Source organism: Xanthomonas sp. JL1, assembly GCF_038405005.1.
The window spans coordinates 1-45,779 of record NZ_JBBYGR010000057.1 but is presented as its reverse complement, the minus strand read 5'-3'; the positions used below and the strand labels follow the sequence as shown (position 1 = coordinate 45,779).

Annotated in this window: 29 protein-coding genes, 3 other RNA genes and 4 pseudogenes; 16 read left to right on the top strand and 20 right to left on the bottom strand. The window is 64.6% G+C overall.

Features of this window, described 5'->3' with window-relative positions:
- Nucleotides 1-245: transposase (locus WJW29_RS13650; RefSeq protein WP_143704106.1), on the bottom strand; the 245-nt coding region annotated here is incomplete at its 3' end.
- A gap of 104 nt (nucleotides 246-349) precedes the next feature.
- On the opposite strand from WJW29_RS13650, the pseudogene WJW29_RS13645 reads away from it, so the two are divergent.
- Nucleotides 350-830 (top strand): annotated as a pseudogene (locus WJW29_RS13645) (hypothetical protein); the annotation flags it as partial.
- Nucleotides 831-1,124: 294 nt separating this feature from the next.
- Here the strand turns inward: WJW29_RS13645 and WJW29_RS13640 are convergent.
- The 5 genes from WJW29_RS13640 to cysD all read right to left on the bottom strand — a co-directional run bounded on the left by WJW29_RS13640 (nucleotide 1,125) and on the right by cysD (nucleotide 11,657).
- Nucleotides 1,125-3,794 carry a M1 family metallopeptidase gene (locus tag WJW29_RS13640; protein ID WP_041182221.1) on the bottom strand — a complete coding sequence of 890 codons (2,670 nt, stop codon included), beginning with the start codon at nucleotides 3,792-3,794 and terminating at the stop codon, nucleotides 1,125-1,127.
- 351 nt (nucleotides 3,795-4,145) lie between these two features.
- Nucleotides 4,146-7,271 carry an efflux RND transporter permease subunit gene (locus tag WJW29_RS13635; protein WP_011259867.1) on the bottom strand — a complete coding sequence of 1,042 codons (3,126 nt, stop codon included), beginning with the start codon at nucleotides 7,269-7,271 and terminating at the stop codon, nucleotides 4,146-4,148.
- Entirely contained in the window at nucleotides 7,268-8,338 is a 1,071-nt protein-coding gene (locus WJW29_RS13630; RefSeq protein WP_011409140.1) for an efflux RND transporter periplasmic adaptor subunit, read from the bottom strand. Before WJW29_RS13630 ends, WJW29_RS13635 begins: the two co-directional genes overlap by 4 nt.
- Before the next feature lie 434 nt (nucleotides 8,339-8,772).
- Complete coding sequence (cysN, locus tag WJW29_RS13625) at nucleotides 8,773-10,686, bottom strand: sulfate adenylyltransferase subunit CysN (protein ID WP_027704223.1); 1,914 nt, start codon at nucleotides 10,684-10,686, stop codon at nucleotides 8,773-8,775.
- Nucleotides 10,687-10,748: 62 nt separating this feature from the next.
- On the bottom strand, nucleotides 10,749-11,657 hold the full coding sequence (gene cysD / locus WJW29_RS13620; RefSeq protein WP_011259870.1) for a sulfate adenylyltransferase subunit CysD: 909 nt from the start codon (nucleotides 11,655-11,657) through the stop codon (nucleotides 10,749-10,751).
- A 180-nt stretch (nucleotides 11,658-11,837) separates the two neighbouring features.
- Between cysD and WJW29_RS13615 the strand changes: the two genes are divergently transcribed.
- The 3 genes from WJW29_RS13615 to WJW29_RS13605 all read left to right on the top strand — a co-directional run bounded on the left by WJW29_RS13615 (nucleotide 11,838) and on the right by WJW29_RS13605 (nucleotide 16,237).
- Nucleotides 11,838-13,685, top strand: coding sequence for an assimilatory sulfite reductase (NADPH) flavoprotein subunit (locus WJW29_RS13615; protein ID WP_011409142.1), 1,848 nt, complete (start codon nucleotides 11,838-11,840; stop codon nucleotides 13,683-13,685).
- A 108-nt stretch (nucleotides 13,686-13,793) separates the two neighbouring features.
- Nucleotides 13,794-15,515: an assimilatory sulfite reductase (NADPH) hemoprotein subunit gene (cysI, locus tag WJW29_RS13610; RefSeq protein WP_011409143.1), complete on the top strand. Its 1,722-nt coding sequence runs from the start codon at nucleotides 13,794-13,796 to the stop codon at nucleotides 15,513-15,515.
- Entirely contained in the window at nucleotides 15,512-16,237 is a 726-nt protein-coding gene (locus WJW29_RS13605; protein WP_011259873.1) for a phosphoadenylyl-sulfate reductase, read from the top strand. The genes cysI and WJW29_RS13605 overlap by 4 nt, the downstream gene beginning before the upstream one ends.
- 135 nt (nucleotides 16,238-16,372) lie before the next feature.
- On the opposite strand, the gene WJW29_RS13600 is transcribed toward WJW29_RS13605, so the two are convergent.
- The 3 genes from WJW29_RS13600 to WJW29_RS13590 form a co-directional block, all read right to left on the bottom strand.
- Complete coding sequence (locus WJW29_RS13600; RefSeq protein ID WP_041182222.1) at nucleotides 16,373-17,965, bottom strand: PepSY domain-containing protein; 1,593 nt, start codon at nucleotides 17,963-17,965, stop codon at nucleotides 16,373-16,375.
- Complete coding sequence (locus tag WJW29_RS13595) at nucleotides 17,965-19,968, bottom strand: TonB-dependent receptor (protein WP_041182223.1); 2,004 nt, start codon at nucleotides 19,966-19,968, stop codon at nucleotides 17,965-17,967. The genes WJW29_RS13600 and WJW29_RS13595 overlap by 1 nt, the downstream gene beginning before the upstream one ends.
- A gap of 194 nt (nucleotides 19,969-20,162) precedes the next feature.
- The gene (locus WJW29_RS13590) at nucleotides 20,163-20,600 is read right to left on the bottom strand and encodes a DUF2946 family protein (RefSeq protein ID WP_012445616.1); all 438 of its coding nucleotides are present in this window, start codon (nucleotides 20,598-20,600) and stop codon (nucleotides 20,163-20,165) included.
- A 322-nt stretch (nucleotides 20,601-20,922) separates the two neighbouring features.
- Here WJW29_RS13590 and WJW29_RS13585 point away from each other — a divergent pair, with 322 nt between their 5' ends.
- Together WJW29_RS13585 and WJW29_RS13580 are read left to right on the top strand one after the other, a co-directional pair.
- Entirely contained in the window at nucleotides 20,923-22,119 is a 1,197-nt protein-coding gene (locus WJW29_RS13585) for a GAF domain-containing sensor histidine kinase (protein ID WP_011259877.1), read from the top strand.
- A 103-nt stretch (nucleotides 22,120-22,222) separates the two neighbouring features.
- Nucleotides 22,223-22,296: non-coding RNA, sX9 sRNA (locus WJW29_RS13580), on the top strand.
- 478 nt (nucleotides 22,297-22,774) lie between these two features.
- Here the strand turns inward: WJW29_RS13580 and WJW29_RS13575 are convergent.
- A non-coding RNA gene (locus tag WJW29_RS13575) (sX9 sRNA) lies at nucleotides 22,775-22,851 on the bottom strand.
- A 248-nt stretch (nucleotides 22,852-23,099) separates the two neighbouring features.
- Between WJW29_RS13575 and WJW29_RS13570 the strand changes: the two genes are divergently transcribed.
- A non-coding RNA gene (locus WJW29_RS13570) (sX9 sRNA) lies at nucleotides 23,100-23,174 on the top strand.
- A 15-nt stretch (nucleotides 23,175-23,189) separates the two neighbouring features.
- On the opposite strand, the gene WJW29_RS13565 is transcribed toward WJW29_RS13570, so the two are convergent.
- A complete protein-coding gene (locus WJW29_RS13565) occupies nucleotides 23,190-23,471 on the bottom strand; it encodes a hypothetical protein (protein ID WP_011259878.1) in 282 nt (93 codons plus the stop codon).
- 10 nt (nucleotides 23,472-23,481) lie between these two features.
- Nucleotides 23,482-24,465, bottom strand: a complete 984-nt coding sequence (locus WJW29_RS13560) for a LysR family transcriptional regulator (protein WP_011259879.1) — start codon at nucleotides 24,463-24,465, stop codon at nucleotides 23,482-23,484.
- 168 nt (nucleotides 24,466-24,633) lie between these two features.
- On the opposite strand from WJW29_RS13560, the gene cobA reads away from it, so the two are divergent.
- From cobA to WJW29_RS13535, 5 genes are all read left to right on the top strand, one after another.
- Nucleotides 24,634-25,839: a uroporphyrinogen-III C-methyltransferase gene (gene cobA, locus WJW29_RS13555; RefSeq protein WP_011259880.1), complete on the top strand. Its 1,206-nt coding sequence runs from the start codon at nucleotides 24,634-24,636 to the stop codon at nucleotides 25,837-25,839.
- A 16-nt stretch (nucleotides 25,840-25,855) separates the two neighbouring features.
- Nucleotides 25,856-26,815 carry a cysteine synthase A gene (gene cysK / locus WJW29_RS13550; protein ID WP_011259881.1) on the top strand — a complete coding sequence of 320 codons (960 nt, stop codon included), beginning with the start codon at nucleotides 25,856-25,858 and terminating at the stop codon, nucleotides 26,813-26,815.
- A gap of 23 nt (nucleotides 26,816-26,838) precedes the next feature.
- Entirely contained in the window at nucleotides 26,839-27,090 is a 252-nt protein-coding gene (locus WJW29_RS13545; protein ID WP_041182224.1) for a hypothetical protein, read from the top strand.
- 24 nt (nucleotides 27,091-27,114) lie between these two features.
- Nucleotides 27,115-27,621: an isoprenylcysteine carboxylmethyltransferase family protein gene (locus tag WJW29_RS13540; RefSeq protein WP_011259882.1), complete on the top strand. Its 507-nt coding sequence runs from the start codon at nucleotides 27,115-27,117 to the stop codon at nucleotides 27,619-27,621.
- 195 nt (nucleotides 27,622-27,816) lie between these two features.
- A complete protein-coding gene (locus WJW29_RS13535) occupies nucleotides 27,817-28,356 on the top strand; it encodes an O-acetyl-ADP-ribose deacetylase (protein ID WP_041182225.1) in 540 nt (179 codons plus the stop codon).
- A 201-nt stretch (nucleotides 28,357-28,557) separates the two neighbouring features.
- Here WJW29_RS13535 and WJW29_RS13530 read toward each other — a convergent pair whose 3' ends face one another.
- From WJW29_RS13530 to WJW29_RS13500, 7 genes are all read right to left on the bottom strand, one after another.
- Nucleotides 28,558-29,562: a class I fructose-bisphosphate aldolase gene (locus tag WJW29_RS13530; protein ID WP_011259884.1), complete on the bottom strand. Its 1,005-nt coding sequence runs from the start codon at nucleotides 29,560-29,562 to the stop codon at nucleotides 28,558-28,560.
- Between the two features lie 582 nt (nucleotides 29,563-30,144).
- A complete protein-coding gene (pyk, locus tag WJW29_RS13525) occupies nucleotides 30,145-31,611 on the bottom strand; it encodes a pyruvate kinase (RefSeq protein ID WP_011409145.1) in 1,467 nt (488 codons plus the stop codon).
- A gap of 256 nt (nucleotides 31,612-31,867) precedes the next feature.
- The gene (locus WJW29_RS13520; RefSeq protein WP_011259886.1) at nucleotides 31,868-32,512 is read right to left on the bottom strand and encodes an HAD family hydrolase; all 645 of its coding nucleotides are present in this window, start codon (nucleotides 32,510-32,512) and stop codon (nucleotides 31,868-31,870) included.
- Nucleotides 32,509-33,684, bottom strand: a complete 1,176-nt coding sequence (locus WJW29_RS13515; protein WP_011259887.1) for a phosphoglycerate kinase — start codon at nucleotides 33,682-33,684, stop codon at nucleotides 32,509-32,511. Before WJW29_RS13515 ends, WJW29_RS13520 begins: the two co-directional genes overlap by 4 nt.
- Nucleotides 33,685-34,017: 333 nt before the next feature.
- Complete coding sequence (locus tag WJW29_RS13510) at nucleotides 34,018-35,376, bottom strand: DUF3999 domain-containing protein (RefSeq protein ID WP_011409146.1); 1,359 nt, start codon at nucleotides 35,374-35,376, stop codon at nucleotides 34,018-34,020.
- Nucleotides 35,373-38,228 carry a DUF2339 domain-containing protein gene (locus WJW29_RS13505; RefSeq protein ID WP_041182226.1) on the bottom strand — a complete coding sequence of 952 codons (2,856 nt, stop codon included), beginning with the start codon at nucleotides 38,226-38,228 and terminating at the stop codon, nucleotides 35,373-35,375. The genes WJW29_RS13510 and WJW29_RS13505 overlap by 4 nt, the downstream gene beginning before the upstream one ends.
- A 137-nt stretch (nucleotides 38,229-38,365) precedes the next feature.
- Complete coding sequence (locus WJW29_RS13500) at nucleotides 38,366-39,367, bottom strand: IS630 family transposase (protein ID WP_113114259.1); 1,002 nt, start codon at nucleotides 39,365-39,367, stop codon at nucleotides 38,366-38,368.
- Between the two features lie 75 nt (nucleotides 39,368-39,442).
- Between WJW29_RS13500 and WJW29_RS13495 the strand changes: the two are divergent.
- The 4 genes and pseudogenes from WJW29_RS13495 to WJW29_RS13480 all read left to right on the top strand — a co-directional run.
- Nucleotides 39,443-39,868: pseudogene (locus tag WJW29_RS13495) on the top strand (type VI immunity family protein); the annotation flags it as partial.
- Nucleotides 39,869-39,887: 19 nt separating this feature from the next.
- Nucleotides 39,888-40,176 (top strand): annotated as a pseudogene (locus tag WJW29_RS13490) (aldo/keto reductase); the annotation flags it as partial.
- A gap of 217 nt (nucleotides 40,177-40,393) precedes the next feature.
- A complete protein-coding gene (locus WJW29_RS13485; RefSeq protein WP_011259891.1) occupies nucleotides 40,394-42,499 on the top strand; it encodes a catalase in 2,106 nt (701 codons plus the stop codon).
- Nucleotides 42,500-43,324: 825 nt separating this feature from the next.
- Nucleotides 43,325-44,563 carry a hypothetical protein gene (locus WJW29_RS13480; RefSeq protein ID WP_027703311.1) on the top strand — a complete coding sequence of 413 codons (1,239 nt, stop codon included), beginning with the start codon at nucleotides 43,325-43,327 and terminating at the stop codon, nucleotides 44,561-44,563.
- 227 nt (nucleotides 44,564-44,790) lie between these two features.
- Here WJW29_RS13480 and WJW29_RS13475 read toward each other — a convergent pair.
- Nucleotides 44,791-45,779, bottom strand: a pseudogene (locus WJW29_RS13475) (outer protein P); the annotation flags it as partial.

The window sequence follows — 45,779 nt, the reverse complement described above, 5'->3', positions numbered from 1 at the left end:
TTGCTGTTGTCCATCACCGTGCCCGAGCGCAGGCTGGTCTGGCGATAGCAGGCCGTGCACTGCCAGTACGTGGTGCCGTGACGCTGGAATCGACTGTGCGCGGTAGCGGCGCAACGCGGACAAACAAAGCCCTGTGGCCAGCGCGAGATCTCCAACGCCTGCTCGCACTGCTGCGCGTTGCCATAGCGCTTGAGGAACGCCGGCAACGACAGCCCGGCTTGGAACTGCACACGATTCATGGCCATGATCTGGTCTCGGTGGAGCGACGGTCCTACCATCGACCGGTCGGCTCTCACTGGCTGCGACTGTGCTGAAAGATCGTGCTAATCAGGTCCGGCATTGCAAATGCGATACGCCTGTCATTCTGCAACCGGTGCTGGGCTACCGCGGCAACAGCAACAGCTCGGACCTGAGCAGTTGGAACTGCTGCACGGACGGCGTCGTCTGGCATAGCGATTTCATTCCGGCCAAGAGCGGCGACGATATCAACGGGGACGTCTATGCGACATGTGCTGCCGGCAGCGTCTGCTCAAGCTGGAACATCGATACCCGCAATGTCACCAGCGGACGCAGCGTAAGACTCAGCACCACCTCCGATGGCGATCTGACCCAGATCATGGCGGGCGCGCTGGAGGTGTACTCGGTGGACAGTTGTGACGAGTATCCTGCAAGCGGCAATATCACGTTCACCGGGGTGGCCGTATACGACTACCGGATGAGGCAGGTCCAGGTCGCCGCCGTGGCAGGAGATCATCGATAACTCCGGCCTGGATGTGCAATGCAACTATCAGCTGGACACGACCTCCACCACGGCAACCATCTCCTACTAAGGCGTAATTTCGCGCCCGCAGAAAAACTGAGGGCCGGCGAACGCCGAAGGTCGTGCGGTGCGCTACCTGTGCCGCTTGCTGCATCGCCGGTGGCGGCCTTCGCCAGAATCGGCTCGGCATGCAAAAGCACTCACTCCAACCTGGCACGCTGTTGTGGCGTCAGTGCCACAGCAGCGCGTGTAGCGCTGTCGCCTGCGGCCGATGCAGGAGAACGAACCTCAATGAGGAGCGAGGATCCCGAGTCGCTCACGCCACTGCGGTGGGACCGTGCGGAACCACCGGACTGTATGGTCTTTAACGCTTGTGCGCCTGCTGTAGCGCCGCGCACAAGCGAATCGCTTCGCCGGTCTGCGCCAGGCCACGGTCGGCGCCACTGAGCTTGGCCAGGCGTGGCTTGAAGAACGCATCCAGGCGATCGGCGTCTTCCACGCTGCAGCCCCCGGACGCACCCAGCGCCGGCAAGCCGCCACCATCGAACGAGCCGCTGCGCTGCACGATGCGCTCGAAATTGGCGGTGAACCAGGTCCACATCGAATCGTGCGAGCTCTGGTAACTGTGTCCGCGCATCAGCAGGCTTTTCATTTCGCCTACCTTGATCGCATCGGTCAATGCGAAATCACGCACCTGCTTCAGCAGCGCCGGATCCTGCACCGCGCCCAGTGCGGCGATCATGGCGTTGCGCTGGGCTGGGTCGGCATGCGTGCGCAGTGCATCGATTAGCGTCTGCACTGCCGGTGCGCCGCGTTCTTGCATGGTCACTGCCAGCGCGGTGCCCAGCAGGTCCGGGTTAGCGGCGGAGAAATCCAGTGCGCCGTTGCCGCCAGCCAGTACCGCATCGCCTTGTGCGAGCAGTGCCTTGCGTACCTCTGCGTTCTGCAGACGCAGCGCGAACAGGCCGGCCAGCGACGCACGCAGTGCGGTGTCGTCGACCGACTCGCCGCTGCGCCGCGTGTAACCCAGTGCACGCAAACGCGGCAGATACGCCTGTTCGGCAGCCTTGCGCAATGCGCCGCGCTGCGCCTCGGTGGTGGCCTGGTAGCGCCAGATCCACACGAAGCGATCCACCAGCGCGGTAGAGACATCGGCCGATTTCGACGGCGCCAGCTGCGTGATCGCCGCGAGCACAGCCGCGTTGTCAGCATCGCCGTGACGGTACGCCGCATTGATCGCATCGGCGTAGGCGAGCTGTTCGTTATCGTCCAACTGGCCGACCTGCCTGCCCAATGCAGCGAGCTGCGTCTTGGGCAGCGAGAAGCGGTAATAGCCCGCGCCACGCGCATTCGGGAACACCCAGGTGTTCTTGCCGGCGCCTTCCAGCACGATGCTGCCACTGCCGTCTTCGAGCAACTTGCAGGCGGTACCGACCTGCTTCTCGCCCTTGCCGTACTTCACGCATACCGGCACGCCCCATTGCTGCGCGGTGGAGCCAGTGGACCCCAGCGGCAGATAGCGCTGCTGCTGCAGTTTCACCACGGTCTTGCCGCCCTCGCGGGCAACCTCGGTCTGCAGATACGGCACGCCCGGCTGGTTGAGGAAGCTGCGGAAGGCGGCCTTGAAATCGTTGCCCTTGCCCGCCGCCTCGGCGATCGCATCGACCAGATCGTCGGCGGTGGCGTTGCCGAACGTGTGCTTGGCGATATACGCGCGCATGCCCTCGCGGAACACGTCTTCACCGACGAAGGCTTCGAACATCGCCAGCACCGCCGCACCCTTCTGGTAGGTGATGCCGTCGAACGCGGTTTCGATATCGCCATTGCCGGTGATCGGCTGGCGAATCTTGCGTGCGCTCACCAGGCTGTCGTTCTCCATCGCATGCTGCGCACCGCTGATACGGTCCAGATTGGCGTTGTATTCCGGATGCAGCTGCATGGTGATCTTCTGCTGCATCCAGGTGGCGAATGCTTCGTTGAGCCACAGGTCATCCCACCATTCCATGGTCACGGCATCGCCGGTCCACTGATGCGCCAGTTCGTGCGCGTTGACGTTGAAGGAGCGCTGCACGTTCTCGGCCGGCGAATCCTTGTCCAGCAACAGCAGCCAATCGCGGAAGGTCACAAACCCTGGGTTTTCCATCGCGCCGGCGCTGAAGTCCGGTGCGGCGACCAGATCGAGCTTGTCGAACGGATAGCAGAACGCGTAGTAGTCCTCCAGCGCGGCGATGATGGCCGGGGTTTGGTCCAGTGCAGGCGTGATGCGCGGGCCCTGGCCCTTGGCGGCAATGCCGCGCAACGGCGTGGCGTTGGGGCGCTGCGGGGTGGCCGGCATTGGCGCCACATCCACCACGTCCCATGGGCCGGCAGCGTAGGCCACCAAATACGTCGGCAGCGGCACGGTCGGGGCGAAGGTCACCGTCTTCCAGCCCTTGCCGGCCGGCTTGGTCGAGATGGCGATGGTATTGGCCAACGCCTGATCGTGGCTGGGCACGGTCAGGCTGAGGTTGAACGGCGTCTTGAACGCAGGCTCGTCGAAACCCGGGAACGCGTAGCGCGCACTGATCGGTTCCATCTGCGTCATCGCATACGCCTTGCCCTGGTATTTCACCTGGTACAGGCCCTGCAGCTGCTGGTTGAGCGGCGCGCTATAGGCGATCTCCACGGTGAGCGTCTGCGGCTTGAGCGTGCGGCCGAAATCCAGCCGCGCCACACCGGTCTGCGCATCGGCTTCCACGTAGCCTGCGGTCAACGCCTTGCCCTTGTCGGGCTTGACCGTGACCTTGCTGACCTGCAACTCCTTGCCGTGCAGCCAGAGATGGTCGGACGCCTGCTTGAGCTGCACGCGGATGGTGGTGCGGCCGCTGAATTGGGTTTGCTCCGGGTCGATCTTGAGCGCGAGGCTGTAACGCTCCGGTACCGCCCAGGTCGGTAGGCGACCATTGGGAACCGGTTCGCCGGACGATTGCGCCAGCGCTGTTCCGCAGCACAAGGCAAGCAGGGAAGAAACAAGCAGGCAGGCGAAACGACGCATCGACAACTCCGACAATGGCAATCGTCGAAGTCCACCATATTCATCCATGACTGTCATGGGTCATTGGTTGGCGACCAGACCGAACCAACGCTGCGCCGCGCGGGCAACCGCGGCCACAACGCACGCCTGTCTTGGCTCGGCACGTCACGAGGTTCGCAGCGACGGCCACCTGTGCACCGCCTTATGAGACGTATTGCACCGCTCGGCATCCGCTGCGCACCGCGGGTATTGCGCAGCGCAGCGCGCTTCCGGACGGTCAGGCGTTCGAATGCACATGCTGGCCGCCGGCATCGATGGCCTTGCGCCATCCCCGCATCGGCGAACACCGGCAGCAGCTACGCCCGGCATCCTTCACGCATGTCCGCCCACTGAGGGTGTCTGCGCGTCCAGGGTTTCCAGCTGGCGTGCCACCGCTTCAGGCGACCTGGTGTACGGGGCGATCAGGCTGTAAAACGCCGGCACCACGTACAGCGACAACACCGTGGACAGCGAGACGCCGAAGATCACCACCACGCCAATCGTGGCGCGGCTGGCCGAGCCGGGCCCGCCGGCCACCACCAGCGGAATCGCGCCGACCACCGTGGCAATCGAGGTCATCAGGATCGGGCGCAAACGCACCGAGGCCGACGCCACGATCGCCGCATGCACGCTGCGGCCCTCGTCGCGCAATTGGTTGGCGAATTCCACAATCAGAATGCCGTTCTTGGCTGCCAGGCCCACCAGCATCACGATGCCGATCTGACTGAACAGGTTGAGCGTGCCACCGGTCAGCCACAAGCCCACCAGCGCGCCCAGCACCGCCAACGGCACCGTGAGCATGATCACCAACGGGTGCGCAAAACTTTCGAACTGCGCGGCCAGCACCAGATACACCACCAGCAGCGCCATGCCGAAGGTCAACAACACCGCACTGCCGGATTGCTGGTATTCGCGCGATTCGCCCTTCCAGTCCACTTGCGCGTATTCGGGTAGTTCTTCCTGCGCCGCCTGCTGCGCCCAGGCGATGGCATCGCCGAGTGGATAACCTGGTGCCAGGCCCGCCGTGATCGTGATTGCACGCAGGCGATTGAAGCGGTTCAAGGTGCCGGCTTCGGCGACTTCGCTCAAAGTCACCAGATTGGAAAGCGGAATCAGCTCGCCACGGTTGGAGCGCACGCGGATCGCGGTGAGATCTTCCGGCGACATGCGGCCTTCGCGCCCGGCCTGCAGCATCACGTCGTACTCCTCGCCGTTGTCGACGAAGGTGGTGACGCGGCGTGAGCCCATCAATGCTTCCAGCGCGCCGCCAATCGCAGTTACCGGCACGCCGAGATCGGCCGCGCGCACGCGATCAATATTGACGCGCATCTGCGGGCGGGTTTCCTTGTAATCGGAGTCGGGGCCGACCAGGCCGGGGTTGGCTTCCATGCGCTGCAGGATGCGATCGCGCCACTGCGCAATCTCCGCGTAATCCGGCCCGCCCAGCACCAGCTGGAACGGTTGCCCACGGCGACGCACCAGGCCTCCGCTCACCTGCGTGCGTGCACGCACGCCGCTGAGCACATTGAGTTTCTGCTGCACCTCATCGGCCACTTCGGTAGTGGGGCGGGTGCGCTTTTCCCAATCCTGCAAGAACACGCTGACCCGGCCGGTGTGCATTTCCTCGCTGCTGCCGAAGCTGCCGGGCACGCGCGGGTTGGCGCGCACGATGGGTTTGTCCGGGCCCACGAAGGGGCGCAGGATGTCTTCCACCTGATGCATCTGCCCCACCGTGTAATCGAAGCCGGCACCTTCCGGGCCGTCGATCATGATCTGGAAATTGCCGCGGTCCTCGGCCGGCGCCACTTCGGAAGGAATGCGGCCCATCAGCCATGCGCTGGCGCCCAGCGCCAACAGCATCAGCAGCGCAAAGACCCAGGTGCGGTGCACATGCCGCTCCAGCGAGCGCCCATACGCACCGGACACCGCCTGCATGCGCCCATCGAACCATTGGTGAAAGCGATTGGGTTTGGCCTGCCCATGCGCGCGCAACAACTTGGACGACATCATAGGCGTCAACGTCAGCGCCACGAAGGCCGAGATCGCCACCGCCGCCGCCAGCGCCACCGCCAGCTCACGGAACAGCCGCCCGGTATTGCCTTGCAGAAAACCGACCGGCACAAAGACCGCCACCAGCACCGCGGTGGTCGCAATCACCGCAAACGCCACCTGCCCGGTACCACGCTTGGCGGCCACCAGCGGCGGCTCGCCCAGATCGATGCGGCGCTGGATGTTTTCCACCACCACGATGGCGTCGTCCACCACCAAGCCGATACACAGCACCAACGCCAGCAAGGTGAGCAGGTTGATCGAAAAATCGAACGCATACAGCGCGATAAAGGAGGCGATCAGGCACACCGGCACCGTCACCGCGGGGATCAATGCGGCGCGCGCGCTACCCAGAAACACCCAGATCACCACCAGCACCAGGACCACCGCTTCCACCAGCGTGTGATAAACGCGCTCCACCGCGGCGTCGATGAAGGTGGTGGTGTCGAAGGCGACGAAAATATTCGTGCCCTGCGGCAGCGACTTCTGCACTTCTATAGCGCGCGCGCGTGCTTTGCGGGCCACATCCAGCGCGTTGGCGGTGGAGTTACGCACGATGCCCAGGCCCACATTCGGCACGCCGTTACTCTGGAAATACGCGCGCCGCTCGGCCGAGCTCAGCTCGACCCTGGCCACGTCGCCCAGACGCACCACGTAACCGCCCTCGCCCTTGTTCAAGGGCAGCTTGGCGAAGTCTTCGGGCTTGAGATAACTGCGCTCCACGCGCAAGGTGAAATCGCGCTGCGCCGATTCGATACTGCCGGCAGGCACTTCCACATTTTCGTTCTGCAGCGCCGCTTCCACATCGGCGACAGTGAGGTCGCGTGCGGCCAGTTGGTCGCGGTCCAGCCAGATGCGCATTGCATAGCGCTGGCGTCCGCCGATCCGCACCTGCGCCACGCCATCCAGGCTGGAAAAGCGGTCGACGACATAGCGCTCGGCATAGTCGGACAGCTGCAGCGTGTCCATGGTGCTGGAGCTCATGTTGAGCCACAGGATGGGGTCGGCGTCGGCTTCGACCTTGGAAATCTCCGGCGCGCGCGCCTGGTCGGGCATGCGGTCGGACACGCGGCTGACCGCGTCGCGCACATCGTTGGCGGCCGCTTCCACATCGCGCGATTGCACGAATTCGATGCTGATATCGGAGGAGCCATTGCGGCTGTGCGCTTCAATGGTGGAAATGCCCTCGATGCCGGCCAGCCCGTCTTCCAGTACCTGGGTGATGCGGCTTTCCACCACTGCCGCCGAGGCACCGGTGTATTCCACATTCACCGAGACGATGGGCGGGTCGATCGCCGGCAACTCGCGCAGGGTGAGGCGGGTGAACGACATCACCCCCAGCACGATCAGCAGCAAACTCATCACCACCGCCATCACCGGGCGGGTGATCGACAGGTCGGAGAGTTTCATTGTGCTGCCGCCTGCGGGCGGGTCGACGCAGGCGGTGCCTGGTCCACGACCTTCAAGCCCACACGCAGCTTGCCGGTGCCATCCACCACGATACGCTCACCGGCTTTGACGCCTTCGAGAATTTCCACCTTGCCATCGCGCCGCTCGCCCACGCGCACATCGGCGCGCTCCACGCTGCTATCGGGCTTGACCCGGAACACATACGACTCGCGCCCCACCTGCACCACCGCAATTTCCGGGATCACCACCGCCTGCCGCGCCGGCTGGAACAGCCGCACATCCAGCAGCATGCCTGGCCGCAGCCGGCGATCGTCGTTGGGGAAATCCGCGCGTACCGTCACCGAGCGCGTGGTCTCGTCGATCCGCGAATCGATGGTCACCACTTCGCCTTCGAACTGCGCGCCGGGATAGGCCGCTGCGCTGCCGCTGACCGAATTGCCGACCTGCACTAGGCCGAATTGCGATTCTGGCACCTGGAAATCCACGTACATGCGCGCCACATCGTCCAATGTGGCGATCACCGTGCTGGAGGTGATCAACGCGCCAGGACTGATCTGGCGAATGCCGAGTACGCCGGAAAACGGGGCGCGCACCTCGCGGTCGGTGATTTCCGCGCGCATCTGCTGCACACGCGCCTGCGCGGCATCGCGTAGCGCACGCTGCGTATCCACGGTGGATTTGGCCACCAGTTGCTGGCCAACCAGACTCGACTGCCGGCGATACAACTGGTCGGTTTCTTCGAAGGTGGCCTGTGCGGCGGTCAGTGCCGCCTGTTGCGAATTGCCGCGCAAACGCAGCAGCAATTGCCCGGCCTTGACCTCGTCGCCGCTGTCGAAATACACCTGCTCCACCACATCGCTGACCGCAGCGGTGAGCGCCACCGATTCGCGCGCACGCACCGTGGCGATCGACTGCACGGTCGAGTTCCAGGGTTGGGTGGTCACCGCCTGCATAGAGACCGGAATGGGTTTGGCAGCGGCTGGCGTGCTGGCCTGACGGCTACAACCGGCCAGGACAGCGGCCAACAAGAGCGCGGCGCAGACGCGCGCGCTGGGCAGAACAAGCATCAGAACATCCTGGCGGGGTACGTCGAAAGTTTACCGACCTAGCCGCCATGAATTGACAGAAAGGACGCGCTTTGCACCATGACCAAAGACCCTTGCCGCCCTTGGCACATGGGCCGACTCAAGTTCCAAGTGCAACACTTTTCTCCACTGCAGACCCGCGTTTTCTGTCAAAACACTGGCTCACGTAACTTTTGCACAATCAATGGCCTGCTGGGCTGTCCGTCCATACGTTGCGCTAACAGCAGGTCTCTCGAGGTGTTGCACTTGACTCTTGAGACCGCCATGGGCTGGCCAGCGCGACTATGACGTTGCTGCACCTCCGTCACTCGGGCGCAGCCGGTGCGCCTTGACTGCATGTATGGGTTCATACACCGCCAGTGTGCACACTGACCGCGCTCACCTGACGACCGCCTGCGCTGCCGTAGTAGCCGCTGTTAGCGTTCCAGACCCAAATACTCGAGCACGTGGCGCGCCAGTGCCTCTACATTCTCACCATCGGCGTGAAGATGGATCTCCGGCGTTTCGGGCGCCTCGTACGGCGAGTCGATGCCGGTGAAATTGGGAATCTGCCCGGCACGCGCCTTGCGGTACAGCCCCTTCACGTCGCGTGATTCGGCAACCGCCAGCGGCACGTCTACGAACACTTCGACAAACTCGCCCTGATCGAAGCGCTCACGTGCCAGCTGCCGCTCGGCACGGAACGGCGAAATGAAACTCACCAGCACGATCAGGCCGGCATCGGCCATCAAACGTGCCACCTCCGCTACGCGGCGAATATTCTCCACGCGATCTTCGTCGGTGAAGCCCAGATCGCGGTTGAGCCCGTGGCGCACGTTGTCGCCGTCCAGGATGAAGGTGTGATAGCCCAGGGCGTGCAGGCGCTTGTCGACCAGGTTGGCAACGGTGGACTTGCCTGCACCCGACAGGCCGGTGAACCACAGCACGCGCGGCGCCTGGCCCTTGATGCGCGCACGTGCGCTGCGGTCCACGTCCAGATGTTGCCAGTGCACGTTGCCGGCGCGGCGCAAGGCGAATTCCAGCGTGCCGGCAGCCACCGTGGCATTGCTCTGGCGGTCGATCAGGATGAAACCGCCGAGCACGCGGTTGCGTGCGTAGGGCGAGAACGCGATGGGTTCGTCCAGCGCCAGATTGCAGTAACCCACTTCGTTAAGCTCCAGCCGTTTGGCGGCCAGCCGCTCCTGCGTGTTCACATCGACCTTGTGCTTGATCTCGCTGATGCTTGCAGTGACCGTGCGGGTGCCGATCTTGAGCCAATACGGGCGCCCGGGCAGCAGCGCGGCATCGTCCATCCACAGCAGATGCCCAGCGAACTGGTCCGCCACTTCGGGCGGATCGTCGACAGCGGCGATGATGTCGCCACGGCTGATGTCGATCTCATTGCGCAAGGTCAGCGTCACTGCCTGCCCGGCGCGAGCGCTGTCCACCTCGCCGTTGGCATCGAGCACGCGTGCCACCTGCGTACGGCGCCCGGACGGCACCACCACTACTGCATCGCCCACCTGCACCTGGCCGGCAGCGATCGTGCCTGCATAGCCACGGAACTGCGCGTTGGGGCGATTGACCCACTGCACCGGCAGACGCAGGCCGCTACCTGCCTCCGGCGGTTCGAGCTGCACGGTGTCCAGATGCTGCAGCAGATGCGGGCCGCTGTACCAAGGCATCCGAGTCGAAGCGCTGGACAGATTCTCGCCCGCCAGCGCCGATAGCGGAATGCACTGCACATCGGCGATGCCCAGCTGCGCGGCGAGCGCGGCGTAGCCTTGTGCAATGTCGGCGAACACCTGCGCGTCGTAGTCCACCAGATCCATCTTGTTGACCGCCAGCACCACATGGCGGATGCCGAGCAACGACACGATATAGCTGTGCCGACGGGTCTGCGCCAACAAGCCCTTGCGCGCATCCACCAGCACCACCGCCACATCGGCAGTCGACGCACCGGTGGCCATATTGCGCGTGTACTGCTCGTGCCCGGGGCAATCGGCCACGATGAATTTGCGCCGGTCGGTATCGAAATAGCGGTAGGCCACATCGATGGTGATGCCCTGCTCCCGCTCGGCCGCCAGCCCATCCATCAACAACGCGTAATCGATGCTCTCGCCCTGCGTGCCATGCCGGCGGCTATCGCTTTCCAGCGCCGCAAGCTGATCGTCGAACAAGCGCTTGCTGTCGTACAGCAACCGCCCGATCAAGGTGCTCTTGCCATCGTCCACGCTACCGCAGGTGATGAAGCGCAGTAAGGGCTTGGATTCGTGCTGCTGGAGGTAGGCACCAATGGTGCCCGGAGTGAGGAGTGGGGAGTGGGGATTCGCCAGAGCGCTCCCGTCGATCTTTCCGCTCGCCGCGAATTGCTCCTGCGAATCCCGAATGCCGACTCCCGAATCACTGCCCATCAAAAATACCCCTCAACCTTTTTCTGTTCCATTGATGCGCCCGGTGCGTGATCGATCATGCGGCCTTGGCGCTCGGAGCTGGTGCTGACCAGCATTTCGGCGATGACCGCTTCCAGCGTGTCGGCACTGGATTCGATCGCACCGGTGAGCGGGTAGCAGCCCAGCGTGCGGAAGCGCACCGAACGCAATTGCGGGGTTTCGCCTGGATGCAACGGCAAACGCGCGTCGTCGACCATGATCCAGGCACCGTCGCGTGCCACCACCGGGCGAGGGGCGGCAAAGTACAGCGGCACCACCGGAATTTTTTCGCGATAGATGTACAGCCAGACATCCAGCTCGGTCCAGTTGGAGAGCGGGAACACGCGCACGCTTTCGCCGGGCTTGGTGCGCGCGTTGTAGAGATTCCACAGTTCCGGGCGCTGGTTCTTCGGGTCCCAGCGATGGCGTGCATTGCGGAACGAGAACACACGCTCCTTGGCGCGCGATTTCTCTTCGTCGCGGCGCGCTCCGCCAATGGCCGCATCGAAGCCGCCCTGCTCCAACGCCTGTTTCAGACCCTGGGTCTTCATGATGTCGGTATGCACGGCGGCGCCGTGGCTGATCGGGCTGACGTCTTGGGCGACGCCATCAGGATTGATGTGCACACGCAGATCCACCCCGGTTTCGGCCGCACGGCGGTCGCGGAAGGCGATCATTTCGCGGAACTTCCAGCGTGTGTCGATGTGCAGCAACGGGATCGGCGGCCGCGACGGCGCAAATGCCTTGAGCAGCAGATGCAGCAGCACCGAGCTGTCCTTGCCCACCGAATACAGCATCACCGGAGCCCGGAATTCGGCAGCGACTTCGCGCAGGATATGGATGCTTTCGGCTTCGAGCCGGTCGAGATGGGACAGCGGCGGCAGGGTCATCGGACTATCGTGGGTGTCGGCAGGCAGACCAGCCGATGGTTAGGGCAAGGCGTTGCAGTGTGTGCTGCGCCGATGACTGGACGAAATAAGCGGCCGGCATAACGCGATAACGGCTGTTCCTTTCAGGTGGGCGCAACGCTTCCCTAACATCGCCTCTCTCATCCAAGCCACTGGATCCGAATGACCGCCGCCAGTTCCGCGCTACCGCCCAGCCCCTTGCCCGACGAACGCAAGGCGCTGCTGGACCGGTTGGTCGACGGTCTGGACACCGCAGCGCTGTGGTGGCTGTCCGGTTACACCGCCGGGCTGGCGCAGGGCCGGCCGCCGCGCTCGCTGGCAGTGTTGCCTGGTGGACACGCACACGCAATCGCCCAGGAAAGTCAGCGCCTGACCGTAGTCTACGGCAGCCAGACCGGCAATGCCCGCCGCGAGGCCGAGCATCTGGCCGCCGATGCCGAAGCCGCGGGCCTGAACGTGCGCTTGCTGCGCGCCGACACCTACCCCACCCGCGAACTGGCCAACGAGCGGCTGCTGTACGTGGTGATCAGCACCCAGGGCGAAGGCGACCCGCCGGACGATGCCATCGGTCTGGTCGAATTCCTGACCGGCCGCCGCGCGCCCAAGCTGCCCGAGCTCAAGTACGCGGTACTGGGCCTGGGCGATTCCAGTTATGCCGATTTCTGCGGCGTCGCGCGGCGTATCGACGAGCGCCTGGCCGAACTCGGCGGCAGCCGCGTGCAGCCGCGTGGCGAAGCCGATCTGGACATCGACAGCATTGCCGTGCCCTGGCGCACGCAGGCGCTCAAGCATGCCCGCGAGCAACTCAAAAGCGGCCCGCACTCGGCCACCGTCACACCGCTGCGCAGCAGCCCGGCGACGCCGGTGTGGTCGCATCAACAGCCGTTCGCTGCCGAGCTCCTGTCCACTCAGATCCTCAGTGGACGCGACTTCAAGGGTCCTGGCTTTCGCATGTATGCCACGCCCGGCAAGCGCGTGCGGCATCTGGAATTTTCGCTGGACGGCAGCGGCCTGAACTATGAGCCGGGCGACGCGCTGGGCATCCGCCATCGCAATCCGCCCGCGTTGGTGGATGCCGTGCTGCAGACCTTGCAGCTGAACGGCGATGCTGCGGTCACCGTCGGCGAGGAGACGCTGGCGTTGAGTGCCTGGCTCGCCACGCGGCGCGAACTGACCAAGCTGTCGCGGCCGCTTCTCGCCGCTCACGCCGAGCGCGCAGGCGCACAGGAACTGCAAGCGCTGCTCGCCCCCACCCAGACTGCCGGCCTGGCGTCGCTGCTCGCCGATCATCAGGTGATCGACGTGCTGCGCCGCTGGCCGGCGGATTGGGACCATGCCGGCCTGCTTGCTGCGCTGCGGCCGCTCACCCCACGGCTGTACTCCATTGCCTCCAGCCGCAAGCGCGTGGGCGATGAAGTGCATCTGACCGTGGACGAAGTCACCTACCAGGCGCATGGGCATGCGCATCTGGGGTCGGCCAGCGGTTTCCTGGCTGCACTTGCCGAAGGCGACATCGCCCCGGTCTACATCGAACCGAACGCGCGCTTCCGCGTGCCGGCCGATGCCGATCGCGACATCCTGATGATCGGCCCGGGCACCGGCGTGGCGCCGTTCCGCGGCTTCGTGCAGGAGCGCGCGGAAACCGGCGCTAATGGCCGCAACTGGTTGTTCTTCGGCGCCCAGCATTTCAATACCGATTTCCTGTATCAGGCCGAGTGGCAGCTGGCCCTGCAACGCGGCGAACTGCACGCGCTGGAAGTGGCGTTCTCACGCGACCAGGCGGAAAAGCTCTACGTGCAACACCGCCTGCGTGCGCGCGGCGCCGAGGTCTATGCCTGGCTGCAAGGCGGCGCGCATGTGTATGTGTGCGGCGCCACCAGCATGGGCAAGGACGTGCACGCCGCCCTGCTCGACATCGTCGCCAGCCACGGCGCCTTGGATGCCGAGGCCGCCAGCGCGTATCTCACCCAACTCCAGGTGGAGGGGCGGTATGCGCGGGATGTTTATTAATTCAGGGATTGGGGAGTCGGGATTGGGGAGTCGTAGGAGCGGATGTCCACAATCGTTCTGTTGTGTGGGTAATGCCCGCGCGTTGTTGCTGCCAATCCCCAATCACGCATGCCGAATCCCGTCATGAGCCACTCCGTCGAAGACATCAAATCCGAAAGCCGCCGCCTGCGTGGGTCGCTGGAACAGAGCCTGGCCGATGCGGTGACCGGTGCGCTGCGTGAGGATGATCAGACACTGATCAAGTACCACGGCAGCTACCAGCAGGACGACCGCGACATTCGCGACGAGCGGCGGCAGCAGAAGCTCGAACCGGCGTATCAGTTCATGATCCGCACGCGCACCCCGGGCGGGGTGATCACGCCCGCGCAGTGGCTGGCATTGGATGGCATCGCCACCCGCTATGCCAATCATTCGCTGCGCATCACCACGCGCCAGGCGTTCCAGTTCCATGGCGTGATCAAGCGCGAACTGAAGGCCACCATGCAGGCCATCAATGCCACCTTGATCGATACGCTGGCGGCGTGCGGCGATGTCAATCGCAATGTGCAAGTGGCCGCGAACCCGCTGCTGTCGCAGGCGCATGCCACGCTGTATGCCGATGCCGCATGCGTCTCCGAGCATCTGTTGCCCAACACGCGGGCGTACTACGAAATCTGGCTTGACGAAGAGCGCGTGTCCGGCTCCGGCAACGAGGACGAGCCGATCTATGGCGACCGTTATCTGCCACGTAAATTCAAGATCGGTTTCGCCGCGCCGCCGCTCAACGATGTGGACGTCTTCGCCAATGACCTGGGTTTTATCGCGATCCTGCGCGATGGGCGGTTGCTCGGCTACAACGTCAGCATCGGTGGTGGCATGGGCGCCTCGCACGGCGATGCGCAGACCTGGCCGCGCGTGGCCAACGTGATTGGTTTTGTCACCCGCGATCAGTTGCTCGATATCGCCACTGCGGTGGTCACCACGCAGCGCGACTTCGGCAACCGTGCAGTGCGCAAACGCGCGCGTTTCAAGTACACCATCGACGATCATGGCTTGGATACCATCGTGGCCGAGATCGCGCGCCGCGCCGGCTTCGCGCTGCAGCCGGCGCAGCCGTTCGCGTTCGAGCACAACGGCGACCGCTATGGATGGGTGGAAGGCGAAGACGGGCTGTGGCACCTGACCCTGTCGCTGCCGGCCGGCCGCATTGCCGATACCGACACGGCAACGCATCTGAGCGGGCTGCGTGCGATCGCACAGTTGAACGTCGGCGAATTCCGCATGACGCCCAACCAGAACCTGGTGATCGCCGGCGTGCCGGCCAGCGAGCGTGCACGCGTCGATGCGCTGGTTGCGCAGTACGCGCTGGATGCCGGCAATCGCTCTGCCAGCGCCCTGGCGCGCGGCGCGATGGCCTGCGTGGCATTGCCCACCTGCGGCCTGGCGATGGCCGAGGCCGAGCGCTATCTGCCCGATTTCAGCGCTGCATTGCAGCCGTTGCTGCAGCAACACGGGCTGGCCGACACGCCTATCGTGTTGCGTTTATCCGGCTGTCCGAATGGCTGCTCGCGCCCGTATCTGGCCGAGATCGCGCTGGTGGGCAAAGCGCCCGGGCGCTACAACCTGATGCTGGGTGGCGACCGCCGCGGCCAGCGGCTCAACACGCTGTACCGCGAAAACATCACCGAGCCTGAGATCCTGGCCGCACTGGAACCGCTGCTGGCGCGCTATGCCGCCGAACGCGACCACGCCAACGATGAAGGCTTCGGCGATTTCCTCCACCGCGCCGGCCTGATCGCATTGCCGTCTTACCCCACGCACCGTCGCCTCGATCTGGAATTGCTCGCATGACCGCGCTACCTGCCGCATCAATCACCTCTTCCGCGTTGGACGATCTGGACGCGCTCAATGCGCAGCTGGAAGGCCTGCGTGCCGACGAACGCGTGGCCTGGGCGCTGCAGCACGGCCCGCAGGACGCGGCGCTGTCGTCCAGCTTCGGCGCGCAATCGGCAGTGACGCTGCATCTGCTCAGCCAGCAACGCCCGGACATCCCGGTGATCCTGATCGACACCGGCTACCTGTTCCCGGAAACCTACCGCTTCGCCGATGCCTTGACCGAACGGCTCAAGCTCAATCTCAAGGTATATCGCCCGCTGGTCAGCCGCGCCTGGATGGAAGCGCGCCACGGCCGCCTGTGGGAACAAGGCATGGTCGGCATCGATCAGTACAACAACCTGCGCAAGGTCGAACCGATGCGCCGCGCCTTGGACGAACTCAACGTGGGCACCTGGTTCACCGGCCTGCGCCGCAGCCAATCCGGCGGCCGCGCGCAGACGCCAATCGTGCAGAAGCGCGGTGAGCGCTACAAAATCAGCCCCATCGCCGACTGGACCGATCGCGACGTGTGGCAGTACCTGCAGGCGCACGAGCTGCCGTACCACCCACTGTGGGAACAAGGCTACGTGTCCATCGGCGATTTCCACACCACGCGTCGCTGGGAACCCGGCATGCGCGAGGAAGACACGCGCTTCTTTGGCCTGAAGCGGGAGTGCGGCATCCACGAGGATATCTAGCCGCGGCAGCCCACTGCGATGCGCGCTTGTACCGAGGGCGCGTTCATCAGAATGTGCGGCGTCTGCCTGGGCATGCTGCATCCAGTCATGATCGCAACGTACTGCCATCAGCGCTTCGGCATCGGCGCGCGCCCATCATCCTGCTGCCGCATCCGCTTGCGTACGCTGCATCCAGTAACGATCCAATACCCACATCAGCACGAACGACAGGCCGACCAGCGGGAAGATCAGCCCGCACAACACCAGCAGCACCAGCAGGCCGCGTAGCGTCCGTGGATCGGCCGGCAACGGCGGCACGCCCAGCCCTCCGCTTGGGCGGCGCTTCCACCACATCACCGCCGCGCTGACGCACAACAGCACAATCGCCAAGCAGGCGAACAACAGGATCAACTGGTTGGCAGTGCCGTACTGCTGCCCCAGGTGCACGTTGATGCCCCATTCCAGCAGCTTGGCCAGCGGCCCGTAGTCGCGGTAACGCATGTCCAGCAGCACCGTGCCGCTGTATTGATCCAGATGGATCACGCGCTGACGCTGCAGATCGGCCGGATATACCGTCGCGGTATAGACCCCGATCGCACCACGCGGCGGTGCCACGCTATATCCCGGCAGGATGCCGCGTGCATCGAAGCGCGCAATCGCCGCATCCAGGCCGATCGCTCCCCGTCCCGGCCCAGCAACGCCGCCGGCATCGCCATTGGCAGCATGCGCGCTATCTGCCGAGTGCGCGTGTTGGGCTGACTGCTCTGACTGGGCTATGTGCTCTTCGTGCTCTTCGTGGTCTGCATGCCCTGGGGCTACCGTGCGCGCCGTGTGCCCGGAGTACTCGTTGCCTAACTGCAGCCCATTCGCGTGCTCGCCATGCAGCGGCTCATCCCCCCCTTCAGCCAGGCGTGCAGGCAACACAGACTCCGGCAAGCGCGCCTGCCGCAACGACCACGCCGGCTCACCACTGTCTGCCAACCGTTGTTGCGACATCGGCTGCTGCACACGCAACCCGGCGGGATAGCCAAAATCATGCCCATTGGCCCAGCGATTGACCTGCGCACCCCAGAGCCACGACCACGGCATGCCGGTCAGCGCCAGGAATAGCAGGATCGCGCCACCCCCGGCACCGGTCACCGCATGCAGGTCGCGCCAGAACAGTCGCTGTTTCGGCTTGCCACGCACACTGATCACCACGCCACGTCGCCCGCGCGGCCACCACAGATACACACCGGTGAGCACCAGCACGATCGCCCAACCGCCCGCCATTTCGATCAGGCCACGCGCATATGGCCCGACCAACGCCAGGCTGTGCAGCCGGCGGATCGTCCAGCTCAGCGTGCCGTGCTCCGGCAAGGCGCCCAAGACCCGCGCACGGTATGGATCGACATAGACCACCCGCCGCGCCCCATGTGCATCTACCAGCCCGATCTCGGCACTGGCATCGGCGCGCTTGGGCGTAATGTAGACAAACAAGCTTCCGCCGTAGCGCTGTTGTGCAGCGGCGACCAACTGCTGTGCAGGCATGCGCGTATCGCCTACCGGCACCACCTTCAAATCATGGTGCACGCTGCGATCGATCGCGCCCTGATACAAGAACGCGGCCCCGGTCACCGCCAGCCAGATGATGAAAGGCAGCACCAGCAGTCCGGCATAGAAATGCCAGCGCCATACCGCGCGATAGAAGCGCCAGCGGCTACCTTGGCGTGCCTCGGCGACGCCACTGCCGTCCGTCATTGCATGCATCAGAAGCTCCAATCCCACGACAGCGACAACGCACGCCCATCGCCGGGCGAATAGCCGGAGGTGCCGCTGTCGTACCAGGCGTACACATACGCACGATCGGTGACATTGCGCAGCTGCAGGCTGAGCGCGTTGCGCGCATCCACATTCCAGCGCGCGCCCAGATTGAGCAAGGCATCGCCACCGGCACGGCCCAGCGTATTGGTGCGCTCCAGATAGTAATCACCTTGCGCGTTGCCCCAGGCGCTCAACTGCACCGCCGAACTGAGCTGCCACTCCAGCCCGGCGGTCGCCAGCCAGTGCGGCACGTTTTCGATCTCCTTGCCGCGCGTGGCCGGTGCGCTCGGATCGGGGGTGGCGATCATGGCCTTCTGCCGCGAATACGATACCCATGCGCGCCAGTGCTCAGCCGGCTGCAGGTTGAGCTGCGCATCCCAACCGCGCCGCAACGTGCGGCCGACATTGGCCACAGCGCCAATGCCCACCACGCCATTCACGCCAAGAACGGTCGCCACTTCACCGGATGCGCGTTGCTCCCAATACGCCAGGCGCCCATCCACCAGGGTCGACGGTGCGAACTTGAAGCCGGTCTCCCAACCGTCGTTGATCGATGGCCCCAGATCGCCGGACTGGCGACGGTAGGCACCATCGCCGCTGCCGATCTGGAACGTGCGCCCCCAGTTCGCATACACGCTGCTCTGCCCGCCCACGCGGTAGCTCGCGCTGAACTTGGGTTGCTTGATGGTGCCGTAGTCATAGGTCGGCGCAACGCTGCCGGCCAGCACATCGTGCAACTGCCCATCGACGCGGTCGATGCGATACCCCGGCACCAGCTGCAAGCGCGCAAACGGCGTCAGCACCGCCTGGACATACGCACCACGTGTGCGCAGGTCGTAATCCCAATCGCGCAACTGCGCACCGCGTACGCGGGCCACGGTGCGGTACCGCTGCGACTGATTTTCCTGCCACTGCGCATCCACGCCGGCTTCGAGATTGGCATTGAGCGCGCCCCAGTCCGGCTGCCAGTTGCTACGCAGCAACAGCCCGCGATGGGTCTCATCGGTATCGCGTTCCTGCTGCAGGCCGGCAGCAGAAAACCGCACCCAGCGCTGATTGCGGTAGTCGTTCTGGTAGGCCTTGGCGCTCCATTGCGCCTGCTCACCGAGCTCGCCGTCCGCATGCAACGCGGTCTGACGCAGGCGGCGCTGGCTGCGGTCGTTCTGCGCATAGTCCGGCGAGCTACGCGGCGCCGCACGCGCGGTGGCGGCGTCCAGATAGCCGGCTTCCAGTGCATGGTTGTCGTAATAGCGCGTGGTGAGTCCGGCGCGGAATGCACCGTCCGGGTCGGTGTAAAACCATTTGCCCGCTACGCTGCGTTTACGCGCATCGGCATGATCGCGATAGCCGTCCGAGTCGCGCCAGGCCAGCATATAGTTCTGGCTCCATGCGCCCTGCTCGAAACCTTTGCTGAGTTGCACCTCGCGCGCATCGAAGCTGCCGGCCGTCACGCTCAAGCGGCCATCGTTGCCGCCGGTACGGGTCAGCACGTCCACGCTGCCGGCAATGGCGTTCAAGCCATAGCGCGCGTCGTTGGTGCCGCGCACGATCTCGATCGCGCTGATGTCCTGCGGAAACACGGCATCCAGGTACGGCATGGCGCCGGCATTGTCGTTGCTGGGAATGCCGTCGATCAGCAGTTTCACCGCATTGATGCGCCCCTCGCCATTGAAGCCGCGGAACGAAAACCGCCCTGCATCCGTGCCCATGCGGAACTGGGTGACCTGCACCCCGGGCGCACGCATCAGCAGTTCCCAGCTGTAGTCCACGTGTTGATCGTGCAGCAGCTCGCCGCCGATCACATCCACCGAGCTCAACACGCGCGCCGTACTCGGACTGCGCTGCGCGTGTTCGCGCACCTGCACCTTGCCCAGCGTCAGTGCCGCATCCTGTGCCTGCACATGGCATGCCGGCCCCCACACCAGCGCCAACGACGGCGCATACCACATCGTTTTCAACAACCTTAGACGCATGACCAACCTTTTGCCGTGGCAGCACGGCCGCATAGCCGTGCGCTGCCAACACCGTGGCGCGCATTGGCATCACTCGCATAGGGAGCGGGTCGTCCGCGAGGCCCGGCAGCGACGCCGACAGCTCAGGCGCGTACTAGGCACAGCTGCATGACGCCCGCGCAGGGGCAACCTTACGCGGGCAGCGGGGGGCCACGTGCGCCGAGCGCAGCCCACCGAAAGACCGAGCGTGCACTTGCCTGGATGTGCGCCGGAACCGGTGTTGGCCGCAGCTGCAGCAGGCACAGCAATGCCACGATGAGCAATGGCAGCACGCGTGCGGCCAACACGCAGTAGTCGCAGGCCTCGCCATGTATCGCTGCGTCGTGGCTGCCGGGATGCTGCGTCGCCAACGCGGCGCCGGGGTGCGCCTGCGCAGCGATGACGGGCGGTTCGTATCGATGATCGGCATGCAGCCAGCTCGCTGCCGACACTGCCGGGGCACTCATGCACATCGGCTCGGTCGACTGCGTCTGGCTCCAGCGGCTGATCAACGGAGCCACCAGCATCAGCACCACCGCCAGACAGGCAAGCAGGGGCAATAACCGGTGGCGACGGCACGAACGCAGCATACCGCGCAGTGTAAGCCGCCATGTCACCGGGTGCGATGGCCGTGACCAACGCGCGACTGGATGTCGCACCCGGCCGGGCCAGCGGCATCTGACGACCGACGCCTGGGCATGCGCGGGCAGCCGGCACGCCCGCCGCCGACGTGGCCCCCGCCGCCGCCGCCGCGCGCTGCGCAGCCAACCCCGCTCCCGGTCACGCCGACCTCACCTGCGAGCCGTGCTCCAGCGAGGCAGTCACATTTTCATCCCACCTCCGTGACCGCAGACACATGTGGGGCCTTGTCATGCCCTATGCTTGCGGCTTAACACTCTTTAATTTGCGCGCATGAGTACCGTCCTGTCCAATCTCGCGGCCGAGCCGCTTCCTTGCGCACCCAAGCCCCTTAGCGAAGCGCTCCGTCTCCAGGCGCTGCAAAGCTACGGCATTCTCGACACACCGCGCGAAGCGGCGTTTGAAGACATCACTCGGCTCGCCTCGATCATCTGCCAGACGCCGATCGCGCTGATCAGCCTGGTCGATGCCGACCGCCAGTGGTTCAAGAGCGAACTCGGGATGGGCGAGCGCGAGACCCCGTTGTTCAAGTCGATCTGCGCGCATGCGCTGCTCGACAACGATGTGCTGGTGGTGCCCGACACGCGCGAAGACATCCGCTTCTCACGCAATCCGCTGGTCACCGGCGAAGCGCCGCTGTACTTCTACGCGGGCGCCTTGCTGAAGACGCCTGACGGCCTGCCGCTGGGCACGGTCTGCGTCCTGGACCGGAAGCCGCGTCAGATCACCGATGAGCAGGTGGAGGCCCTGCGCGCACTGGCACGCCAGACCATGGCGCATCTGGAATTGCGCCGAGCATTGGCGGCCGCCGAAGAATCCGATCGGTATCGCAGCCGCCTGATGGCCATCGCCGGGCATGATCTGAAGACTCCGCTGCGCACTGCCGCCTACGCCATCGACAAGATGCGCCGGCATGCCAACGTCGATTCCATCCCGCCCCTGGTGACTGCGCGCGATGCGATCAGCCTGGTCGGCCGCAGCATGGACGAGCTGGCCGCTCTGGCGGCCTCGAGCAAGGCGGCCATGCCGGACCTGCAATCGCTGCAGCTGGAAGACGTGCTGCATTCGGTTCTCGGCGTGTGGCGGCAGCCGGCCATCGACAAGTGCCTGGCACTGCGCCATGTGCCTACCTCGCTACGCGTGCGCAGCCATTCCACCTTGCTGACCACCTTGATCGGCAACCTGGTCGGCAATGCCATCAAGTACACCGAACGCGGCCGCGTGCTGGTCGGCACCCGCCGCCGCCCCGGCTTTGCCGTGGTGGAAATCATCGACAGCGGCATCGGCTTGAATCTGGAGCAACCCGAGCAGATATTCCAGGCGTTTCGCCAAGCCGACCCCCGTAGCGACGGCTTGGGCATTGGTCTGTGGATCGTGCATCGCACTGCCGAGACATTGGGATGCGAGGTGGGTGTGCGCCCACGCCCGCAAGGCGGCACCTGTTTTTCAGTGCGGATTCCGCTGGCTTGAAGGTCTGGGGCTTGCAGATTGTTTCGGCAATCTGCGGCTTTAGAGCGGCTAACAAAATGACTGCACAGTCGTCAGGTGGGTGCGGCCGGTGCTCGGAATCGGCATGTACCACGCGTCCACTGCGGTTCTGAGCACGCCGTCCGCGCCCGCCTTGCGGCTCGCTACGTTTTGTTAGCTGCTCTGAAAAAAAAGCGGATCCGGGCTCCCGACCCGGATCCGCCACCAAACACGCCAGGTCTCTCCCCAGGGACCCGGGTGCGCCAGCCGCTCTGTGCAGAGCCTCGTGCAACAGGGATGCGACAGCGCTAGCAACCCTTCGACGACACTGCGAAGCACACCGGCTAATGCGATCAACCGCATCGCCGGCTCTGCGCCGTCCACCCCTAGACGTTCGAGAGTGTCGCGTCATGGCTGCTATAAGGGTTTTCGACACGGCAGCGCGCAACTTGATGCGTTGCGCAGACGCCGACTGCGTAGCCCCGACACGGGTGAGGGAAATCACCGACAGCCCGTGCCACGGGTCTGCCGAGCAAGAGAACATCACATTGATTCCGCAGGATTTTTTTCGGCACCGTTATGCCGCAACGCAACAAGCGCAAACAGCGAACACAACCCTAAATTCCCTGGGCAGCCCCCCCCCGCAACCACTAAGGGCGGCTAACAAAACGTCGCGAGCAGCTGTCAGGCGGGCGCAGACGGCGCGCTCAGAGCCGCAGTGGACGCGTGGTGGATGCCGCACCGGTCGCGCCCGCCTGTCGGCTGCGCAATCATTTTGCTAGCCACTCCAAGCGAACGCGGCCGTGATGCGCAGCGAGCAAGTTTCAACGTACCAGCGTCCTGCACCCACCAATCCGCTGGTTTCCGGAAAAGCCGCGTCGGGTTGCGTCAACGCCAGCAGCACGTGCAACCTTTCTCAACCGGTTCAAAACAGCGAACTGACCAACCCCGGCCGCAGCGCACGGCCAGTGCTCAATATCCGCATGCACCACGCGTCCACCTCCGTCGCTGTGCGCAGTCCACACCGCCGGACGACAGCCCGCTACGGTCTGTTGGCCGCTCGCATCGCAGCTTCAGAGCCCGGACGCATCTCCATCCTGGCGTGCAAACCACGCCGCCGAATGCACATCCTCGGCTGCGACTTCAAGCGCCTTGCGCAGTATGTCCAGCGGAATCTGCACGCGCGTGTCGCCCACTTGCAACGCTACCCACAACGCTTCGTCGCGTGGGTCGGCCAGCACCGTCAACACTTCATGCTCTCGGCCCGCAATGCTGGCCGAGAGTTGCAGCGACATGCCGCCGTCCGGCTCGGACGACCACAGTCTGCTCAGTGCGGGACATAGCGGCTCAGTCATCGCAGGCCAGTCAGCTGGTGATGGTCTGGGTCAGCGATTCCCAGGTCGGCGGCAATGGCCAGTTCGGCGCCTGATTGCCGTCCAGTACGCGGCGCAGGTCGCGCTTGTCGATTTGCGGCGCGAGCACATGCACCAGGTCCAATGCGTAGTCGCGCAGCACGCGGTCGCGTGGCAGCACCGCCCAGGCGATGCACTCTGCAATCGGTGCGGGCGCCGGCCAGGCGCGTAGATCTTTGTCGAAGGCATTGACCGCCATCTCCGCCACCAGGCCCACGCCGAGCCCGGCACGTACGTACGTTTTGATGAGATCCGCGTCCAGCGCGGTCAACGCGATGCTCGGCTCCAGACCCATCTGCGCAAACGCGCGCTGCAGCGATGAGCCCGGACGCGTGGAAGAGTCGTAGCTGATCAGCGGATGCTCGGACAACGCGTGCATTTCCGGCGCCGTGCGCGGGTGATCCAACGCATGCCCGCGCGGCACCACCACCAGCCGCCGCCAGCGGTACAGCGGCACTGCAATCCCGGCACTCGGCTCGCCGCCGGCAGTGCTGACCACGGCAATATCCGCATCGCCCTGGCCGAGCAGATCCAGCGCCGCACTTTCGGCAGCCTGTTGCAAATGCACGCTGACCTGCGGGTAGGCGTTCTTGATCTGCGCCACTGCCGGCGGCAGCACGAAGCGCGCCTGGGTGTGGGTGGTGGTCAGGGTCAGCTGGCCCTGGCTTTCGCGGCGCTGGTTGGCCGCATAGGTGCGGATATTGTTGACCTCCGACAGCACCGCACGCGCACGCTCGATCACTTCCACACCGGCTGGCGTTGCCCCATCCAGGCTGCGCCCCTTGCGCACGAACAACAGAAAGCCCAGCTCGTCCTCCAGCTGCTTGAGCTGCTTGGACAGGCCGGGCTGGGTCGCGTGCACGCGTCCAGCGGCCAGCGTGATGTTCAGCTCGGCATCGGCGATGGCCACCAGATAGCGAAGTTGGGTCAGCGTCATGGGCTCATATCCAAAAAAGGCGCGACGCGCTACAAGGACTTCGACTTTAGAGCAGTTCTCCGTTCAAGCTTATAACCGAACGCTATTTTTAGGGTGTATGAAGTCATTTCCGACAGCTATTAAGCCGGCGTTACGGTCTGACCCTCCCTTCTGGATGCCTTCGTTCCCGTGGCCTCTGCGTTCCCATTGCTTACCGACCTGCGTGGCCGTGCCGTCCTGGTGGTCGGCGGCGGTGCCGATGCCGAACGCGCCACCGCCCAGTTGCTGCAGGCCGGTGCGCTGCCGCTGGTCGGCGCGCCCGAGCTCACCGCGCAGTTGCGGCGCTGGGCGCAGTCCAGGCAACTGCGCTGGCTGGAAGGGCGCTTCGACACGGCATGGCTGGCGCTGCCCGATCAACCGGTGTGGCTCGCCATCGCCGCCAGCGAATCGGCAACGCTCAACGACGCCATCCGCCATGCAGCAAACGCCCGCCGGCTGCTCACCCACGATGCGGCGCCTGCCGCGTCCGCAACGGCTCCTGTGCGCCCCCCCGCGCCGCGCAGCGCAATCGGCACGCTGGCACCTGGCAGCGTCAGCCTGGTCGGCGCCGGCCCCGGCGATCCCGGCCTGCTCACCCGGCACGCGCTGCGTGCGCTGCGTCAGGCCGAGGTGGTGCTGCACGACCGCCTGGTCAGCCCGCAGATCCTGCGCCTGGCACGGCCTGGCGCGCGTCTCATCGCAGTGGGCAAATCGGCGCAAGGCCACAGCACCCGGCAGGAACAGATCCACGCGCTGATGCTGGAACATGCCCGCGCCGGCCACCGCGTGGTGCGATTGAAGGGCGGCGATTCGTTCGTGTTCGGTCGTGGCGGCGAAGAGCTGGAATTCCTGCGCGCGCACGGCATCGGCTTCCAGGTGATTCCCGGCATCACCGCCGCCGTCGCCTGCGCCGCCTATGCCGGCATCCCGCTCACCCATCGCGACCACGCGCAATCGCTGCGACTGATCACTGCCCACTGCAAGGATTCACTGGACACGCTGGACTGGCACGCGCTCGGCCAGGAACGCCAGACGCTGGCCTTCTACATGGGCGTGGCCGGTCTGGATGCCATCCAGCAGCGGCTGCTGCAGGCCGGGCGCGCCGCGTCCACCCCGTTCGCGCTGGTGGAAAACGGCTCACGCCCGCAGCAACGCGTGATCACCGGCACGCTCGCCAGCCTGGCCACTATCGCCCGGCAGCACGCCGTCGCCGCACCGGCATTGCTGATCCTGGGCGAAGTGGCGGCGCTGGCGCAGACGCTGCATTGGTTCGGCAACGCGCCGCTGAGCGCCCCACTACTGCCGCACTCACCTCTCGCAACGCCCGACACGCCCACACTCGCCCACGCAGCCTGATCCCGACGGAGACTCCATGGCCCTGTACGACAACATTCTCGACACCATCGGCCATACCCCGGTGGTCAAACTCCAACGCCTCGCCCCGGACAACGTGCGCTTGTACGTCAAGGTGGAATCGTTCAATCCCGGCGGCTCTGTCAAGGACCGGCTGGCGCTGGCAATCATCCTCGACGCCGAACAGCGCGGCCTGCTCAAACCTGGCGACACCATTGTCGAAGCCACCTCCGGCAACACCGGCGTGGCCTTGGCCATGGTGGCCGCAGCGCGCGGCTACAAGTTCGTCGCCACCATGGTGGAAACCTTCTCCATCGAGCGCCGCAAGCTGATGCGTGCCTATGGCGCCAAGGTCATCCTGACCCCGGCTGCCGAGCGCGGCAGCGGCATGGTGCGCAAGGCCAAGGAACTGGCCGAACAGCACGGCTGGTTTCTGGCCAGCCAGTTCGCCAATCCGGCCAACACGGCTTACCACCGCAACACCACCGCCGCCGAGATCCTGCGCGATTTCGCCGGCCACCGGCTGGACCACTTCGTCACCGGCTGGGGGACCGGCGGCACGCTGACCGGCGTGGGCGAAATACTGCGCGTTGCGCGCCCGGAAGTGCGCATCACCGCCTCAGAGCCGGCGGGCGCCGCCTTGCTGCAGGGCCAGGACTGGAAGCCGCACAAGATTCAGGGCTGGACCCCCGACTTCGTGCCCGAGGTGCTCAACCGCGATGTCGCCCATGAAGTACTGAGCGTGGAAGACACCGACGCCATCACCGTCGCGCGGCGCCTGGCTGCCGAAGAAGGCATCTTCACCGGCATTTCCGGCGGTGCCACCGTCGCCACCGCGCTGCAGGTGGCAGAAGGCGCGACGCCCGGCGCTGTGATCCTGGCGATGCTGCCCGACACTGGCGAACGCTACTTCTCCACGCCCCTGTTTGCCGACGTCAACGAAGGCTCCGACGACGATTGGCTGGCCGGGCTGCCCTGACGCATCGCGGTGGATGCCGAGGGATGAAGCCGCGCGATGCGCGGTTTTTTTTCGACCGAGATGCGCAGGGCCTGTGCGCCCGACGCGATGCATCGTGGCGGGCAATCGGCGGCCTTGGATCCGAGACCGTTCCGGCTATCGGCTATCGGCTTCGCAGCATGACCGAGGCACGCGCGACAGCGCAGGTGCGGAGCAAAACCGCGCGCAAGTCCCCCCTGCTTTTGGGGCTCCAGAACGCCTGCACTCCCGCCGATGTCAAGGAAACGTTAGGATAACGGCCGCAATGTAGGGAGAGATGTGTGAGCAACCGGCCGTATGGACACAGCGACACCCCTGCCTCGCGGGCGCCGTGGCTGGTGAAGATGACCTCCCCGGTCCATTTTGCGCTGGCCTTGGGTCTGGGCGCGTGGTTGCAGGATGCGCTGGAGCTGCCTCTGCCCGCTCCCATGCCGCTTGCATGGATCGAACTGGCTGGCGGCGGCATCGCCTGTCTCGGCCTGGCGCTGGCGGTGAGCTGCTTCGTTCTGTTTGCGCATCGGCGTACCACCATCATGCCGAGTGGCCATCCCTCGCGTCTGGTGCTGGATGGTCCGTATTGCTTCACCCGCAACCCGATGTACCTTGCGCTGGTGCTCAGCTACGTTGGCCTCTGCCTGCAGCTTGGGCTGCTGTGGGCCGTCGCGCTGGTGCCGCTGCCATGGCTCGCACTGCAGCTCTATGTCATTCCGTTTGAAGAGGCGCGTCTGCGGGCCGAATTCGGCCGTCATTACAGCGACTATTACGCGCGCGTGCGCCGCTGGTTGTAACGCACGACACGCACAAGATGTGCGCGGCAATTGATGCAGCCGATCGCTCCGAAGAGGCGCTGGATGGCGTCGAACGGCGCAAATTCCACCCCGTGCGACAGTCGCAGCGGATGAAATGAATGGCCGCTAGCGTGAGGGTTCCGAAGCGTGCTCCCCATCACGCACCCATCATGCAATTCGCATAATTATCTTGCCATGAGAATCGAAGTCTGGCAAGGCGACATCACCGAACTCGACGTCGATGTCATCGTCAACGCCGCCAACGAATCACTCCTGGGCGGGGGCGGCGTCGATGGCGCCATCCACCGTGCCGCTGGCCCACGTCTGCTCGACGCCTGCAAGGCATTGCCGCACGTGCGGCCGGGCGTGCGTTGCCCCACCGGCGAAATCCGCATCACCGACGGTTTCAATCTGAAGGCACGCCATGTGTTCCATACCGTCGGCCCGGTGTGGCGCGACGGCAAGCACAACGAACCGGAACAGCTGGCCAACTGCTATTGGCAGTCGCTGAAGCTGGCCGAGCAGATGTTGCTGCACTCGATTGCGTTCCCGGCGATCAGCTGCGGCATTTACGGCTATCCGCTGCATCAGGCAGCCCGTATTGCCGTGACCGAAACACGCGATTGGCAGCGCTCGCACAAAGTGCCCAAGCACATCGTGTTGGTAGCTTACAACGAGGCAACCTACAAGGCCTATCAGCAGGCGTTGGCGACGCAGGAAACTGCCGCGGCCTGACCCTTGCTGGGCGTCGGTGCGATGTCGCATCGACCGATTGAATTGAAGCGAATCGTGTTGAAGCAAAGGGCGCCGCAAGGCGCCCTTTGCATTCGCGTTGCATCCTGCTCAACGCATAGATGCCACACGCAAAAACGCCGGCATCGCTGCCGGCGTTTTCGTTTTCAGCGATGCAACGGCCTTGCAGCCGTCATCAATCGATCAACCCTTCCACTTACCCAGCGCGGCCAGGCCATTTTCCTTGGCGCGCTCGTAAATGACCTGCTGCGCCTTGGCGAAGTTGACGGTCATGTCCTTGGCCCACAGCTTCAGTGCAGCCTGCTGCATGGCACGCCCGTAGGAGAAGCTCAGCGGCCACGGCAGAGTGCCGAGCTGGTGCATTTCATTGAGATGCGCAGTGGACTGCTCGTCGGTCTGGCCGCCGGACAGGAACACGATACCCGGCAGGATCGCCGGCACGGTCGACTTCAGGCACATTACCGTGGACTCGGCCACCTCTTCGATGCTGGCCTGCTCTTCGCAGCTCTTGCCGGAGATGACCATCGATGCCTTCAGGATGGTGCCTTCGAGCACGACGTTCTGCTCATACAGTGCGCCGAACAGCGAGCGCAGCGTCGCTTCGGTGACTTCGTAGCAGGTTTCGATGTCGTGGCTGCCGTCCATGATCACTTCCGGCTCGACCATCGGCACCAGGCCCTGCTCCTGGCACAACGCGGCATAACGCGCCAGCGCATGCGAGTTGGCCTCGATGCAGGTGCCGGACGGGATGTCTTCGCCGATGGTGATCACCGCACGCCACTTGGCGAAGCGCGCGCCCAGCGTGTAGTACTCCTCCAGACGTGCACGCAGGCCGTCCAGGCCTTCGGTGACCAGCTCGCCCGGCATGCCGGCCAGCGGCTGCGCGCCCTTGTCGACCTTGATGCCCGGAATGATGCCGTGGGCGGTCATGTACTCGGCGAACGGCACGCCATCCTTGGTCTTCTGGCGGATGGTCTCGTCGAACAAGATGGCGCCGGAGATGTAGTCGCTCAGCTTGGGCGTGGTCAGCAACAGTTCGCGGTAGGCGCGACGGTTTTCTTCGATGTTCTCGATGCCGACGCTGGCAAAACGCTTGGCGATCGTGCTGGTCGATTCGTCGATGGCGATGATGCCCTTACCCGGGGCGACCATGGCCTGGGCGGTTTCGGCAAGCTGTTCGATGCTCATGTAGTTCCTGTGGCAGCTGCGGGGAGAACGAAAGTATAGCGACGAAACTCGTCGACATTCCTTCACGGAATGTCTGCAACCGATTACACGTGATACGCGTGACAGGATGTCTGGTGCTGCTCGCATCGCGGGAATCGGGAATCGGGAATCGGCAGAGCTGAGCATGGCGCGTGGCTGGTTGCCTGCAGCACAGTGAGAAGTGGCTGTGACGACGTGCGACGGCGCGGTTGCACAGAGCCATGCGTGAGTTGGTTCGAATTCGTGTGTGTTGGGCGCTCTTGCCACTTCGCCGCTTCGCCGTCTGCGTAGCACTGCGCATGTGGCATGTGGCATGCGACACATCGCGAACAGGCCTCAGCTTGTGCCACACATAGCGCGCCATCTCGATGCCATTGCGGCAGTAAGTTGGCGATGTTGCGTGGCTGGGCATTCGCCGGATCCGGCCGCTGACCAACAATCCGGCCACGGGTAGAGCACTCGCCCCGCCCCCGGCATCGCCACACAGCACAACGGCGACCCTGGGGTCGCCGCTGCGTGTCACGTCTTCCGGCTCGGCTGTGCGCCGGAGGGGGTCAACGGACGTTACAGCTCGCCCAGACCGGTAGCGCGGCCGTCGTCGCCCACTTCCAGCAAACGCAGCGTGTTGGTGGCGCCGTGCGTTTCCATGTGCTCGCCGCTGGTAAACACCACGCGGTCGCCCGGGCCCATGCGCTCGTTCTCCACCAACAGACGGATCGCCGCACGTGCGGCTTCGCGCGGGGTCAGGCCGCGGCTGTCGAAGTTGATCGGGAACACGCCACGCATCATCGCCATCTGGCGACGCGCGCCATCGTGACGGGTGAACGCATAGATCGGCATGTTGGAGCGGAAGCGCGACAGAAAGCGCGGGGTACCGCCGGATTCGGTCAACGCCACCACGCCGCCCAGACCGATGTGCTCGGACAGGAACATGGTCGCCATCGCGATGGCCTGGTCGGCGCGCTGCAGATTACGCTGCGCCGCTTCGAAGTCGGTATCGAATTCGAACTGGTGCTCGGCACCCAGGCAGATACGCGCCATCGCTTCCACCGCACGCACCGGATAGGCACCGGCGGCGGTTTCGGCCGAGAGCATCACCGCATCGGTGCCGTCGATGACCGCATTGGCCACGTCCAGCACTTCGGCGCGGGTCGGGATCGGGCTCTCGACCATCGACTGCAGCATCTGCGTGGCGGTGATCACCACTTTGTTCTGCGCCAACGATTCGCGAATGATCTTCTTCTGCAGCCCGGGCAATTCGGCATCGCCGATTTCAACGCCCAGGTCGCCACGCGCCACCATCACCACATCGGAGGCTTCGACGATCTCGACCAGGTTTTCGATCGCTTCGGTGCGCTCGATCTTCGACACCAGCTGCGCGTCGCAGCCGTGCTGCTTGGCGATCTGACGGGCGTCTTGCATGTCCTGCGCATTGCGACAGAACGACACGGCGATGAAATCCACGCCGATCTTGGCGACGATACCGATCAGCTCTTTGTCGCGCTCGGTCAACGCGCCGAGCGACAAGCCGCCGCCCTGCTTGTTGAGGCCCTTGCGGTCGGACAACACGCCATCGTTGAGCACGGTGGTAACGATGCGCGCGCCCTGCACGTCGGTGACCTGCAGTTGCATCAGGCCATCGTCGAGCAGCAGCACGTCGCCAGCAGTCACGTCCTGCGGCAGGCCCAGGTAGCTGACGCCGACCTGGTGCTGGTCGCCGGCCGGCGCATTGGCATCGGCCACCAGGTCGAAGCGATCGCCCATGGTCAGCTTGATCTTGCCTTCGGCAAAACGCTCGATGCGGATCTTCGGACCCGGCAAGTCGGCAAGGATGCCGACTTCGGCGCCGACGCGGGCCGCAGCGGCACGCACTTCGGCAGCACGCTTGGCCTGCCCGGACGGGTCGCCGTGGCTGAAGTTGAGGCGCACCACGTTGACGCCCGCCTTGAACAACGTATCCAGCACACCGGGCGCATCCGTTGACGGTCCGAGGGTGGCGAGAATTTTGGTACGGCGTTGACGTTCTTTCATGATGGCCTCCCTATAAAAACCGCGAAAATTAACACACACGTCACGCACCAAGGATGGCATTGCGGCATAGCCATCCTCCGATTCCGGCATGTCTTACAGACAGTGCGGGACAGTACGTACGCCTACGCCCGCGCTGCCATACGCAATGCGGGCGGTCGCCACCCTAACCCGGCAGCGATGAAGAGTGTTCAGCGCGATGCGAACCGCGGCTGCAGGCGTCGACCAAGCCAACGCAACGGCCGACGCGCACTGTTCATCACTGAAGCAACGCCACCAGGTCAGCCGGGGTGCGTGCCAGTGCACCGGCACCGGCGGCACGCAACTCAGCCTCGTCGCCGAAGCCCCATAACACGCCGATGCTATGGATGCCGTGGTGATTGGCGCCATCAATATCCATGCGCCGGTCGCCGATCATCACGCAGCCAGTTTTCTCGATCTGCAAACGGCGCAGCGCTTCGGCAATGAGGTCCGGCTTGAAGCGACGTTCGCCGTCTTCGCTGGCACCGATCACCTCCTCGAAGCAAGCGCCAAATGGCAGATGCTCGACGATGCGCCGCGCATAGCGCTCATTCTTCGAGGTCACCACCGCCAGACGATGACCGGCGCGCTGCAGGCTGGCGACCACCTCGCCAATGCCGTCGAACACGCTGAGCTCGGTCCAGCCCACCGCGTCGTAGCGCGCGCGGTAGAGCCCGAGCGCACGCTGCCCCCGCCCTGGATCGTTTGCAAAACACTCGGCGAAGCTGTCGCGCAACGGCGGGCCGATCCACGCGCGCAAGGTCTGCGCAGATGGACGCGGCTGCCCGAGTTCGTCGAAGGCATACACGATGCTGGCGACGATGCCGGGCTCCGAATCGACCAGCGTGCCGTCCAGATCGAAAAACAGCGTGGCTGCACTCACTGACCGCGGGCCTGCAGTGCGGCCACAGCCGGCAAGGTCTTGCCTTCCAGAAACTCCAGGAATGCACCGCCGCCAGTGGAAATGTAGGTGACGTCCTTGGCGATGTCGTACTTGTCCACTGCGGCCAAGGTGTCGCCACCACCGGCAATCGAAAACGCCTTGGAGCTGGCGATCGCGCGCGCCAAGGTTTCGGTGCCGTGGCTGAAGGACTCGAATTCGAACACGCCGACCGGCCCGTTCCACACCACCGTGCCGGCGCTGGCGATCAGCTCGGCATAGCGCTGCGCGGTTTGCGGGCCGATATCCAGGATCAGATCGTCGGCATCGACCGCATCCAACGCCTTCACGCTGGCCTCGGCGTCGGGCAGGAACTGCTTGGCAACGACCACATCGGTGGGCAGCGGAATTTCTGCGCCACGCGTCTTGGCGTCGGCCACGATCTGGTTGGCGGTCGGGATCAAGTCCGGCTCGTTCAACGACTTGCCCACGTGGTGTCCGGCTGCAGCGATGAAGGTATTGGCGATGCCGCCGCCAACGATCAGCTGGTCGACCTTGTTGACCAGGTTGGACAGCAGCTCCAGCTTGGTGGAGACCTTGCTGCCGGCCACGATCGCCAGCAGCGGCTTGGCCGGGTTGTCCAGCGCCTTGGCCAGTGCGTCGAGTTCGGCCATCAACAGCGGGCCGCCTGCTGCGACCGGCGCGAAGCGGATCACGCCATGCGTGGAGGCCTGCGCGCGGTGCGCGGTGCCGAAGGCATCCATCACGAACACGTCGCACAACGCGGCGTACTTGCGCGCCAGCGTCTGGTCGTCCTTGCCCTCGCCGACATTCATGCGGCAATTTTCCAGCAGCACCACCTGGCCCGGTGCGACCTCCACGCCGTCGACCCAGTCGCGGACCAGCGGCACGTCCACGCCCAGCAACGCAGCCAGACGCGTGGCCACCGGCGCCAGCGAATCTTCTTCGGTCCAGCTGCCTTCCTTGGGGCGACCCAGGTGCGAGGTGACCATGACGGCCGCGCCCTTTTCCAACGCCAGCTTGATGGTGGGCACCGAGGCGGTGATGCGCTGCTCGGAGGTGATCTGGCCGTTGTCGATCGGCACGTTGAGATCCTGGCGGATCAGCACGCGCTTGCCGGAGAGATCGAGGTCGGTCATGCGGACAATGGACATGGGCTCAGCTCGTTCGGTCTAGGGAGGGGGATGGGGAATTGGTCATGCAGAAGACGCAGCATGCGTGCCGTGGCAAGCGTCTGAGCGCTGCGCCGTAACGGCCAATGGTTGCGATGGCAGCTGGCGGTGGTCAGCCATTGTGATGTCGTTGCGCGGTGACGCGGGTCGGGTAGTTCGCGGATGGCTCACCACGCGTGACGCCGCCAATCCGGTTGGCAACGCGGGGGACGCTTGGTCGAACACGACGGGCAATACGGCTGCCTGGGTCACGAGGGACGTCTATTGTCCGACCTTCGCGCCGCAGCGGCAAACCGCCGCGCGACGCGGGTGCGCTTAGCCGTTGCGATTGGCCGATGCACTGCGCAGCAGACTCACCGCGAAACCACTGACCAGCAAGGCACCACCGACCAACAGGCCCCACAGCAGCCAACGTTTCCAGTCACGCGGCGTGGCGGCCGGTCGCAGCGCGGCCTCGCCCGCCAGCGGCTGTGCCTGCGCAGCGACGTTGGCCTGCGCCGGTTGCCACTGCGCGCCGCGTTCGCGCCGCAGTGCCTGCAGCATCGAGGCCAGCGGTGCGTCGCCGCGGTGCGCACGCGCACTGCCGGCGACCAGCGCATACGGCGGCTGGCCCTGAGCGAGAAACATAAGCCGCTCGGGCTGATACCCCACGCGCAAGCTCGGCACCGCAGTGCTGCGCCCTTGCGCAGCGACCAGCCGCCATTGGCGATCGCGCACTGGGGCAGACAGAAGTTGCGGCGGCGACGCGGCGGCCGCCCCCTTGCCCAGCCGATACGCCAACCAGGGGCCGGCACGCTGTACCCATGGCGCATCATCGGCATCACGACTTGCCACGATCCACTCGACGGCCTCGGCCTGACTGCCACCGACATCGAGCCGAGTGATCGGAAAGCGTCCCGGCAGGGCATACACCACCGCTGCATCTTTCGCGGTGCCTGGCAATTCAAGCCACTGCAGCGGTGCGGGCGCGGTGATGCCCTCCAGCTCCGCCTCGACCACGCGCAACGCCGGCAACTGGCCCGACACCGGCACCAGGCGCAGATAACGCGCGCCCTCATCGAGTGCGATCCGGCGCTGCTGCAATCGCCGCGTCTGATTGTCCAGCGCCATCACCGTAGCGTCTGAAGCAAGCACGCGCCAGTCGCGCAGATCGTCGCTGCCTTCCACGCGCAACTGAGCCTGCACCGGCATGTCGCCGTCCCAATCCAGCAGCAGGGCACGCGGGCGATCGCGCAATGCGCTGGCATCGATCAACCAGCTCCCACCGTTGCCTGCAGCGGCGGCAGCCCCGGTCACAACGCGGCCTTCGAGACGACGTACCGCACCGCTGGCATCGCGCTCGGCGATCAGTTGCAGATCGCCATTGGCCGGCGCCGCACCGGCCGGCACCGCAAAGAGGGGGAGGCGCTGCCGGCGCGCCGCAGCCGCCGATGCTGCATCCGCGGGCAACCAGGCGGCGGGCAGCTCTTCGCCACGCGCATCGATCACCGTGACATCGCGCAGCGCCGCGTCGTGCGCGGAGCGATACACCGCCGCGTTCAAGGTCAACTGATAGATGCCGGCATCCGAGCCAGTTACCTGCAGCGGCCACTGCTGGCGGTAGTCCTGCCGCACATCAGCGGCATGCGCCAGCATCGGCACCATCACCAGTAGCGCCCATCGCATCGATTTCATGCCTGCTCCTTTTCGACGCCGTCGTCTTCGACAGCAGTCGCTTCTGTCGCCAGCGGACGCGGCGGTGCCGGCGCCAGGTAACCCACTACGGTGCACAACAGACCATAGGCCATGAACGAGCCGATGCCGAGCAAGTTGCCCAGATGCTGGCGGTCGACCAACACCAGCTTCGCCAGCACCAGACCCATGAGCAACGCGCCGCCCAGCCACAACCCACGCTGCCCGCGACGCGAGCCGATCACCCAGCCCAGCACGCCCAGCACGCTCCACACGATGGTGAGGCTGGTCTGCGACAAGGTGGCGCCGATCAACGCAGAATCCCACGGCACGCCGCCCCAGTGATGCACGCTGTGGAAGGTGCTGCCGGTGATCAATGCCCAGCCGAGCACACCAAGCGCGGTCACGCGCCAACGCTGCAGCAATGCCGGCGCCGGTACCGACCAGGCCCAGCGCGCGAGCAAGGCCAGCACCGCCAGTTGCGCCAGCTCGGCCGGATTCAGCAGCGGCAACCACGGCAACGGTGCCGCGCTCACCGGGTCCAGCAACACCAATAGCCAGCCGATGCCCAGCACCGCGAACACGCAACTCAGCAACGCGTTGCGTGCAGGATCGAAGCTGGCGCCCTGCGGCCATGCCAGCCAGGGCCAACGCAATAATCCCAGGCTCGCCACGACCAGCCAAGGCGCCGCCAGCAAGGCACAACGCCAGCCATTCGCCAGCAAGAACGCATCGGCCCACCAGGCTGCACCCAACGCCACCACCAATGGCCACAGCAGCCACCAGATGAACTGCGCCGCCATCGCGCCAGCGCCTTGCTGCGTACGCAGGCACCACAGCGCTCGTGCGCCCGCCACCGCAAACACACCCCACGCCAGCGCGCCCCAATGCGCGAACGGCTGGGTATGCGCTTGGCCCTGCCACAGTGCCAATGGCGCTGCCAGCACCAGACCCGACATCACCGTCCACACCAACGCCGTTGCGGGACGCCGGCGATGCACTTCTGCAGCCAGCCACAGGCTGAGTGCGACAAAGCCCAGCAGCAGATCTGGTTCGCTGCACAGATCGGCAAAGCGCAGGATCTCGTGCACACCGCAGAACGTCGACCAGCCCAGCCCCCACAGATACGCCACCAGCGCACACCGTGGATGCCCTGCATCGCGCAGGAACCAGGCGCTCACCCAGCCAGAAAGCGCGATCAGCAACGTGCTCATGCAGGTCGCGTTGGCCACCGCTACCGCGTCGTAGCGCCAGGCATCCACACCGAAGGCGACACCTACCGCCGCGAGCAACTGCAGCGCCACGCCGCTGATCTGAGGGATCCGCCGTTGCTGGCGTAAGCCCAGCCACAACAGGCCGACGCCTTCCAGCGCGAACACGCTCGCAGTGGCACGTGCCGACAATGCCAGCGGAATCGCCAGGGTGGCGAAGCCGACCGCCAGCATCGCGTGCGCCTGGCCCAGCAAGCGCGTGGGAGCCCGGCGCAACAACCAGCTTGCCAGGCCTGCATACACCGCGGCCACCACCACCGCGCACAACGCGAGCGGCAGCTGATCGCCCTCAAGCAGGCCTGCCTGCAACGCGAAGGCCACCAGCGGTGTCCCGAACAACAGGCTGCCATCGATGACCTTGCCTGCACTGCCGTCGCCGCGGCGCGCATGCAATACCGGGATCGCCACGTACATGGCGAAGAACAGCAACAGGAACGGCTCGGTGGTGGCGAATTTTGCCGGGGTGTATTGCAGCGCACCCCACACAATGCCGATGCCGAAAGTGAACGCAAACCCCAGCAGGTTCAGCACGCGCCACGGACGCAGCCACGCAATCGCCACGATGCCAGCGTTGAGTATCGCGTAATAGGTAAACAGCCCGACATGATTCCCGCTGCCGGTGGACAACCCGATCGGCGCAAGGAAGCCGGCCAGCACGCCCAGCACCGCCAGCGTGCGCGAATCCTGCAACACGGCCAACACGCACATGCCCGCGATCAGCACCACGCTGATGCCCAGCGCAGGTCCAGCATCCAGCAACGCGTACAACTTGAAGGCCGCGAACACCGTCAACAGCAAGCCGCCAATGGCGCCGCCCTGCAATGCCAACGCAAAGCCCGGTCGCTGCTCGCGTTGCTTCCAACCAAACACCAGACCGACCAATGCGAGAACGCTGATGCCGGCCAAGCGCAGCTCGATCGGCATCCGCATCCAGCCCTGGTCGCTGGCGTACTTCAGCAGCGATGCCACCCCTGCCAACAGGACCAGCATGCCGACCTTGACCGGTACATTGCCTTCGGTGAACCAACGCTTCAATGCGCTGGCTGCACGCACGATGACGCAGGGCTCGGACGGAATCTGAGGTCGTTGAGGTGGCTGCGGCTGTGTAGGTTGCGGTTGCGCTGGTTGCGGTTGCGCTGGTTGCGGTTGCGCCGGCTGAGAGTGCTGGCCGGGAACTTCCGACATCGCGGTTCCATCGCGCGCTATCGCAGTTGCAGGGGTCTGCGCAGGCAACGGTGGCGGCACCACGGACACATCGACCGCGTTCTGCTCCGCAGCAGCAGCCACCTGCCAGCTTTCGCCACGTTGAGCTGCGCCAGATGTGCCGGACACTGGCACATTGCCGTCCGCACGGGAAACTAGCCCGGCGTCGAGATCGGACACCACCTCGGGCCGCTCCCACGTCCTGCCCTGCGCGTACGCTGGCGCATCCGCGCGCTCCGCAGTGCCGGCCTGCCACTGGGCAAGCCGTTGCTCCAGCGAGGACACCCGCCGCCGCAACCGGGCAATCCACACCAGCGCCACCACTACACCCACAGGCACGGCAATCAGTACCAGGGCCGCCAACACGATTATCGTTTCCAACGCACCAACCCCGAGCCGGCGTCCAGCCGAATGCGCGAACCATACAGCTTCAGGCCACGACTGGGCAGCCGACCTCTCGATCAGACGGTTGGTTGAAGAGTCGACACGCAGCAGCCGCACGCGTGATTCCGAGCGCCCTAGCGTGGCGTTCCGTTGATAACTTTGCAAACCCGTTCGATCTTGGCGAGGATCGAGTCAGCGGTCGCAGTCGATTTGAACGGTCGCGGGTTTTGATTGTAGTGCTCCACGAAGGCGTTGATCTTGCGCTTTAGATCGGCCACCGAGTCGAAGGAGCCGCGCCTGATCGTCCGTTGGGTGATCAGGCCAAACCAGCGTTCGACCTGCTTGTGGGTGGCGTCGTTGTCGCAGATCAGATGCACGTCCAGATCCTGCGGCACCTGCGCGTCTACATGTCGCAGGAATGAGAGAAACTCCTGATGTCGGTGCAGGGGTTTGCACTGGGTGATGACGCTGCCGTTGGCGACGTCCAGCGCGGCAAAAAGGGGCGTTGTGCCATGGCGCACGTCGTCGTGCGTGATGCCTTCGACGTACCCCAACCCCATCGGCAGCACCGGCTGGGTACGCTCCAAGGCCTGTACCTGGCTCTTCTCGTCCACACACAGCACCAACGCATGATCCGGCGGATTCAGATACAGGCCGACGATGTCGCGCACCTTCTCGATGAAGAACGCATCGGTGGAGAGCTTGAAGCGCTTGGAGCGATGCGGCTGCAGGCCGAACAGCGTCATGTAGCGGTGGACGGTGGTGGTGGAACGTCCTGTCTCGACCGCCAGCGTGCGGCGCGACCAGTGCGTGTGACCTTTCGGCTTGCGCGTCAGGACGGTGTTGACCAGTTCGGCTACCTTTTCATCGCTGGTCGTGCGCGGCCGGCCGGGCTTGAGTTCGTTGTGCAGGCCGGCAATGCCGCGCTCGCGATAGCGGGTACGCCACAACGTGACGGTTGGCCGGCTCACCCCGTAGCGATGCGCAATTGCCGTCTGCGGCTCGCCGTCGGCCATGCGCAGGATCATCTGCGCGCGGCGCGACAAGGCCGCCGGCAAACTCTGCGAGCGAGCCATCGACTCCAGTTGCACACGATCGTCGGCGCTGACAACCAACGGTTTAGCGGGTCGTCCCATGAGCGAGCGCTCCAGCTTCCAAAGGTCATCCTTGGACAACGCCAGATTAAGAAAAGGTACATGCGGAACGCGACACTAGACGGCATCAAAACCATCTCCTGGCTCACCGCCATCAACCACGCCATGTTGCAGCAACTCGACGGCGGCACCGGCCTGGACGCGCTGCGCAACGAACTGCCCGGCGACTGGTTCGCCTACTACGACTATGGCGCCGGCACCGTCATCCAGGCCGGCCCCGTGCCGGAGATCGCCAGCGTCGACGACGACCCCATGCCCGCCACCTACGTGCTGGTCAATCACCTGCTCAAGCGCTTCCGCAGCACCACCCTCAAGGACTTCCACGGCGCCACACTGGGCTGGGAACCCTTCCTGGGCGTGGTCGGCACCGCGCAATGGCTGCGACGCTTCGACATTCCCGACGACGAACTCATGCACTCCCAGGCCAAGCTGCTCAACATGCCCAAGTTGAAGCCGGACACGGTGCTGCCCGAGCGGCTATGAGCGATGCTTCATTGATCGCGTCCTGCTTGCATGCGCCGAGCATGCGGTCACGGTGATGGCGTATTCACCGCTGGGCAGTCGCGCCCTGCTCGATCGTCCGGTGCTGCACACCATCGGCGCGCGCCGCGGTAGCATTGGCCTGGGCCATTCGCAGCGGCGAAGTGATCGCCATCACAGAATCGGGAACGGCCGCGCATGTGCGCGCCAACGCAGCCGCATGCGGCTTGCAATTGGACGCGCGGGATCTCGCCGAGATGGACCGTGCGTTCCCAGCACCCAAGCGCAAGCAGCCGCTGGACCTGCGCTAACCCCGTGCGCCCGTTGCTCCAGCCGCTGGCGAAACTGCCGCATCGCACGCGCTTGGCAACTGCATCTGCATTGCAGGATGTGTGCTTGCACACGCTTTGGCGATCGTGCGCACTGACATGTGAGCATGCGCTTCGCATGCTGACACATCCAGTTAACGGCCATGCTCCCAGGCTCGAGGGGATCGCCAGCATCTCAGCCCGCCAACGTGGAGTTCCCATGGCCAAGTCTTCCGGCAAACCTGCATCCGCCGTCTCCGTCGACCGTTCCGCAAGCGCGCCTGATGCGCGCGGTACTGGCGACGAATTGCACCAGAAGGCCCGCGGTAGGCATCCGCAGCTGACCACCAACCAGGGCATTCCCGTTGGTGACAACCAAAACTCGCTGCGCGCAACACCACGCGGCCCGACGCTGCTGGAAGATTTCATCCTGCGCGAGAAGATCACCCACTTCGATCACGAGCGCATCCCCGAGCGCATCGTGCATGCGCGTGGCAGCGCCGCGCACGGCTACTTCAAGCTCACCAAGTCGTTGAGCCAATACACCACTGCCAAGATCTTTACCGAGATCGGTGAAAAAACACCGCTATTTACCCGTTTTTCTACCGTTGCGGGCGGCGCCGGCTCGGTGGACACGCCGCGCGATGTGCGCGGGTTTGCCGTGAAGTTCTATACCAAGGAAGGCAATTGGGATCTGGTGGGCAACAATATCCCGGTGTTTTTCATCCAGGATGCGATCAAGTTCCCTGACCTGATCCATGCAGTGAAGATGGAACCGGATCGCGGTTTTCCGCAGGCTGCCAGCGCACACGACACGTTCTGGGATTTCATCTCGCTGACCCCCGAATCGATGCACATGATCATGTGGGCGATGAGCGACCGCACCATCCCGCGCTCGCTGCGCATGATCGAAGGGTTCGGCATCCACAGCTTCCGTTTCCTCAATGACAAAGGCGAAAGCACCTTCGTCAAATTCCATTGGCGTCCCAAGCTGGGCCTGCAATCGACCATCTGGGACGAGGCGGTCAAGATTGCCGGCGCCGATCAGGACTTCCACCGCCGTGATCTGTTCGAGGCGATCCAGAACGGCGACTTCCCGGAATGGGAACTTGGCGTGCAATTGTTCACCGAGGCCGAGGCGGATGCATTCCCGTTCGACCATCTGGATTCGACCAAGATCATTCCCGAAGAGTTGGTGCCGCTGCAAATCGTCGGCCGCATGGTGCTCGACCGCTGGCCGGACAACTTCTTTGCCGAAACCGAACAGGTTGCCTACTGCCCGGGCAACATCGTGCCCGGCATCGACTTCAGCAACGACCCGCTGCTGCAAGGCCGCCTGTTCTCCTATCTGGATACGCAGCTGAGCCGCCTGGGCGGGCCGAATTTCCATCAGATTCCGATCAACGCCCCCAAGTGTCCATTCGTCAACAATCAGCGCGATGGTCATATGCAGATGGACGTACCGAAGGGCCGTGTTGCCTACGAGCCCAGCTCACTGCAGGCAGATGCGCCGCGTGAAGCGCTGCGTGGATTCCCCAGCCATTCAACCCCGGCTGAGGATGGCGCCAAGGGCCGCGTGCGTGCAGAACGCTTCGCCGATCATTACAGCCAGGCAAGACTGTTCTTCCGCAGCCAGACCGCACCGGAACAGGCACATATGGCGTCGGCCCTGGTGTTCGAACTGTCGAAGGTCGAAACCGCACACGTGCGCGAAGCCATCGTGGGGCATCTGCGCCACATCGACCAGAAGCTCGCGCAGCGTGTGGCCGATGGCATGGGTATGACCACCTTACCGCCGGCACCACCGGCTGCAGTAGCGCCGATCGACATGCCACTGTCGCCCGCCTTGCAGGTCATCGGCAAGATGAAAGACACATTGAAGGGACGCACGGTCGGTATCCTGATTCACGACGGCTCCGATGCATCGACGATCAAAGCGGTGCGCAAGGCAGCGGAAGCTGAGGGCGCAACAGTCAAGATCGTCGCCCCCAAGCTTGGCGGCGCCAAGCTCAGCGATGGCAAGCAACTGGCCGCCGATGGGCAGCTGGCAGGGACGCCCTCGGTGGTGTTCGATGCCGTGGCAGTCCTACTGTCTTCGGAAGCGGCCAAGCTGCTGACACGCGAATCGGCCGCACTGGATTTCGTGAGCTGTGCCTGGGCGCATCTGAAGGCCATCGCATTCGACGAAGGCGCGCAGTTGTTGTTGAAAGCGGGCAATATCGGCAAGGATGCGGGCGTGGTTCCGGCCGCCGATACCAAGGCATTCATTTCCGCAGCAAAAACCCGACAGTGGGCACGCGAGCCGAAGGTGCGCATGCTGGCCTAACCGCGCCCAGGGAAGGTCCGATATCCCGGCTTGAAGCCGAGGGATGCCACATCCGCCGTGCTGGCGGGCGAAACCCACGGTTTTCGCAACTACCGCGCGTTTGCGGGGTAGCGGCGGGTCACGGCGCCCGATTCCCACGGCAGCGTCAACTGTTTCGCGTTAGCCACAGCTTCGATCGTGCAACCAGCATGCGTATCTGCGTAATGTTCGTTACCAGTTCGCGATAAAGCACCCTGACGCGAGCGACGTTTACCTGTCGCTCGCGTCAGGGTTATGTGGCACGTTCAAGGTCATGTGAGTAGCGCCGATGATGACACGCGGTCGATATTCGCTTACCGAATGATGATTACGCCAAGCGGCGTTGCCCGGGATTGGCCGCATTGCAGAATGTGCCGCGAGCCACTGGAGCACGGTATGGAATCTCGTATCACCCCGACCTCTGGCGCAGCAAGCTTGCCGCTCCCCGCAGCCGATGACGCGGCGTCACCACGCAGCTCTGCGACCGCCGATGATCGGCATCATGGCACTGATGCCCGATTGGCTGGGCTAACACCCCGCCGCAGCGCGGCGCTGGCCAGCGCAGCCACCGCGCTCGATTGCGTAACGCCGCACGCCGCGGGCAGCAGGGGCATCGGTGCGCCGGCCTCCGTTCCAGTCGTACACCGGCCGGATAGGCCTATATTCTCGATCATTCGGCCTATCGCGTTTCTATCCACCAGGGCCGACATCGGCGGACATCGCCACGCAACGAGCCTGTCCGGAAACGCTGTTGTCTTCTCGCGCTCCAAGGCGACGTTGGGAGGCAGCGATGTGGGCATGGTCGGGATGCTCGATGGTCAGGAGCACCTTGTCAAAACCGGAATTTCGCGCAGCTTGCTGGGTCAAGCAGTGCAATGTTGCGCGAAGGGGCAAGGCGCGGAGGCCGACAAGCGCCTGGGCTACATTGTCGGTTCTGCAGCCAGGCTGCTTGAGGGCACGATGGACAAGCAGGCCACGCAGCAGTGGCTGACACTGGCCTTCCATGCCTTTCTCGATACCGAAAAAGGGAAGAAATTAACGGAAAAGGCGCAGACGGATGCGTTGGACATCGACGATGTCTGCGAGATTCACGACAGCCTGGTTGCTGCGGATCCTCGATTACGCAATCCGCTTGGCATCCCTGCCTTATTTGACGTCATCAACGTCGCTGCCGCACAGGATTTGGTCAATGCGCTGCAGGGACGCCATCTTTCGCGGCAAAACATTCCGGACTCATCACTGCTGACACCGCCCGACAACGCCTTCATCGCCTCGCGACTGATTCATGATGCAGAGCCGCTGGATACATTCCTGACCAAAGCGTTTCTGCCGCCCGACGTTTCGCTTGCGCAGGCCAAGCAAGCCGCAGTCCGTGTGAAAAGCGCCGCAGCCGGCAGCGGTGCGCAGCCCGATGAACTCGCCGCAGACCACGCGCTGCTTGCGCGGATCAACGATCCGGTCAATCTTCGTTCGGGCAAACAGGCGTTGATCGATATCCTCCGCCACAGCGGTCTGGACGGGCTGTTCTCCTCGCTGCTGGCCAGGCTGACCCTGGGCGAAGCGTCTGATCTAGGCCCTGACAATATGCTGGTCATTCCCGGAGAAGATGCACGCCACAAGGTCATCAGCATTGATGTGACCGGCTTTCGCTACGACCGGGAAAAGGATACTCCGGCAAATTCACGGGAGCCGCTTCGGCATGGCTGGGGAGACGTCATCCAGCACCCTGCACGGGCACTGCAGGTGCTGCTTGATGCAAGCGTGATGAGCAGTCGTTACGCGAAAGGCCTGGATGGCGTACATGCCATGGTCATCGAGGCCATACGCGAGGCGCTTGCCTGGCAGGCCATGCCTGAAGTAGAAATGGTCAAGCGTTGGTACGCCGCGCTCGATGTAGACTCCGCCACGTCCTCCTTGCGTTCGTTGGGCGATCAATTGAAAGACATGTCTGACGCGGGTTGGATGCCGGATGCCGCGCTGGTGAATCAGGTGTTGGCACGCAATTCCTCTTTCCTCATCAACGTGGTTGAGAAAGCCCGGAAATGAAGACCGCAGCAAGTAGTAGTGCAGACATTTGGTAGTGAAGTCGCTCAGGTCAGGTCGCCTGGACCACTTCACAACCGTTGGTGTTGCGATCCAGAGTTGAAGCCGCCGCTTGAAGACCATGCTCCTGGGCGACGAGGCTGGCCATGCACGTTGAGTGAGTAGGCCGGTCGTGGGGCGTTCTTTTCCGAAGATCTCTTTCCTTGGCGAGGACAGACGGCGCGTCGTGGTTACTGTTGCCCACCAGCGCCAGCCGCCCAAAGCTGGCCCATCAGCTTCGAGCCGATGGTTGCCCGGTGCACCTTGGCCTCGGTGTTTCCGAGGGCGCGCATCATCTCTTCCCAGCGTGCGCCCAGGTTGACCTCCCTGGCCGTCTTCAGATGGACGGCGGCCAAGTCCTTGTAGTGGAGCGCGCGCAGCCCGGTGGACGTTACCGGTTTTTCGGTATGTACGTGGACGAACCAGGGCGCGGGAATGTCGCCATTTGACTGCGGCGTGTGGTCGATACGCACTTCGAATAGCCTGCCGCGGTCGCCACGGTCGTCCTCCGAGGGAAGGCGGTTCGGCGCCGTGACGCGTGCCAGTGCATGCATCGCCAACAGGCGCTGCAGATGCGGCGCACGCGGTTGCGGATCGGTCTTGAGCGCATCGGCTTCGCGCCGTTCAAACTCCTGCTCGATCCTCTGCAGAAGACGCAGCCGCGTGTCGAGTTGTGCGATGCGCGGGTCTCCCGCACGGAGCTTGCTTTTGAGCTGCAGCAGACGCTCACTCGATCCGAACCAGTCCTGCATGGAGGTCCTGGCAAAATCGAAAGCCGTCGCCGCGTCACGCCTGGAGTCGCCGATCAGGCGCTCTATGTCTGTGGTGTCCTTGCCAAGGCGCTTGGCGAGCGCGATGAAATCGCCGCCGAGTTCTGCCACCGGCAACGACTCCAGACGCGTGCTTTTCAGTATCTCGTCGGCCTGCTTTTGCGCTGCGTTGCGCTCGTCAATGACCCGCTGCGCGGGCGCTGCCGAGCTGGAAGCATCAGAGGTGCGCATGCGTGCCTTCCGTGACCTGCTCGATTTACCTGCTGTCGTTGTCGGCACGCTCGGTGTTATCGATGCCGGTGCTTGCTCGGGCGAAGCCGCCGCTGCGCCAATCAGCTGTCTGTCCTGGACGGCGAACTCACACATGTCAAGAATTGCCTGACGTTGGTCGGCAAGTGCCTGTGCAAGAT

What these genes read in the sequence shown, in the direction of transcription:
- WJW29_RS13640 (WP_041182221.1), bottom strand. Translation starts at nt 3,794, where the DNA reads ATGCGTCGTTTCGCCTGCCTGCTTGTTTCTTCCCTGCTTGCCTTGTGC.
- WJW29_RS13635 (WP_011259867.1), bottom strand. Translation starts at nt 7,271, where the DNA reads ATGAAACTCTCCGACCTGTCGATCACCCGCCCGGTGATGGCGGTGGTG.
- WJW29_RS13630 (WP_011409140.1), bottom strand. Translation starts at nt 8,338, where the DNA reads ATGCTTGTTCTGCCCAGCGCGCGCGTCTGCGCCGCGCTCTTGTTGGCC.
- cysD (WP_011259870.1), bottom strand. Translation starts at nt 11,657, where the DNA reads ATGACCCTGCCGCCGCTGTCCCATCTCGACCGGCTCGAAGCCGAAAGC.
- WJW29_RS13615 (WP_011409142.1), top strand. Translation starts at nt 11,838, where the DNA reads ATGACCGCCGCCAGTTCCGCGCTACCGCCCAGCCCCTTGCCCGACGAA.
- cysI (WP_011409143.1), top strand. Translation starts at nt 13,794, where the DNA reads ATGCCGAATCCCGTCATGAGCCACTCCGTCGAAGACATCAAATCCGAA.
- WJW29_RS13605 (WP_011259873.1), top strand. Translation starts at nt 15,512, where the DNA reads ATGACCGCGCTACCTGCCGCATCAATCACCTCTTCCGCGTTGGACGAT.
- WJW29_RS13600 (WP_041182222.1), bottom strand. Translation starts at nt 17,965, where the DNA reads ATGCATGCAATGACGGACGGCAGTGGCGTCGCCGAGGCACGCCAAGGT.
- WJW29_RS13595 (WP_041182223.1), bottom strand. Translation starts at nt 19,968, where the DNA reads ATGTGGTATGCGCCGTCGTTGGCGCTGGTGTGGGGGCCGGCATGCCAT.
- WJW29_RS13590 (WP_012445616.1), bottom strand. Translation starts at nt 20,600, where the DNA reads ATGCTGCGTTCGTGCCGTCGCCACCGGTTATTGCCCCTGCTTGCCTGT.
- WJW29_RS13585 (WP_011259877.1), top strand. Translation starts at nt 20,923, where the DNA reads ATGAGTACCGTCCTGTCCAATCTCGCGGCCGAGCCGCTTCCTTGCGCA.
- WJW29_RS13565 (WP_011259878.1), bottom strand. Translation starts at nt 23,471, where the DNA reads ATGACTGAGCCGCTATGTCCCGCACTGAGCAGACTGTGGTCGTCCGAG.
- WJW29_RS13560 (WP_011259879.1), bottom strand. Translation starts at nt 24,465, where the DNA reads ATGACGCTGACCCAACTTCGCTATCTGGTGGCCATCGCCGATGCCGAG.
- cysK (WP_011259881.1), top strand. Translation starts at nt 25,856, where the DNA reads ATGGCCCTGTACGACAACATTCTCGACACCATCGGCCATACCCCGGTG.
- WJW29_RS13545 (WP_041182224.1), top strand. Translation starts at nt 26,839, where the DNA reads ATGAAGCCGCGCGATGCGCGGTTTTTTTTCGACCGAGATGCGCAGGGC.
- WJW29_RS13535 (WP_041182225.1), top strand. Translation starts at nt 27,817, where the DNA reads ATGAGAATCGAAGTCTGGCAAGGCGACATCACCGAACTCGACGTCGAT.
- WJW29_RS13530 (WP_011259884.1), bottom strand. Translation starts at nt 29,562, where the DNA reads ATGAGCATCGAACAGCTTGCCGAAACCGCCCAGGCCATGGTCGCCCCG.
- pyk (WP_011409145.1), bottom strand. Translation starts at nt 31,611, where the DNA reads ATGAAAGAACGTCAACGCCGTACCAAAATTCTCGCCACCCTCGGACCG.
- WJW29_RS13515 (WP_011259887.1), bottom strand. Translation starts at nt 33,684, where the DNA reads ATGTCCATTGTCCGCATGACCGACCTCGATCTCTCCGGCAAGCGCGTG.
- WJW29_RS13510 (WP_011409146.1), bottom strand. Translation starts at nt 35,376, where the DNA reads ATGAAATCGATGCGATGGGCGCTACTGGTGATGGTGCCGATGCTGGCG.
- WJW29_RS13500 (WP_113114259.1), bottom strand. Translation starts at nt 39,367, where the DNA reads ATGGGACGACCCGCTAAACCGTTGGTTGTCAGCGCCGACGATCGTGTG.
- WJW29_RS13485 (WP_011259891.1), top strand. Translation starts at nt 40,394, where the DNA reads ATGGCCAAGTCTTCCGGCAAACCTGCATCCGCCGTCTCCGTCGACCGT.
- WJW29_RS13480 (WP_027703311.1), top strand. Translation starts at nt 43,325, where the DNA reads ATGCTCGATGGTCAGGAGCACCTTGTCAAAACCGGAATTTCGCGCAGC.